Source organism: Mycobacterium simiae (assembly GCF_008370645.1).
Taxonomy (GTDB): Bacteria; Actinomycetota; Actinomycetes; order Mycobacteriales; family Mycobacteriaceae; genus Mycobacterium; species Mycobacterium simiae_A.
In genome coordinates this window covers 1-57,207 of the sequence record NZ_VTZN01000007.1, presented here as the reverse complement: position 1 = coordinate 57,207, position 57,207 = coordinate 1, and the positions used below count along the sequence as shown (strand labels likewise).

The following is a 57,207-nucleotide window of genomic DNA, read 5'->3' as shown; positions in this document are numbered from 1 at the left end:
TTCGCGTCTGCGCCCGAAGACGACGGGCCAGAACCAGATTGGGAAGCACATCTGCAGGTGATCGAGGAATCCCGGCGGCAAGGCCTAGCGACGACATGATCTTCGTTGACACCAACGTTTTCATGTACGCGGTCGGTCGCGACCACCCCTTGCGCGAGCCCGCCCGCGCATTTCTCGAGCACAGCCTGGATCACAACCAGCGACTTGTTACCTCTGCTGAGGTCATCCAAGAACTCCTGCACGCCTACCTACCCGTGGGGCGAATATCGACGCTGGACTCGGCATTGACGTTGGCACGCTCAGTGGCTGAGATATGGCCCGTCGAGATGGCCGACGTCGTCCACGCTCGGATTCTGCACAACCGCTATCCCGGTCTGGGGGCACGGGATCTGCTCCACCTGGCATCGTGCCAGCGCCGCCGTGTCAGCCAAGTCAAGACATTCGACCAGGCATTAGCCAGCGCATTCCGTCCCTAGATATCGCCTCGAAAACTACATCAGGTAACCCGGCGGCAGAACGTCGAACATCATCTTGGTCATCCGGACGGCATATTCCGAACTTCCGCCCCCGACGATCAGCGCCGCGAACGCCAGATCACCGCGGTAGCCGGCAAACCAGGAGTGTGATCCGCCCGGGAATTCGGCTTCACCGGTCTTGCCGTAAACCTCACCGCAGCCGGCGATCTCCTTGGCGGTGCCATTGGTCACCACCAGCCGCATCATGGGGCGCAACGCGTCGATCATCTTCGGGCTGATCGGCGTTTCGTCGCCCTGCACCGCCGTCGGCCGCCCGACGATCAGCTGCGGCACCGGGGTCTTGCCCGCTGCCACGGTGGCCGCCACCAGGGCCATCCCGAACGGGCTGGCCAGCACCCGGCCCTGACCGAATCCGTCCTCAGTGCGCTCAGCCAGGTCCACTGTCGGCGGCACCGAACCAGTCACTGTGGTTATCCCCTCCACCCGATAGTCGAGACCGATCCCGTACCGAGTGGCCGCCTGGGTCAAACCACGCGGCGGCAACTTGCTGCTCAATTCGGCGAAGGTGGTGTTGCACGAACTGGCGAACGCACGTGACAACGGCACCACCCCCAAATCGAAGCCCCCGTAATTGGGGATGGTGCGGTGACCGATGTCAAGGTGGCCGGGGCAGCCCAGCATGGTATTGGGGGTGGCCATATCGCGCTCGACGGCCGCGCCGGCGGTGATCATCTTGAAGGTCGACCCGGGCGGGTATAGGCCCGTCGTGGCGATCGGGCCGTCGGCGTTGGCGCCCGGGTTCTGTGCAATCGCCAGAATTTCGCCGGTAGAGGGTTTGACGACCACGATCATCGCTTTGCCGCCGCGAGCGTCCACCGCACGCTGCGCGGCGTTCTGCACGGTCCGGTCCAAGGTGATCGTGACCGACGGCGCCGGCGACGGCTCCACTTCGTGCAGCACCGCAACGTCGACGCCGTTTTGGTTGACGCTGACCACCCGCCAGCCCGCCTGGCCGTCGAGCTGGTCGATTACCGCCTTTTTCACCTCACTCATGACGACCGGCGCGAAATGGTCGTCAGTCGGCAGCAGGTCGGCCTGCGGCGTGATCACCACGCCCGGCAGCCGTCCGATGGCCTCGAAGACCCGATTGCTGTCGTCAGCGCGCAGCGTGACCCCCAGATCCAGCGGCTGGGTCGAGGAGCTGGCCTGCTCGGCGAGCAGCTGCGGATCGTTCAACGCGTCTAGAGCTGGATTGAAGGGGTGCAAAGCCTCCACCACCGCGTGGGCCGTCCCAATCAGCTCGGCACCGGCCGCTGTCGCGTCCAGCGCGTAGTGATACAGGTAGCCCGGCGCTAATACATCGCTACCACCGAGTTCGTTGACCGAGGCACGCCGGGGCGGGTCAGAGCGCAGCGAGAACGTCTGATGCTCGCCAAGCTTTGGATGCAGCCCACTAGTTGCCCAGCGGACCTGCCACTGCCCTTCTTCGCGGGCCATCTTGAGTTGACCGTCGTAGCTCCATGTCCGGTTCTTGGGTAGGTGCCAGGTGAAGCGATACGCGACCGTGCCCATATCCTCGGCGTACTTCGAGCTGAGGATCTGCGCATCCAAATGGGTGGCCTGCAGGCCGGCCCAGGCCGCGTTGAGCGCTTCGCGCGCTTCGTTGGGGTTGTCGGTCAGCTGGGCAGCCGTCGCTGTGTCCCCGATGGCCAGCGCAGCCAGGAACTTCTCGGCAGCCGGGCCCGGGCCTTCAGGCCGAGGGGTACACCCCGGCAGTGCGGCGAGCACCACCAACAAGCATGCGACAGAAGAGGCCAGTGTTGTTTTAGTTACCATCGTGACTGATGTTAAGAACGGTGACAGCGCTGGCGGCGCAGACACACCGAGACCCACGCGTTATTAGGGGTCGCGCACGTGTGCGTAACGACAGCGCGAGATTCGGGCAACATTTTCGCCGCGGCGTTACGCTCGCGGACCGGGCTCAGTCGAGCAGGACCGTGGCGAAAGTACCAACTTCTTTGAACCCCACCCGTGTATAGACCGCCCGGGCCACGGTATTGAAGTTGTTCACGTACAGGCTGGCGATGCGCCCGCTCCCAACGATCACTGCAGCAACCGTTGCAGTACCGGCAGCGCCCAGGCCCAGGCCGCGCCGCTCCGGGTGCACCCAGACGCCCTGGATTTGCCCGACCGATGGCGATTGCGATCCCACCTCGGCCTTGAAGATCACCTCACCGTGCTCGAAGCGGGCCCAGGCCCGTCCGGCCGCGATCAGGCTGGCCACCCGGCGACGATAGCCGCGACCGCCGTCCCCGAGTCGCGGATCGACACCGACTTCGCCGATGAACATATCCACGGCTGCCACCAGGTAGGCGTCCAGTTCCTCCGGCCGCACCTGGCGAACGGCCGGGTCGATCGGGCAGCCAGGATGGGTGTGGATGGCCATCAGCGGTTGATGGTCACGCACGTCACGGGCGGGACCCCACGCCGATTCGAGCCGCCGCCACATCGCCAGCACTAGCTCTGCTCTGCCGACCAGCGATGAACACCGCCGGGCCGTGCTCTTGGCTTCGTCAGCAAATGCGTTGAGATCGATCAGCCCGCCCCGCAGCGGGATGAGGTTGGCACCGGCGAAACACAACGACTCCTCCACGCCGCCGCGTCGGGTCCACAGCTCTCCCCCAATCGAATTCGGTTCGACGCCGTAGTCGGCGACCCGTGCTGCAACCATGCACGATTCGACAGGGCTTTCCTTCAGTACCCGCCAGACTGCGGCGGCGTCGCGCACGACTGACACCCGTCGCTCGCCGACAAGGCGCAAGATGGGCGGAGCCGACATCTGCAGAACTCTCTATGGTGCGAACCGAAGCCAGTAGGGGAGCTGGCGCCTATCAGCTTACGGTCACAATCGGCGAACCGCTTGATGTCGCGCCCGGATCCTCACCGATGTCAGTTGCCATTTCGGCGGCGAGTCGCATGGCCTCTTCGATTAAAGTCTCGACAATCTGCGATTCAGGCACGGTCTTGATCACTTCGCCGCGGACGAAGATCTGCCCCTTACCGTTCCCCGACGCAACGCCCAAGTCGGCTTCGCGCGCCTCGCCGGGACCGTTGACCACACATCCCATCACGGCCACCCGCAACGGCACGTCCAGCCCGTCCAGCCCGGCGGTGACCTCATTGGCCAGGGTGTAGACGTCGACCTGGGCCCGGCCGCACGACGGGCATGACACGATCTCCAACTTTCGGGGACGCAGGTTCAGCGATTCCAAAATCTGGGTGCCGACCTTCACTTCCTCCACCGGTGGGGCCGACAGCGATACCCGGATGGTGTCCCCGATGCCCTTGGACAGCAGCGCGCCGAAGGCCACCGCGGACTTGATGGTGCCCTGGAACGCGGGGCCAGCTTCGGTAACGCCGAGGTGCAGCGGGTAGTCACACTGCGCGGCCAGCTGTTCGTAGGCGGCGACCATGATCACCGGGTCGTTGTGTTTGACGCTGATCTTGATATCGCCGAAGCTATGCTCTTCGAACAGCGAGGCCTCCCACAGCGCCGATTCGACCAACGCCTCGGGCGTGGCCTTGCCGTATTTGGCCATGAACCGTTTGTCCAGCGAGCCGGCGTTGACGCCGATGCGGATCGGGATGCCGGCGTCAGCGGCGGCCTTGGCCACCTCGCCGACGCGGCCGTCGAACTCCTTGATGTTGCCGGGGTTTACCCGTACCGCGGCGCAACCTGCATTGATGGCGGCGAAGATGTACTTCGGCTGGAAGTGGATGTCGGCGATGACCGGAATCTGGCTGTGTCGGGCTATCTCGCCCAGCGCGTCGGCGTCTTCCTGACGGGGGCACGCCACCCGGACGATGTCACACCCAGTCGCGGTCAATTCCGCGATCTGTTGCAACGTCGCATTGACATCGTGGGTCTTGGTGGTGCACATCGACTGCACCGAGATGGGGTAGTCGCTGCCCACGCCGACATCGCCGACCATCAGCTGACGCGTGCTGCGGCGGGGGGACAGCGTGGGCGCCGGAGGTAGCGGCATACCCAGGCCAATAGTCACGGTCGATCCTTCTCTCTGGCTGGCTATTGAAAAAGTCGAATTGGGTTGACCAGATCAGCTGTGACGGTCAACAACATGTATCCGACGACGAAAAACAACACCACGTAGGTGACAGGCATGAGTTTGAGATAGTTCACCGGCGCCGCAGCCACCTTGCCACGGGCCGACCGGATCATGTTTCGGATTTTCTCGAAGAACGCGACCGCGATATGACCGCCGTCGAATGGCAATAACGGCAGTAGGTTGATCGCTCCTAGAATCAGGTTCAACTGGGCCAAAAAGAACCAGAAGGCCACCCACAGCCCGTGATCCACGGTGTCGCCACCGATGATGCTGGCGCCCACCACGCTCATTGGCGTCTGGGGGTCGCGCTGCCCGCCGCCGATGGCGTGGAGCAGAGCACCGACCTTGGTCGGAATGGCGGCCAGTGCCTTACCTACCTCCACCGTCAAGTCGCCGGCAAACACCAGAGTGGCTGGCGCCGCTGACAACACCCCGTACTGCGCGGGCCGCACCGGGACAGGACCGACGCCGATGGCGCCGACCGTGGCGGGTTGGGGTTGACCGCCCTGCCCGGTTTGCACCCAGCGGCGGGTGGGCTCGATGGTCACGTTGGTGGTGATCATCGACCCGTCACGCTCAACGACGATCGGGACGGTACCGCGCAATTTGCGTATCGCAGCAGCCATCTCGTCGAACGTGGACACCGGGGTGCCCCCCACTTTGACGACGACATCGCCAGCGCGCAGGCCAGCCAGCGCGGCCGGGCCGGGCCCGGTGCACCGGTCGAGCTTGCCCTGCGTGGTTTCGGTTGCCACACATCCGGTTTCACCGACCACAGCGCGGGTCGAGGGATTCAGGTTCGGCAGGCCCCAGATCACTGCGATGGAATAGATCAACACCAGGCAGATAACAAAGTTCATGCCGGGCCCGGCGAACAGCACCGCGATCCGCTTCCAGGTCGCCTGCTTGTACATGGCGCGGTCCAGCTCGTCAGGCGCAAGGTCCTCCACGGGGGTCATGCCGGCAATGTCGCAGAAACCGCCGGCCGGGATCGCCTTGATGCCGTACTCGGTTTCACCGCGGCGGGTCGACCACAAGGTCGGACCGAAGCCGACGAAATAGCGACGTACCTTCATCCCGGTAGCGCGCGCCGCCCACATATGGCCGCATTCGTGCAGCGCCACCGAGATCAGGATGGCCAGTGCGAACAGCACGATGCCGATCACGAACATCATCAGCCGGTATGGACCTTTCTCACGCTTTTTCCGGAGACTTTCTCGTAGGCAGTAGCCGAGCTCGATGTGGCGACCGCGCGCTGCGCCCGTTCCCGCGCCCAGCGCTGCGCGTCGAGTACGTCATCCACGGTAGCGGGTGAGACGCCCCATTGGTCGGCGGCGTGCAGCACGTCGGTGATGGTGCCGACAATGGCGGGGAAGCTGATGCGGCCATTCAGGAAGGCTTCTGCTGCTTCTTCGTTGGCGGCGTTGTAGACGGCAGTCATACAGCCGCCGGTTTCACCGGCATACCGGGCCAAGTCGACGGCCGGAAAGACGTCGGTGTCTAGCGGCTCGAACTCCCACGTCTGCGCCTGGCTGAAGTCGCAGCAGCTGGCCGCCGCGGGCACCCGCCGCGGCCACCCCAAGGCCAGCGAGATCGGCAGCTTCATATCCGGGGGGCTGGCCTGGGCAATCGTCGAGCCGTCGATGAAGGTGACCATCGAATGGACGATCGATTGGGGGTGCACCACCACCTCGATGCGGTCGTAGGGAATTCCGAACAGCAGGTGCGTTTCGATGAGCTCGAGACCCTTGTTGACCAGCGACGCCGAATTCAGCGTGTTCATCGGGCCCATTGACCAGGTCGGATGGGCGCCAGCCTGGGCAGGGGTGACGTGCTCGAGGTCGGCGGCCGACCAGCCCCGAAACGGCCCGCCCGAGGCGGTCAGAACTAGTTTGGCGACTTCGTCGGGGCTACCGCCGCGCAGGCACTGAGCCAGCGCGGAATGCTCGGAGTCGACCGGCACAATTTGACCGGGCTGGGCGGCCCGCAACACCAGCGGACCGCCGGCAACCAGCGATTCCTTGTTGGCCAGGGCCAGCCGAGCACCTGACTGCAGCACCGCCAGTGTCGGCCGCAAACCCAACGCCCCGACCAGCGCGTTGAGGACGACGTCGGCGTTGGTGTCCTCGACCAGCCGGGTGACGGCATCCGGTCCGTGATAGGGAATATCGCCGGCCAGCTGCGCAGCCTGATCGTCAGCGATCGCCACGTGCGTCACCCCGGTCTCAGCGCGTTGCCGAAGCAGCGTCTTCAGATTCCGGCCGCCAGCTGCCAGCCCAACAACTTCGAAGCGATCCGGGTTGGCGGCGATGACTTCCAGCGCTTGGGTGCCGATCGAACCGGTGCTGCCCAGTACCAGCACACGCAAGCGGCCGCCAGCAGATCCGTTCGACGGGTTAGCCACCTCCTCATTGTGCCGCCAAACACCGCCAGCGTCCTGACGGCGGTGACATCGCGCGATGGGCCGACCCGGAACAGCGACGCGCGCGAACTTTGATGCCTGCTGCTGATGCCAAAATGCTTCCGGTGCGTACGGCGGTCCGTATCGATGACGTGATGAGCCGCTGGGCCTACCTGACAGCGTGCTCAGCAGCTTCGTTCGGGTCGTCACTGACCGTCGCGTCTGCACCGCACCGACAAGCCCACCGGAATCGTCCCAGGCGAGCGCCGCTGGACGTTGTTTCGACAGCTGGCCGCCGACATCGATGCGACGGGCAACGACGTTTCCGATGCGTGTCTGGCCGCCTACGCCTTGGAGCACAACGCAACCTGGTTGAGCGCCGACCGCGGCTTCGCCCGCTTCCGCCGGCTGCGCTGGCGTCACCCACTCAACAGATGAGCAGCCCTCGACGCCGTGCGATCACCCAACAACCCGCCCGCGCCGGCGACCATCCGCTCACGGCGCATGTGTCAGAATGTCCAGAACCGCGATCCGAAGCCAAACCGAACCGGAGGAATTGCTGTGGCCAGTACTGAGGTGGCGCCCTTCACCGGCGTCGACACGGCTGAGGTGCCGTCTGCGCACTGGGGATGGAGCCGGATCAATCACCGCACCTGGCACATCGTGGGCCTGATCGTCTTCGGATTCCTGCTGGCTATGTTGCGCGGCAATCACGTCGGCCACGTCGAAGACTGGTTCCTCATCGGATTCGCCGCGCTGGTCTTGTTTGTCCTGGTGCGCGACCTGTGGGGGCGCCGTCGGGGCTGGTTGAGGTAACCGCACGCCGGGGGCTGTCGGCGCTGTCTGTCGCTTAGCGCCGGCTATCCGCCTTCGGCGGCCAGCTGCCCGCAAGCGGCACTTATCTCACGGCCGCGGGTGTCGCGCACCGTGCATGAAACACCCTGTGCACGAACATGTTTGACGAACTCGCGTTCCACCGGCTTGGGGCTGGCATCCCAGGCGCTGCCCGGGGTGGGATTCAGCGGGATCACGTTCACATGCACTAGCCGACCAAGCGCACGGCGTAGCCGCCTGCCCAGCAGCTCGGCCCGCCACGGTTGGTCATTGACGTCGCGGATCAGCGCATACTCCACAGACACCCGCCGGCCGGTCACGTCGGCGTAGTACCGGGCGGCATCAAGCGCCTCGCGGACCCGCCACCTGGTGTTGACCGGAACCAGTGTGTCGCGCAGCTCGTCGTCGGGCGCGTGCAACGACAACGCCAGCGTCACAGCCAGCCCTTCGTCGGCAAGCTTGCCGATCGCCGGCACCAGACCCACCGTCGACACCGTCACCGCGCGGGCCGAAATACCGAAACCGGACGGCGGCGCTGCGATGATGCGCCGCACCGCGGCCACCACTTTGGCGTAGTTGGCCAGCGGCTCCCCCATGCCCATAAACACCACGTTGGACAGCCGCTCGCCGAAGTCGTCCCGCGCGGCCACCGCAGCAGCCCGCACCTGTTCGACGATCTCGGCCGTCGAGAGGTTGCGGGTCAGACCACCTTGGCCGGTGGCACAGAATGGGCAGGCCATACCGCACCCGGCCTGCGACGAAATACACACCGTCGTGCGTTGGGGATAGCGCATCAGCACCGACTCGACGGTGGCGCCATCGGCTGCCCGCCACAACGTCTTTCGAGTCTGGCCGGCATCGCATGCGACATCCCGCGCCGCGGTCAGCAGGGCGGGAAAGAGCGTCTCGGCGACCAAGCCGCGCACAGCGGCAGGCAGGTCGGTCATCTGGCGCGGATCGGCGATCAGCCGGCCGTAGTAGTGGTGGGCGAGCTGGCTGGCCCGAAACGCCGGCAGGCCCAGTGCGGCGACAGCAGAAGCACAACCTGCGACGTCGAGGTCGGCGAGGTGCAGCGGCGGCTTGCCCTTGCGTGGCGCTTGGAAGATCAACTCGGGGACCATGATGTGTCCAGTATTGACCTCGTCGGGGCAACCTACGGCAGCAGTGTCAGCACTAACCAGGCCGCCACCGCGGATGGCAGGATGCCGTCGAGCCGGTCCATCAGGCCGCCATGGCCGGGCAGCAGACGACCCATGTCCTTGATCCCGAGATCGCGCTTCACCTGCGACTCGATCAGGTCGCCCAATGTGGTGGTGAGTACGAACAGGACCCCTAGCAGGGCCCCTATCCACGGTGATTTGCCGGCCAGAAAAGTCGCCGTGATGGTGGTTGCGGCAATGCCGCAGACCAGCGAACCGGCGAATCCCTCCCAGGACTTCTTCGGGCTGATCGTCGGAACCATCGGATGTTTGCCGAAGAGTACCCCCACCGCATAACCGCCGACGTCGGAGGCGATGACCGCGATCATCATGATGAACACCCACGCCGCGCCGTGGTAGACCAGCATCGCGGCGAAGGAGCCGAACAGCACCACCCACGCGGCCAGAAAGATGGTGGCCGACGTATCCCGCAGATAGTTCCCCGTCGAGGCCGGACCGGCTCCGGTGGCGCCACCCTCTGGGCGCCTGTCTTGCATGAACAGCCGCCAGATCATGCAGACCACTACCATCGCGCCAAAGCCCGCCGACACCCCACGAGCGCCGTATGGCCAACTCAGCCAGATTGTTACCTGCCCGCCGATCAGCAACGGGATTACCGGAATCAGATATCCGGCTTCACGTAGTCGCCGCACCACCTCGTGGGTGGCGATGACCATGGCCAACGCGCAGATCGCCACCCATCCGCGCGGGGCGTATACCATCGTCGCAACCAGGACCGCACCGATGCTGCAGCCCACCGCGATCGCAGCGGGCAGGTCGCGTCCAGCGCGGGATGTCTTCTTGGCCCCGGACGCCGGCTCGTCGGCCGGGGTGCCGGTGCTGGCGTCGGTGGTCGCCACGGATCTGAAGGTACTTAGCTGCTGAGCGGTCCTAGACCTCCAGCAGCTCGCCTTCTTTGTGTTTGACCAGCTCATCAATCTGGGCGACGTACTGGTGAGTGGTCTTGTCGAGGTCCTTTTCGGCGCGGCCGACCTCGTCCTCGCCGGCCTCGCCGTCCTTACGGATGCGGTGCAGTTCTTCCATCGCTTTGCGACGAATGTTGCGCACCGACACGCGAGCCTCCTCTCCCTTGTGCTTGGCCTGCTTGACCAGTTCGCGCCGGCGCTCCTCGGTGAGCTGCGGTATGGCTACCCGGATAACGGTGCCGTCATTGGTGGGATTCACCCCTAGCTCGGAGTTGCGAATCGCCGTCTCAATGGCATGCAGCTGATTGGCCTCGTACGGCTTGATGACTACCAGGCGCGCCTCGGGCACGTTGATGCTGGCCAGTTGGGTGATCGGGGTATTCGTACCGTAGTAGTCGATAACGATCCGGTTGAACATGCTCGGATTCGCGCGGCCGGTCCGGATGGTCGACAGGTCGTCACGGGCTACCGATACGGCCTTCTCCATTTTCTCCTCGGCATCGAGGAGAGCATCGTCGATCATTTTGCGTCGCTCCTTCCCCCACAAGTGGGTGGTGCCCCCGCTGCGTCGTTACCAGCGCGGGCCATCGCGTTATGCCCTTTAGGTGGTGACCAGAGTTCCGATCTTCTCACCAGCGACCGCACGGGCGATATTCCCATCGATCAGCAGGTTGAATACGAGAATCGGCATGCCATTGTCCATACACAAGCTGAACGCGGTAGCATCGGCCACCCGCAGCCCGCGGTCGATGACCTCCCGGTGGCTGATCACGGTGAATAGTTCGGCGTTTGGGTTCACCCGCGGATCCTCGGCAAAGACACCATCGACCGCCTTGGCCATCAATACCACGTCGGCGCCGATCTCCAGCGCCCGCTGCGCGGCCGTGGTGTCCGTCGAGAAATACGGCAGCCCCATGCCGGCACCGAAAATCACCACGCGTCCCTTTTCGAGGTGGCGGACAGCCCGCAACGGCAAATAAGGTTCAGCCACCTGGCCCATGGTGATCGCGGTTTGCACTCGGGTTACGATGCCCTCCTTCTCGAGAAAGTCTTGCAAAGCAAGGCTGTTCATCACCGTGCCGAGCATTCCCATGTAGTCCGAACGGGTGCGTTCCATACCGCGCTGCTGCAGCTGTGCGCCACGAAAGTAGTTGCCGCCACCGATCACCACGGCGACCTGCACCCCGCCCTGGACCACCTCGGCGATCTGGCGGGCCACCTGGGCCACGACGTCTGGATCCAGCCCGACCTGCCCGCCGCCGAACATCTCACCGCCGAGCTTGAGCAGCACGCGTCGATACCTAGCGGGTGTGGCCGAAACTGGAGTTGCCGGCGCGCCGTTGGTGGTGGCCGGCTCCGGCTTGGGAGCCGGCGATCCGGCGACCTTAGCTTCCGGGGACTCCGTCATGAGGCTCCTCGTATAACAGCGCCATCCCGGCAACCACCCGGAACGGCATCTGACATCCTGCCTCATCGCCCTGCTGCGGGGTAGCCGGGGTGGACCGCGTGCCGGCTGTAGCGGGCAAGCAAAGCGGACCCGCGTGACTTATCACGAGGCGCCCAGGCCCCGGGTGGCCGGCCCCTCCAGCAGGGTGCCGTCGGCCGCAAACCGCGATCCGTGCAACGGGCATTCCCAGGCTTGGGATGCCTCGTTCCAATTCACGATGCCGCCCAGATGCGGGCATACCGGTGAAACTCGATGCTCGACACCGTCAATCGCACACCGGGCTTGCAGATGCCAGGGCGGGCCGGTAACCACACCACTGTCGCCCGATGGAGCGCGCCGGACAATCGGTGTCAGCCAGCCTTTGGCCAGGTGGTAACCCACCTCGAGGTTGGCTTGGATGGCCGTAGGGATGCCGCTCACTTCATGCGGGCTCCAGGCAGCGAGGGCGCGTCCCCAATTCATCTGTCCACCAAGAATTCGCGCACTCAACAGCAAAGCCGCAGCCGTTCCATTGGTTAGCCCCCACTTCTGGAATCCCGTTGCGACAAACACCTTTTCGTCGCCCGGCAGGATCGGGCCGACGTAGGGCAGATGGTCGACGGGCGTGTAGTCCTGAGCCGACCAACAGTGGGTTTCCATTGCGCCCGGGTAATGTCGGCGGGTCCAGGCCCTGAGTTCCGCGAGTTCTGCGGTGGGGCTCTTGCGGCCAACGACGTGGCTGGCGCCCGCTACGACGAGTCGCTCACCGTCGCCGAACGGGGCATAACGCACGGATCGGGTCGGAGAGCCTGCCGAGATGAACATCGGTCGAGTTATCCGGCCCGGTACGTCGAAAGCGACACAGTAGGACCGGTTGGGTTTCAGTCTGGCGAAGAATCCGCCTCGGTCGAAGATGGGCATGCCGGTGGCCACAATGCAGTGCCCGGCATCAACGTGAGAGTGGGCACCGCGGGTCCGCACGGCCAGCCGGACGCGGTCGCCGTGGCGGGACAGCTTTTGCACCCGGGCCCCTTCGACCAGCCGGCCGCCACGCTCGGTGAGCTCCCGGATGAAGCTGTCGAGCAATGGCATCGTGTTGATCTGCGCTTGATGGGGCAGCCGCACTCCCCCGTGGAAGGGAAACGGGACGTCCGCCTCATCGGCCCACTCGGCCTCTAGCCCCGCTCGGCGGCACGCCGCCAACACCGCACGAGCCCGCGGCACTTCTTTTTTGCTCTGGGCATAGGTGTGGTCGTCTTCGCGCTGCACGGGCACCTGTTTGGCCTCGCAGTACCGCAGCAGCCAGTCCTGGCCCTCCTGGTTGCCCCGCACGTAGTCGCGGGCGATCCCGGCGCCGTGGCGGGCGAGAATCTGAGACAACGTCGTGCCCTGCAACAGGCTAAGTTTGCCGGTGGTGTTGCCGGTGGTCACCGCGCCTGCGGTGCGGGCTTCCACCACCAGGACCTCTTTGCCGGCTCGGGCCAGCAGCACCGCCGTTGCCAGGCCGGTGATGCCGGCACCGACGACCACCACGTCGGCGGATCGTAACTGGCCGTTTAGCTGGTCAGATTGCTCGGCGAGCCGATCGTGGGCGTCCAGCCATAGCGATGTCATGCGTGCCTGATTGCCCGTAATGACGACGACGAAACGGCGCAGTGTGGCCATGCCACCAAACCGCACGGCGAGGTTTGAGCGGCCGGTGCCACTGGGAATCCGACCTGCGCGCGGTTAAACCCATAGCTTGGCCGAAGGATGGGCCCGGTCCGGAGTTCGGGCCGGGTCCATCGACTCTTCCCGGCTGACCGGATCGGTTGCATGGTCAGCGCATATTTCCGCGCTGGCCGGGTATCCAACACTGGTGGCGGCAACGCCTTCGCGAGGGGTTGGGAGATGTGTTGGAAGTTCTGTTACTGAGCCGCGACGCCGGCGTGAAATCGCCGTTGGCGGCCTTGGAATCGTTCGCGCACCCAGTGCGGCGCGCGCCGCTGGATGACATCGGGAAACTGGGCTACGCCGACGTAGCACTGATCGATGCACGCTTTGATCCGGCGGCGGCTCGTAGGACATGCCGGCGGCTGACGGCCAGCGCACCGGCCCTCGCCGTGGTTGCGGTAGTGGGCCCGGCTGACTTAGTGGAGGTAGATGTCGATTGGCATTTCGACGACGTGTTGCTGGCCTCGGCTGGAGCCGATGAGCTGCAAGCTCGGTTGCGGCTGGCGATCCAGCGTCGACGCAGCGTCCTAGCGGGCACACTCGAATTCGGCGAGCTGGCCCTACAGCCCGCTTGCTACACGGCCTCGCTGGGCCGTAAGGATTTATGCCTGACGCCTACCGAATTCAAGTTGCTGAATTTCCTTGTGCAGCACGCCGGGCACGTGTTTACCCGCACCCGACTGATGCACGAAGTATGGGGGTATGACTGCAACGGCCGGGTCCGTACCGTCGACGTCCATGTGCGACGACTGCGGGCCAAGCTCGGTGCCGAGCACGAATCGATTATCCAGACCGTCCGCGGTGTCGGCTACATGGCGGTTACGCCACCACAGCCAAGATGGGTGGTGCGCGAGCTCGCCCTAGATCCCGCGCGGCCGTCGTCAACGGCCGACCCGATCGCCCAATAGCCCACCCGAGAAGCGGCACGAAGCCCGCCCTGGGTGACGCCGCCGCAGCCCAATAGAAACCTCCCCGCGTCGACGTTGACGCGGAGAGGTCGGCAGTTGGCGGACTGGCACCGACCGCCCGGGACCGGATTGCCCCATCGAGGCGTGCTCAAACACGGCCGCATCCCGGATCGACCTGATGCACCTGTTCGCACTGCGCTGCGGCAGCACAGTCCAACCTTGGCCACCGGCAGGCGCGCAACCCGGCCATGGATAGCGTGCGCTGGGGCTCACCCGATCGCACGCAACAAGTCTGCGAGGAGTTGCAGGGCGATGGGATACTCGCGGTCCGACGGCGTCCCGTAGCCGATGATGATGCCTGATGTGTGGGCAGGTTGCCGATGCCAGAACGGCGCCAAGCCGGTGAACGCGATTTCCCGCCTCTGGGCGGCAGCCAGTACTTCGCTCTCGGCAACTCCTGGCGGTAGCGACACGACGGCATGAAGACCTGCCGCGGTGCCAAGTACCGGCATTGCCGGTGCGTCACGACTAAGGGCGGCGACGAGCGCATCGCGGCGGTACCGGTAGCGTCGGCGCATCCGACGGATATGGCGGTCCAAGGCTCCCGAAGCGATCAATTCCGCAAGTGCCAATTGGGTGAGGATGTCGCTGCCGCGGTCGGATCGGCGCTTGGCCTCCACAACCCCATCGAGCAGTTCAGCAGGCACGGCAAGCCAGCCCAAGCGGAGCCCCGGAGCCAGGCTCTTGCTGGCACTACCTGCATAGATGACGTGTTCGGGGGCCAGCCCCTGCAGGGCCCCGACGGGATGGCGGTCATAGCGGAATTCACCGTCGTAGTCGTCTTCGATCACGTAGCTGCCGCGTTGCGCAGCGATCCGCGCGAACTCTGCACGTCGATCCGCAGCGAGCGTGGCGCCTAGCGGGGCCTGGTGAGCCGGCGTGAGGACTACCGCTGCCACCGAGGGCGCGTTAAATGCTTGCGGGCGGGCACCGCCGTGGTCGACATCGAGCGGTATGACCTCGAGCCCGCTAGCGTTGACGGTCGCGCGATGGTCGGGAAGACAGGGATTTTCCAGAGCGATCGCTTGCGCTCCGGCCGCCGCGAGTGCGTCACACACCAGCCGCAGGCCCTGAGTGAAACCGCTACAGATGACCACTCGGTCGGCAGTGGTTAGCACCCCGCGCACACGGCCCAGGTAGTTGGCCAGCAGGGCGCGCAATCGCGGCGATCCGCGAGGATCCAGCGGGCCTAGGTCCGCATGCGGGGTGACCTGGAACGCGCTGCGCAGCGCACGTAGCCAATCGGTGCGCGGAAACATGGTCAGGTCGGGGCGTCCGAGTCGGAAATCCGCGACAATGCGCGGTGGATTCGGTTCAGCGCTAGCCCGCGGTCGGATCGCCGGCGCGTGGGCCACTTCGGTGACCGCGCCGGGGCGGGTGCGCAGATAGCCCTCCGCCGCTAGCTGTGCGTAGCTTTCCACGACCGTTCCGCGTGCGAGTCCTAATTGCTGGGCCAACGCCCGAGACGACGGCAAGCGTTCGCCTGGGGCTAGACGGCCCGCCCTGATCGCCTGGCGCAGGGCATCCTCGAGCGCGGCGCGTCGACCCCGGTTGGGTGGCAACTCGAGGTGTAAGTCCACCCCGCCGCCGCCACTGGTCCACAAATCTGGCATGAAATTGGACCTTAATTGCAAACCGATCGCGCCTTAGCGTCAACGCGTGACATTGCAAGCTCCCAAAGCTAACGACCTCCGTAGGACCGGCCGCCGGCTGGACCACAAGGCGAGCCTGACCGCCCAAATCAACGCCGCCCAACGCGCCGCAGAAACACTGCAGCCACCCGGGCGACGACTTTTGGATGACCCGCATGCCCGCCATTTTGTCCGCCACCCCTTCTTGCGCGCCGTCCTGGCCCACCGAGTGGCCGCCGGCCTGGCTCGCCGCGTATTCGACGGTCTGTGGGGCGGACTACACGCCCACATCGTGCTCAGGCTCCGTTACACCGACGACATCTGCGCGGCCGCCATCAGCGCGGGCATCGATCAAATCGTGCTGCTGGGCGCCGGCTTCGACACCATGAGCCTGCGCACGGCCAGCCAGCCCGTGACCATCTTCGAGGTCGACGCGCCGACAACCCAGGCAGCCAAGCGACCCATCACCGAGCAGCTACTGCCCATCGGATGCAACAGCACAACAATCTGGGTGCCGGTCGATTTCGAGCAGGGCGAGCTGTGCGACCAGCTACTCAAGAGCGGGTTCGATCCCCACCGGCGCAGCGTGATCATCTGGGTCGGCGTCACGATGTATCTCACTGGTGGCGCCATCGAGCAGACGGTTGCCGACCTGGCAGAACTGTGCGCGCCGGGCAGCCGCCTGGTACTGGACTACATCGATGGCAGGGTCGTCACCGCAACCACTCCGTGGCGAAGCGCCCGCCGGGTCACCCGAGTGGTCGCACGCCGCGGCGAGCCCTACCGAAGCGGCTTTACCGCCACCGAACTTAGCGAGTTGCTTGGAACTCACGGCTTCGAATGTGGCGAACACCTGACCGTTCCCACGCTGCTGCGGCGGTACGACCCGGCGCATGCCAGCAGACTGGCTGACGACGACTGGTTGGCAATCGCCGCGGCCCAACGGATCTGACGTAAGGTCCCCGGATTGATCGCCGGCCGGGGGTAGGCGGCTGTACGTGGCAGATCCGGCGATGGCTATGGGGCGCCCAAACATCCCTCAACGCGGCCGGCTGCAACCGCCGGCGGTCTGGTCGCTATCGAGAAAACGTGGCTTAGGCCAGGCTTAGGCCGGCTCATGCCCGGCTTATGCGGAGGCGTGGATCCGCGCCCAGGGCCGGGCTTCTTCGAGTTCGTAGGCCAGCTCTAAGAGCCGCGCTTCACGCCCCACATCGGCCGAGAGCATCATGCCGACCGGCAGGCCTGCCGCAGAGCGTGCTAAGGGCAGCGAAATCGCCGGCTCGCCGGTGACGTTGTGCAGCGGAGTGAACGTCACCCAGCTGCGCAGCCGGTCGATGACCTGGTCATAGTCGACCGGCGACAGGTAGCCGACCTGCGGCGGCGGGTCCGCTAGCGTCGGTGTCAGCACCACGTCGTAGCTGCCGAACAGACGCGCGGTGTGCCGCCGCGTCGCCCGCAACCGCACAATCGCCGCGGGCAGCCGGTGCGCGTTGCGGGTGGCGTGCCGGGCCAGCCCTAGCGTCAGGTTGTCCAGCCGGGTGCGGTCAAAGGTCTTGCCGAACGCCAGGCGACCCGTGTTCACCTGTGCCGACGCCAAGAACCCCCAGTACAGCACGAAGTCGTCGGGGAAGGTACTGGGAACCGGCATTTCATCGAGCTGCTCGACCCGATGTCCCAGTTCCTCGAGCAACGCTGCGGTCTGCAGCGTGAGTTCGCGCATCTCGGGGCCGCACTCGGAGTCGACCGAGCGGGTCGTGACGGCGATCCTCAGCCGCGTCTTACCGGGCCGCGTGACGTCTCCAATGGGCGGCAGACCGCGGGGCGCCCAGCCGCGCTCGACCTCGCGGTAGAGGGCGGCGGTGTCGCGCACCGACCGGGTGAGGACGCCGTTGGCGACGATCACAACCGGCAGCCGCCGCAGCTGCGGATCCAACGGCAGCCGACCACGCGATGGTTTGAGCCCCACCAGGCCGGTGCAGGAAGCTGGAATTCGGATCGAGCCGCCCCCGTCGTTGGCGTGCGCAATCGGCACAGCACCGGCGGCGACCAAGGCCCCGGCTCCCGATGACGAGGCTCCCGCGGTGTGGTCGGTGTTCCATGGGTTGCGAACCGGGCCCAGCCTGGGATGTTCCGCGGCACCGCTGAACCCGAATTCCGACATCTGCGTCTTGCCCAGTGCGACGAGGCCGGTGGACAGCAGCACCCGCGTGATTTCACTGTCCGCGCCGGCACGTTGCGGTGTCCACGCGTCGGTGCCCCGCATCGTCGGCAGCCCCGCAAGGTCGACGTTGTCCTTGATGTAGCTCGGCACACCGGTGAAGACGCCGCTGAGTGCTCCGCGCAGTGCGGCGCTACGTGCCGTGTCGTACGCCTCGTGCGCCACCGCGTTGAGCACCGGGTTGACGGCTTCGGTTCGTGCGATGGCCGCCTCGGCGACCTCGGCCGGGCCTAGCTGGCCGGATCGGATGGCGTCGGCCAAAGCGACGGCGTCGAGGTCGCCGAGGGCATCGTCACCAAAAGCGTGTACGCGGGCCATGGGTTTGGGGCTCTGCCTGGGCCAAACCAGGGTTAAGCCTGCCCCACCTCGAACCGGACGAACCGCGTCACCGTCACACCTGCGTCGTCAAGTAGAGCCTTGACGGTCTTCTTGCTATCGGACACCGACGGCTGCTCGAGCAACACAGTGTCCTTGAAGAACCCGTTCAACCGGCCTTCGACGATCTTGGGCAGTGCCTGTTCGGGTTTGCCCTCGGCCTTTGCGGTCTCCTCGGCGATGCGGCGTTCACTGGCCACCACGTCCTCCGGCACGTCGGCGCGGAACAGGTAGCGCGCCTTGAGCGCGGCAATCTGCAGCGCAACGGCGTGCGCGGCGGCGGCATTTTCCCCCTGGAACTCCACCAGCACGCCGACCGCCGGGGGCAGGTCGGCCGAACGCCGGTGCAGATAAGCCTCGACGGTGCCGTCGAAGTTGGCGACACGACGCAGTTCTAGCTTCTCGCCGATCTTGGCCGACAACTCGGCGACCGCCTGCTCGACCGTCTTGTCGCCCGCGCCGGCGGCTTTGAGCGCGTCAACGTCGGTGGCCTTCGACGCCACGGCCGCTGCCAAGATCTGGTCGGCCAGCGCCTGAAACTCCGCGTTCTTGGCAACGAAGTCAGTTTCGCAGTTCAGCTCGATCAGCACGCCGTCCTTGGCCGCGACCAAACCCTCGGCGGTGGCCCGCTCGGCGCGCTTGCCGACGTCCTTGGCACCCTTGATCCGCAGCGCCTCGACAGCCTTGTCGAAGTCGCCGTCGGTTTCGGCCAGCGCGTTCTTGCAGTCGAGCATGCCGGAGCCGGTGAGCTCGCGAAGCCGCTTGACGTCGGCTGCGGTGAAGTTCGCCATATCAGCCTTCCTATGCGGAGTCAGTGGTTGAGTCGGAGGGAGTGTCGGCCCCCGCGTCGGGCGCTGCGGTCGGCACCGGAGATGTTGCCGAGGCCAGCAGTTCCTGCTCCCATTCGGCGAGCGGTTCGGCAGCCAGCGAGTCCGAGGCCTCGGGCTTACCGTCGCGGCGACCCAATCCGGCGCGGGCTTGCAGGCCTTCGGCGACCGCCGAGGCGATCACCTTGGTCAGCAGGGCAGCCGAGCGGATCGCGTCGTCGTTGCCGGGGATTGGGTAGTCAACCTCGTCGGGGTCGCAGTTGGTGTCCAGGATGGCGATCACCGGGATGCCGAGCTTGCGGGCCTCGCCGACGGCGATGTGCTCCTTGTTGGTGTCGACCACCCAAATCGCCGAGGGCACCTTGGCCATATCGCGAATGCCACCGAGGCTGCGCTCCAGCTTGTTCTTCTCGCGGGTCAGGCCGAGGATTTCTTTCTTGGTGCGGCCCTCGAAGCCGCCGGTCTGCTCCATCGCCTCGAGCTCTTTGAGGCGTTGCAGTCGCTTGTGCACGGTGGAGAAGTTGGTGAGCATGCCACCCAGCCAGCGCTGGTTCACGTACGGCATGCCGACGCGGGTCGCTTCGGCGGCGACAGACTCCTGTGCTTGTTTCTTGGTGCCGACGAACAGCACCGACCCACCGTGGGCGACGGTTTCTTTGACGAACTCGTACGCCCTGTCGATGAAGGTCAGCGTCTGCTGCAGGTCGATGATGTAGATGCCGTTGCGGTCGGTGAAAATGAACCGCTTCATCTTGGGATTCCAGCGTCGGGTCTGGTGCCCGAAGTGGGTGCCGCTATCCAGCAGCTGCTTCATGGTGACTACAGCCATAGTGAGCCCATGTCCTTTTCTCGGTTGTTGCCCGGCGTCGGGTGAAGCCGGGCCCTGGCGTCTGCTGCGATGCCGGACCCTGTTAGGGGACCGCCCGGCATGCGGGTGCGAATTCCTGAAGAGCGGGAGTCGCGGTGCAGACGCGCGAAGTCAGCGCGTTGATACGAGCTGCGACGTGCAGTTTACACCGCACCCAAGTCGTGGTTTGTCCACAGTGGTGAGTGGCCCCGCCAAGGCGGACGCACTGAGCTAACCAGGTGCGACGGATAGTGCTGGTCCTGTGCTGGGCGCTGATCACCGCGCCACCGGCCTACGCCGACGACGCTCGGCTGAACTGGCCGCTGCGCCCGCCCCCGGCGGTCGTACGAGCCTTCGACGCGCCATCACCCGATTGGCATCCGGGGCATCGCGGCGTAGACCTGGCCGGTGCCCCGGGTCAGTTGGTATATGCGGCCGGCGAAGCGACGGTGGTGTTCGCGGGGCTGCTGGCGGGCCGGCCGGTCGTTTCCGTGGCTCACCCCGGCGGGCTGCACACCAGCTACGAACCGGTGCGCGCGACCGTGCGCCCCGGTCAGCTGGTGACGGCGCAGACGGTGATCGGTCAGCTGGTCGCCGGGCATCCCGGCTGTCCCACCCGGGCGTGCCTGCATTGGGGTGCGATGTGGGGTCCAGCTTCGGGTGCCAACTACGTCGATCCGCTAGGCCTGCTGAAGTCCACACCGATACGGCTCAAGCCGCTGAGGCCTTCATAATCGCCGAACGTCGACTTGTTGTTGCGATTTCGCACGTGCTAGCGCAACTAGTCGACGTTCGGCGGTTTCAAACAGCACTCAGGCGCGCGGATGAGCCTGGTCGTGCACCGCGCGTAGCCGCGAGACCGCGATATGGGTGTACAGCTGAGTGGTCGCCAAGCTGGAATGCCCGAGCAACTCCTGGACCACCCGCAGGTCGGCGCCGCCTTCGAGCAGATGGGTCGCAGCACTGTGCCGCAGCCCGTGCGGCCCCATGTCAGGTGCGCCGGGTACCGCGGCGACCGTCTGGTGCACGACGGTGCGAGCCTGCCGCACGTCGAGCCGCCGGCCCCGGGCGCCCAGCAGTAGCGCCGGCCCGGACTCCGCGGTGACCAGAGCGGGTCGCCCGTCGGTAAGCCAGGCCCGCAACGCCTCGGCGGCGGGCTGCCCGTACGGCGCGGTGCGCTGCTTGTTGCCCTTGCCGAGCACTCGCACCAGCCGATGCCCGGTGTCCCCAGCGTCTATGTCGTCGACGTCGAGGCCGCACAGTTCGCTCACCCGGATCCCGGTGGCATAGAGCAGCTCGACGATCAACCGGTCCCGCGACGCCAGCGGATCGCCCTGTTCCGCACCGTGTTTGGCGGCCGTCATGGCTGCCAGGGCCTGATCCTGACGCAGGACCGGCGGCAGCCTGCGCTGTGCTTTCGGAACCTGTAACCGGTCGGCGGGGTCGCCGGTCAGCAGCCCGCGCCGGGCTGCCCACGTGGTGAAGGCTTTGACCGCCGAGGTGCGCCTGGCCAACGTCGTGCGTGCGGCCCCAGTGCCGGCCGCGGTTGCTAACCAGGACCGCAGCAGCGGCAGGCTCAGCGCGTCGAGGCCGGACCCACGGTCGGCGAGAAAGGCAAACAGCGACCGCAGATCGCCGAGGTACGCCCGCCGAGTATGCGCCGACCGCCCGCACTGCAATGCCAGGTAGTCGTCGAACTCTTCGAGGATCGCCTCGCTCCTATCCGACATTTCCCCACCGTCGCAGACGGCGCTCCGGGTTTCAGCTGACGCGCCGCAGTGTGTCCAGGGTGAGATCTTGGCGGGTCAGGTAGCCGTCGACGGCCATGATCAGATCGGCTTCGGCGAGCATCATGCGGAGCACGTGCACGATGCCGTCGATGCCGCCGAGCGCCAGACCGTAGGCGTACGGACGGCCGACCCCGACCGCGGTCGCCCCCATCGCCAGTGCCTTGACGACGTCGGCGCCGCTGCGGACCCCGGAGTCGAACAGCACGGGCAACCCGTCGGCCGCTTCGACCACCGCCGGCAGGCAGTCCAACGCGGGCAGGCCGCCGTTGGCTTGCCGGCCGCCGTGGTTCGAGCAGTAGATGGCGTCGACACCGCCGTCTTTGGCGCGCCGGGCGTCCTCAGGATGGCAAATGCCCTTCACGAGCAACGGCAGCTCGGTGAGCGAACGCAGCCAGCCGAGGTCGTCCCAGCTCAGCGGCTCACCGAAGATCTGCACCCAGCGCAGCACCGCGCCTTGCCGGTCCTCTTCCGGCGGGCGCGGCAGGCTGGCCCGAAACACCGGGTCGCTGGTGTAGTTGGCCAGACAGTGCCCTCGTAGCTGGGGGAAGTTGGCCGTGCTGAGGTCGCGCGGCCGCCAGCCGGTGACCCAGGTGTCCAGCGTGACGACGATGCCTTTGAACCCGGCCGCTTCGGCGCGATGGACCAGGCTGGCGGCCAGCTCGCGGTCCCGCGGCGTGTACAGCTGGAAGAATCCGGGCGTGTCGCCGAACGCGTTGGCGACGTCTTCCATGGGGTCGACTGTCAGCGTCGAGGCGACCATCGGGACGCCGGTGCGGGCGGCCGCGCGTGCGGTGGCCAGGTCACCGTGGCCATCCTGGGCGCACAGCCCGATGACGCCGATCGGTGCCATGAACAACGGGGACGGCAGGGTCAGCCCGAACAGCTCGACCGACAGGTCGCGTTGTGTCGCATCGACGAACATGCGCGGTATCAGACCCCAGCGATCGAAAGCCTCGCGATTGGCCCGCTGCGTGCGCTCGTCCCCGGCTCCCCCAGCGACATAGGACCACACCGACCGCGGCAGCGCGACCGCGGCTTTGGCCTCCAGCTCAGCGAACGCCATCGGCAGCGACGGCACCACCCCGGCCAGGCCGTGAAAGTAGATCTCGTTTTGGTAGTCGCCGAAGTGGGATCGGTGTGTCATGCGATGAGAATGCCAGCTCGATGCCTAGCCGGCGGCTTCTGCCTCAGCTAATTCCCGCTTCCACTGCCGGAACGTCTCTTCGGTGCGTCCGCGCCGCCAATAACCGGAAATCGACGACGCCCACTTGACGTCCACACCGCGCTCGTTACGAATGTAGGGCCGCAGGTTGTGCATGACAGCTTGTGCTTCGCCGTGGATGAAAACGTGCACCTGTCCCGGCAGCCATTGCGCGGTCGTAACTGCCTCAATCAGTGGTGCCTGATCACCGGCGCGATCCTCGGGAACCAGATCCGCGCGGCCACCTCGGTAGACCCAATTCACCTCGACGGATTCCGGTGCGGTCAAATCGATCTCGTCGTCGGGGCCGGCCACCTCGATGAACGCCTTGCCAACGGCGTCGCGGGGCAAAGCTTGCAGCGCGGCGGCGATAGCCGGCAGCGCGGATTCGTCACCGGCCAGCAGGTGCCAGTCGGCGGCCGGGTCGGGAGTGTAGGCACCACCGGGACCCATCAGGTAGACGATCTCACCGGGCTGAGCCGACGCCGCCCATTGACCGGCTATCCCGTGTTCGCCGTGCACCACGATGTCGGTCGTGATTTCACGTGCTGCGGTGTCGACCCGACGGACGGTCATGGTCCGTACCGAAGGCTGCTTTTCGGGCGGAATGCCGGCGAAGCTGTCCAGTGTCAGCGGCCGGGGCATCTGCGAGACATCGACATCGCTGGGAACGAAGACCAGCTTCACGTAGGAGTCGGTGAAATCGCTGGGAATGAATGTGTCGAAGCCGCTTCCACCGAGCCGCACCCGAACCATGTGGGGTGTGAGTTGGTGGGTACCGATGACTTCGAAGGTCTGCAGTGGTCGACCCGCCACGTGTCCTCCTGTGTCCAGATCCGACCCCTTGTCGACTATACGAGCCGCGCCGGGGAGGTCCTGGGCACGACCCGGGCCTGACCGCCGCGCACGATGCGCCAGCGGCCGTCGTCGCGCCGGGCCAGCCCGGCCACCTCCAGGATGGCCAGCGGCCCCAGCACCTGCTCGGGCACCAGCCCGGAAGCGATCGCGATCTCGTCGACACTTGCCGCGCCCCGGCCCGGTAACGCTTCGTACACACGGCGCTCGCCATCGCCGAGCCCGTCCAGAACCGAGCCGGCACGGGGCTCCTCGGCGGCCAGCTCACCAATGCCACCGACGAGCTCGACAATGTCGTCAACTCGGGTGATCAACTCTGCACCGCTGCGCAGCATGGCATGACAGCCTGCGGAGGCTGACGACGTCACCGGCCCGGGCACCGCCGCCACCACCCGGCCAAGCGCCCGAGCCCACGCCGCGGTATTCGCGGCGCCGCTGCGCAGGCCCGCTTCCACCACGACGGCCGCACCGGCAACGGCGGCGACCAGCCGGTTGCGGGTCAAGAACCGGTGCCGGGCCGGCCCCACACCCGGCGGGTATTCCGTGATCAGCAGCCCGTTCTGGCCGATGCGATGCAGCAGCGCCGAATGCCCGCTGGGGTAGGGTACGTCGATGCCGCCGGCTAGCACTGCCACCGTGATGCCGTCGCAGCCGAGCGCCGCGCGGTGGGCTGCGCCGTCGATGCCGTAGGCACCGCCGGAGACCACAGCGACGTCGCGCATGGCCAGGCCGGCAGCCAAGTCTGCGGCCATGTGCTCGCCGTATGCCGTTGCGGCCCGGGTCCCGACGATGGCGGCGGCGCGTCGCGCCACCTCGTCGAGGCGCGCAGGTCCCCGAGCCCATAACACCATCGGCGCCGTGGCCCGCGGTTTCGCGCGCATCGCGGACCCGCCGATGGCGGCGAAGGCAAGCAGCGGCCATTCGTCGTCGTCGGGCGTGATCAAGCGCCCACCACGGCGCTCGAGTATCTCGAGATCTGCTGCGGACCGATCGATGCCACGCCGGGCCTGGATATGGCACGCCAGTTCTGCGTCGACCAGGCCACGCCGTACCCGCTCGGCAGCCTCCACGGGGCCAACGCTTCGCACCAGCGCGGTCAGTTTCGCGCAGGGCGGCTCTGCCACTCGGGACAAATATGCCCAGGCCCGCAATACGCAGGCGGGTGTGCTCATCGCGACGCACCCAGTTGTCGGAAGCTCAGCGCGGTGCCAACGTCGTCGAGTCTGGGCGAGGCCCGACCTGCCAAGTCCGCCAGGCTCCACGCAACCCGCAGGGTGCGATCTACTCCGCGAATGCTGAGTAGCCCGCGATCCAGCGCGGTGCGCAGCGGCTCCATGGCTGCGTTGCCCAGGCGGAACTTACGCCGCAGCAGCGACCCGCTGACTTCGGCGTTGGTGCGAAAACCATGCGGTCGCCACCGCTCGGCGGCCGATTCCCGAGCCAGCGCTACCCGCTGGCGAACCTGTGCAGTCGCTTCCCCGCCTGCGGCCGAAAATGCGCCGGCTCGCACCGGATGCATCTGCACCCTCAGGTCCACCCGGTCCAGCAATGGCCCCGACAGCTTGCCCAGATAGCGCCGCTTGACGGCACCCGCGCAGATGCAGTCCCGCGGATCCGCCGGGGCACACGGGCACGGATTGGCGGCCAGCACGAGCTGAAACCGGGCCGGATAACACGCCACCCCGTCGCGGCGGGCAAGACGAATTTCTCCGTCCTCCAACGGAGTTCGTAATGCTTCCAAAGCGCTGACGCTAATCTCAGCGCACTCGTCGAGAAACAACACGCCACGATGGGCACGGCTTACCGCGCCCGGACGGGCCATGCCCGAGCCCCCACCGACCAGCGCCGCCACGCTGGAACTGTGATGCGGCGCCACGAACGGCGGCCTGGTGATCAACGGCGTGTCCCCCGACAACAGGCCAGCAACCGAGTGAATCGCGGTGACCTCCAGCGATTCGCCATCCGACAGTCGCGGCAGCAGGCCCGGAAGGCGTTGCGCCAGCATTGTCTTGCCCACTCCGGGCGGGCCGGTCAGCATCAGGTGATGCCCGCCGGCTGCCGCCACCTCAACAGCGAAACGCGCTTGTGATTGCCCCACGACATCGGCCAGATCCGCCGACGGCTCCTCGACGGTCGCGGCGGGCACCACCCGGTCGCACAAACCGGCTGACCCTTTAAGCCAGCTCTGTAATTGGCCGAGGGTACGAACACCCCAGACGTCGATGCCGGCCACCAAGCTCGCCTCGGCCAGGTTGTCCGCTGGAACTACGACTGCCGGCCAGCCCTCACGCTTGGCAGCCAACACGGCGGGAAGCACTCCGCGCACCGCCCGCACCCGGCCGTCCAGCGACAACTCCCCCAACAACACTGTCTTTTCCAGGCGGTGCCACGGGTTTCTCCGCTGAGCCGACAGCACCGCGGACGCCAAAGCGATGTCGTAGACCGACCCCACCTTCGGCAGCGTCGCCGGCGATAACGCGAGCGTCAGCCGGGCCATGGGCCAGGTGTTTCCGCAATTGGTGACCGCTGCGCGGACCCGATCGCGGGACTCCTGCAACGCCGCGTCGGGCAGACCCACCAGATGCACACCCGGCAGCCCGGAGGTGATGTCGGCTTCGATTTCCACAATCTTGCCGTCTAGCCCACACACCGCGACCGAGAAGGCACGCCCCAGTGCCATCAGCCGATGCCCTGTTGGTGGGTGAGCTCGGGAGTACGGCGGCGGCCGATCCGAACGCCGATCACATCGATGCGGACCGCGGGCCAGCGTTGGCCTTGACCGGCCAACCACACCGCGGCGAGCCGGCGCAGCCGGCGGAGCTTCCATTCGGTGACCGCTTGCGCCAGCCCGCCATACCCGTCGCCGGTGCGAGTCTTGACTTCGACGAACACCACCGTGCGGGCGGCCGGGTCGTAAGCGATCACATCGAGTTCGCCATAGCGGCAGCGCCAATTGCGATTCAGGATCTGCAGCCCGAGATCCCTCAGATGCTCCACCGCCAATTGCTCACCAAGGGCGCCGAGTTGGGCCCGCGTCATCGTCTGTTGGGTCGTCATGTCGGCCAGCGTGCACGTCGGCCCCGACATCGAACCTTGGGTTGCCGGCCTGAGCGGCGCAATAACGACAGGTTGTCCACAGTCGCGCACTCGTCCACAGGACATCGGCTAGGCGATGCGGTCGGGCCTGGTGTAGATGTTCATCGAGTCCTGTCTCAGGAACGCCACGAGCGTGATCCCGGCCTCCTCGGCCAGGGAAACCGCCAGCGAGGACGGCGCAGAAACCGCAGCCAGCAACGGAATCCCCGCCATCACCGCCTTTTGGGTCAGCTCGAACGACGCGCGTCCGCTGACCAGCAACGCCGATGCTGTCAGCGGTACCCGGTCGTGTTCCAGCGCCCAACCGATGACTTTATCGACCGCGTTGTGCCGGCCGATGTCTTCGCGCACCACGAGCATGGTGCCGTCCGCGCCGAACAATGCCGCGGCGTGCAACCCCCCGGTGCTGGCGAAAAGCTTTTGCGCACCGCGTAGTTGGTCGGGCATCGAGGTGAGAGCGGCGACGGTGACGGTGGCCGGATCGGCACCGGGAGAGAACTGACTGATCAGCCGTACCGCCTCCAGGGACGCTTTGCCGCAGATCCCGCACGACGAGGTGGTGTAGAAGTTGCGGGTGACATCGAGGTCGGGAGGCGCGACACCGGGCGCCAGCGTCGCGTCGACAACGTTGTAGGTGTTGACCCCGTCCACACCGCGTCCGCCGCAGTAACGCACCGTCAGCACGTCTGCACGACCGGCGATCACGCCCTCGGTAAGCAGAAAACCTTGTGCGAGTTCGAAATCCGAACCTGGCGTGCGCATGGTGACGGTGACCGACAGCCCGTTGACCCGAATCTCCAACGGCTCCTCGACGGCCAGGGTTTCCGGACGGGTTAATACGCGACCGGCGGCACGATGCTGAACCTGGCGGCGCGCCGTTACGTACCCCACTGGGCCACTTCCGGTGCCGGCGACGCCGCAGCCGAGCATTGCAACACGGCCTCAACCTACCTCGGCTGCGCGCCGGCCAGCATCACACCGCTGAAGCCAGCGTCGCCAAGGTCTCCGCCGACGAATGGGTTGGTCGCCAACCCAGGTCCCGTTTGGCTTTGGAGGTGTCCATTACCACCGATGTCCTTGCTACATGCAGCCATTCGAACAGGGAAGGTAGCAGCGGCAACCGGGCAATCGCCGCCGACGCGGCCGAAGCGGCAACGGCAGGAACCCGCACCGGCCGGCCACCAAGCGCCCTGGCCACGTCAGTAAGCGTCACCGTCCCATCACCGGCCAAGTTGTATCGCCCTGGCGACACCGGGGCGGTCGCCGCCAGTGCGATCCCACTCGCCACGTCGTCATGGTGCACCAGCTGCAACGGGAAACCGGGATCCGGCACCATCGGCTTGAACAGTGGCACCGCCTTCATCACCGCGCGCACCAGACTCGGCGGCCGCTTACCGGTGATTGCTTCGGCTAAGGCAAGAGCTTTGGGCCCGGCGGCAATACATGGCCGCAGCACAAACACCTGCAGCGACCCGTCACCAACCTCGCCTGAACGTTTGACAACGACGTCGAGCTTGATTACCACTTCCGCAGGTCCGCCCTGCCCCGCCCGGGCCGGGTACGCGAGCTGCTCGAATCGAGCTGGCCTCCCGGTTGCACGACGGCCTGCTCGATCGGCACCGGCCGCGGTGGGAAGCACACCTGGTGGAGGGCCTCAACGATGGTCGCTACGCGGTGTACGTCACGTTCCACCATGCACTGCAGGATGGGGTCTCCCAAGACGATGGCTAACGTCAGGATCGGCGGCGCACGCCGGGTCGCGGCGCATCAAAGCGGTCAAAACGCCGCAGCCGTCACCGTTAACGACGTCCTGGCGCTGTCGGCCGGCGCCCTGCGCGCCTATCTGATCGAGCAGCGCGCGCTTCCCAGCACGCCATTGATCGCGATGGTGCCAGTGAGCCTGCGCAGGGAAGACAACTCCGACGGCGGCGGCCATATGGTGGGCACCGTCTTGTGCAATCTGCACACCCATGTCGAGGACCCGGCGCACCGCCTGCGCGGAATCAACGAGTCGATGCGCCGCAACAAGGAAGTCTTCACGCAGCTTCCCCGAATACAGCGTTGGCGCTGTCCGCTTTCCTCACCGGCGGGCTGGTTTGTGCCCTGATTCCTGGATTTGTGGCCACCGCTCCGCCGCCCTTCGACATCGTCATTTCGAATGTGCCAGGCGCACCCGACCCGCTGCATTGGCGAGGCGCACGGTTGACCGGCAATTATCCGCTGTCGATCGCCCTGGATGGTCGGGCGATCAACATCACGGTCACCACAACGCCGATAATCTCGACTTCGGGCTAGTCGGATGCCGGCGCAGCGTGGCGCACCTGCAGAATTGGAACACGCCGTCGGAGTTTGAGGGCGTCGTCAATAATCAGTAACCTACGGCCAGCCGACAGCATCGAAGTGAGGGAAAACGTGGCGAACCCACTGAACGCCGGCCCGCCGGATTCACCACCCGGAGAAACCATGGCCGACCCCGCGACCGTCTTCTCCGCCCTCGCCGAGATCATCTATCAGGGAGCGGAGGCCCCGGAGATCTACGCCGCTATCTGCGTCGCCGCAACCCTGATCGTTCCCGGCTGCGACCACGCCAGCCTGCTGGTGCGCCGCAATGATCAGTACGTCACCGTGGGCGCCAGCGACCGGCTTGCGCAGCATGTCGACGAACTCGAGCAGCGCGCCGGTGACGGCCCCTGCATCGACGCAATCGAGGAAGAAACCCCGCAGATTGAGACGGACCTGACCACGCCCAGCCAGTGGCCCAAGTTCGCAGCATTGCTGCTCGCCGAGACGCCGGTCCGCGGCGCAATGGGATTTCGGCTCTTGGTCGACAAGCACAAAGGCGCCGCGCTCAACCTCTTCAGCGACGCCCCCAACCGGTTCGACACCGAGTCCGCCGGACGCGCGGCAGTGCTGGCATCGTTTGCCAGCGTGGCCGTCAATGCCATCGCTCATGGGGAAGACGCCGCCAGCCTGCGCCGGGGCTTGCTCAGCAACCGCGAGATCGGCAAGGCGGTCGGCATGTTGATGCTGCTGCACCGCATGCCCGAGCACGAGGCGTTCGACGTGCTGCGGCGGCAGTCCCAGGGCCTGAACATCAAATTGGCTGACGTCGCGCGCAAGGTCATCGAAAACCGCGGTCAGCTACCGCCCGGCACCCAGGACAGGGTGCGTAACCGCACCGCGGTCTGCTAGGAAAGCTACTCGGGCAGCCGCAGCTCGGGCTTTTCCACTTCCTCGATGTTGACGTCTTTGAAGGTGACTACCCGGACTTGCTTGACGAACCGCGCCGGCCGGTACATGTCCCAGACCCAAGCATCGGCGAGTCGCAGCTCGAAGTACACCTCACCGTCGGCGTTGCGTGGCAGCATCTCCACACTGTTGGCCAGGTAGAAGCGCCGCTCGGTTTCCACGACATAGCTGAACTGGCCGACGATGTCCTTGTATTCGCGGTACAGCGAGAGCTCCATCTCGGTTTCGTACTTTTCGAGATCCTCTGCACTCATCTGCTCAGACGTCCTTCTTCCAGCTAATTTCGCCAGACTTCCCGCTCAGCGCCCCGCCAAGCCGCAAATTGCCCCAAGCGGCCCCCGCCGTCGCCGAGGTAGGAACTCGTGCCTCATCTTTCCTCACCGGCTCGCGCCGCGCTTCCCCGGAGGGCCCGGTTCGCGATCGGCCGCCCCGACTTCCGACCCACCCGCCACCCGACGGACGTTGACAAAGGAGTAGCGATGCTCGAGACAGGGCCCCAGCTGCGCCAGCGCCAGGCTATGCGCGGGTGTGCTGTAGCCCTTGTGCTCGGCGAAACCATATCCGGGGTACTTGCCGTCCATCGTGACCATCAACCGATCCCGGCTGACCTTGGCGAGCACGCTGGCCGCGGCAATACATGCGGCCGCCGCATCGCCCCCGATCACCGGCAGCGACGGCACCGCCAGCCCGGGCACCCGAAAGCCATCGCTGAGCACATAACCGGGCCGCATCGACAGCCCGGCCACCGCACGGCGCATGCCTTCGATGTTGGCCACGTGCACGCCGCGGCGGTCCACCTCGAACGACGGGATGACTACCACGTGGTAAGCCAGCGCATAGCGGCGGATCAACGGAAACAGCTGCTCTCGCACCCGCTCGGTAAGCTTCTTCGAATCATCAAGAGCCGCGAGGCTTTCCAGGCGATTCGGGCCGAGTACACAGGCCGCAACCACCAACGGGCCGGCGCAGGCACCACGGCCCACCTCGTCGACGCCCGCGACCGGCCCCAGCCCGCTGCGGTGCAGCGCGGACTCCAGCGTGCGCAGCCCCGAAGACTTACGGATCACCCTCCGCGGTGGCCAGGTGGTGGCCACGGCTACTGACCTTGCTGAGGGTTCACCGACCGCACCACACCCCATCGCGACGGCGGCCACACGATAAACCTAGCCTTGCCGATGACGTTGGATATCGGCACGGTACCCGCCATGGAGTCGCCAGTGCACAGCATCGGGCAGTGGGCGCGCGAATCCGCCGAGTGGGTGCGGTTGTCGCCCATCACCCACAATCGCCCCGGCGGGACAGTGACCGGCCCGAACTCACTGCCCAAGCAGGGATAAACCGCCGGGTCGGCCATCATGGTGGCCGGATCCAGGTAGGGCTCCTTGAGGGGCTTGCCGTTGACCGTCAAGCCAGTGTCGGACCGGCATTGGACCGTTTGTCCGCCCACCGCGATGACCCTCTTGACCAGGTCGTTTTCGTCAGGAGGCACGAAACCAATGAACGACAGCCCGTTCTGCACCCAACGCAGCACGGTGTTGCTGGAGCGGATCGATTTGTAACCCACGTTCCACGACGGCGGACCCCGGAAGACGATGACATCACCGGGTTGCGGTGAGCTGAAGCGATAGGTGAGCTTGTCCACCAGGATACGATCACCGACGCAGGTGGCACACCCGTGCAGAGTGGGCTCCATCGATTCCGACGGGATCAAGTACGGGCGCGCCACAAAGGTCAACATGACGTAGTACAGCACCACCGCAATAACCGCCAGTGTCGCCAGTTCCCGCAGCGTCGACTTCTTGGCGGACTTCGACTCATCCGTCTCGGCTTCGGTCGACTCTGGCACAGCAGTCTCACCGGAGGTATCAGGGTCGCGGACAGACGGCTTCGACTCCGACTGAGCAGGGTCGGGCTCGCGCTCTGATGAGGAGTCCGTGGTTTCAGTCACGGGATCAGCGTAGCGAGCACATATCGCGCTCTCGGACACCGGCGAGTTGAGCCACCGAGGGCGTTCCGGGTCAGCGCTTCTCCTTGATCTTGGCTTTTTTGCCGCGCAGTTCGCGCAGATAGTACAGCTTGGCGCGACGAACGTCGCCGCGCGTCACGACCTCAATATGGTCGATGTTCGGTGAATGCACCGGGAAAGTCCGTTCGACGCCGACACCGTAGCTTTCTTTCCGCACCGTGAATGTCTCGCGGATGCCGCCGCCCTGTCGGCGGATCACCACGCCTTTGAACACCTGGATACGTTCCTTGGCGCCCTCGATGACCTTGACGTGCACGTTGATGGTGTCGCCCGGGCTGAAGGCCGGGATGTCGTCGCGCAGCGACGCCTGGTCGACGAAGTCCAGCCTGTTCATAGGAAAGACACTTCCTCCGGGTCGCAGCTTGGCCAACCGCCCACACGTAGGCGTGCGGCGCTGTTCAAGCCGATGGGTACGGGCTTCATGGTGTATCCGCGCGGGCGGGAGGCACTCGAGCCGCCGACAACCGCTGGAGACAACTGGTCAATTGTGCCAGACGGTGTGCATGCCATGAAAATCACAGGAAATCCGAGTGGTTCGCGGCCAACCCGAAGCGGCCGCGAGTGGTACATATGAACGGGGTCAAACCGCACGAGTCGACCCACGGCTTTGCGTGATGCCCAGGCAGTGGCAGCGCGGCCGCCCACCGGTACGTCTTGATGTCGGAGGATGCGCAAAGGAGAAGCATGCGAACACGGCCGCTGACAATGCTCACCGCCGCGGCGGCGGTGGCATTGGTGGTGGTCGCAGCTTGCGAGGCGAAGGTGCAGGCTAAGGCATACAGCGCAGCTGATCGCGCCGCATCCCACTATCGAGAACAACCGCAACAGCCGCTGGTCGAACTGCTGCTGCGGACGGTCGCACCCCCCGCGGCGCCCGATGTGTTACCCAATGCCGGGCTGAGCGGTGTGCAGGAACGCATACAGCAAGCCACCGATGAGGCCGCCGCAAAAGGTGCCATCCTGTCGATCGCCGTCCTCGATCGCGCTACCCGCCGACTGGTGTCCAACGGCAGTGCCTCGATCATCGCGACCGCCTCAGTGTCCAAACTATTCATCGCCGACGAACTGCTACTGCGGGAATCCGAGGGAAAGGCCACGCTCTCACCGGAAGATCACCAGGCGCTGGATGGCATGCTGCGGTCCTCCGATGATGGTGCCGCGGAAAGGTTCTGGAGCCAACTCGGCGGAGACGCCGTCATCACCGCAGTCGCCACCCGCTACGGATTGACCTCGACCGTGCCGCCCAGTGATGGGCGCTGGTGGAACACCCTCAGTTCGACGTCCGATCTAATCCGCTACTACGAGATGCTGCTCGACGGCACCGGCGGATTACCGCTGGAGCGCGCCGGCCTCATGGTCAACGATCTGGCGCAGTCCACCCCGACCGGCATTGACGGCTACCCGCAGCGGTTCGGCATTCCCGATGGGTTGTACGCCGAGCCGGTTGCGGTCAAGCAAGGCTGGATGTGCTGCATCGGCGCCGACTGGATGCACCTGTCGACAGGGGTGATCGGCTCGGATCGTCGCTACATTATGGTGATCGAGTCGTTGCAGCCCTCCGACGAAACCATCGCGCGCGAGACAATCACCCAGGCCGTGCGGACGATCTTCCCCCACGGCCGGATCTAACCAGAAAATAAGTCCGGACGGCGTTCCCGGGTGCGCTGTAGCGAGACCTCCCGCCGCCAAGCGGCGATTCGCGCGTGGTCACCGGAAAGCAGGACCTTCGGTACGTCGAGTCCACGCCAGCTCGGCGGCCTGGTATAGCTGGGTCCCTCCAGCAGGCGTTCTAGGCCCGGCGAGTGCGAATCATCCTGGTGCGACGCGGGATTGCCCAAGACTCCGTCCAGCAGCCGCAGCACAGCTTCGATCATCACGACGGCCGCCGACTCTCCGCCGGGCAGCACATAGTCGCCGATCGAAACCTCTGCCACGCGCATGCGCCGGGCGGCGTCCTCGACGACTCGCTGGTCGATGCCCTCGTACCGGCCGCAGGCGAACACCAGATGCGCCTCGGCGCTCCAGTGCTGGGCGGTGGCCTGGTCGAACAACACACCAGCGGGTGTCGGAACAACTAAAAGTGTTTCGGGCAAACAGATTTCGTCGAGCGCTTCACCCCACACCGGCGCTTTCATCACCATTCCTGGTCCGCCGCCGTAGGGCGCGTCGTCCACCGAATGGTGCATGTCGTGGGTCCACCGCCGCAGGTCATGCACCTGCAACTCGATCAGGCCGGAGGCAATGGCCTTGCCGGGCAACGATTGTCGCAGCGGGTCCAGGTAGGCGGGGAAGATCGTGATGATATCGATTCTCATCGTGCTAGCGCAGATCCAGCAGACCCTCGGGGGGGTCGATCTCCAGGATGCCGTCGTCTAATGACACTGATGTGACGATCGCGCTGACGAACGGCACCAACACTTCATTCTGTGGGCTCTCGGCGGACCGGACCGCCAGCAACTCGCCGGCGGCGGTATGCAGCACTTCGCCGACGACTCCGACGTCCTGGCCAGTCGTCGTGCGGACCCGCAGTCCGGTCAGCTGGTGGTCGTAATAGGTGTCGGGCTCGTCGATGGGGGGCAGCTGGTCGGAATCGATGACGAACACACTGCCGCGCAGCGCGTCGGCCGCGTCCCTGTCGGCCACGCCGGCCAAGCGCACCAGCAGCCGCGCACCGTGGTCGCGCACGCTGTCGATCACGAAGCTGCACCCTTCACCCCGGTCGCGTGATTTCTTAGCACGCAACGTCGCCCCAGGTGCAAACCGGGTGTCTGGATCGTCAGTGCGGACTTCGACGACGACCTCACCGGTGACGCCGTGCGCCTTCACCACGCGCCCGACTACCAGCTCCATGGGCAGACGCGCTACTGGTCGGTGTCCACCACGTCAACGCGGATACCCCGGCCACCGATGCCGGCAACCAGCGTGCGCAACGCGGTCGCGGTACGGCCACCACGACCGATCACCTTGCCCAAGTCGTCGGGGTGTACGTGGACTTCGACCGTTCGTCCCCGACGACTGGTCACCATGTCCACCCGCACATCGTCGGGGTTGTCCACTATCCCGCGGACCAGATGCTCGACAGCGTCAACTACCACCGTGCTCATGGCGCCTGTCAGCTTTCGGTCGACTCGGGTTGCTGGACATCCTCGGCGGGCGTTTGCGGACTAGCCTCGGCGGCAACGTCGGCGCCCTTGGCGGCTTTCTTGGCCGGCGCCTTCTTCTTCGGTTTGGTGGCCTCAGTAGTGGGACCGCCCTCGGCCGCCGCCAGCGCGGCGTTGAACAACTCGAGCTTGCTGGGCTTGGGTGGAGCGACCTTCAATCGGCCCTCCGTACCCGGCAAACCTTTGAACTTCTGCCAGTCGCCGGTGATCTTGAGCAGCTTGAGGACGGGTTCGGTGGGCTGAGCACCCACCGAAAGCCAGTACTGGGCGCGCTCGGAATTGATCTCGATGAGGCTGGGCTCTTCCTTGGGGTGGTAGCGGCCGATGACCTCGATTGACCGGCCGTCGCGGCGGGTGCGCGCATCGGCGACGGCGATGCGGTACTGGGGATTGCGGATCTTGCCGAGTCGGGTGAGTTTGATCTTCACAGCCATGGTTAGGCGACTTCTCCTGTGTGTCTCACGCTGCAATTCAGCGACGCGGGCCGAGTGCCCGGGTCCGGTTTTGCCTCGCGTGTATGCCTCGCCAAGCAGCAATGAGCCGCGCGGCAGACAGCCGACAATTGTGCCAGAACACGGTGACCCGGCGAAATCCGATCGCGAGCGCGGCGAAGCCGGGCGCGGCGGCTCGCCGCCATATTTACAGCACTTTCTGGAAGCACTTCGATTCGACTCGGCGGCTAATCCGCCATCCCTCTGGTGTGCGGATGCACTCATCGTCGTACCACAGCCCACAGAACAGCACTTGGTCTTGCTCCCCCGGTAGCACCATCGGGTTGAAGCAGATTACCCGCGACGCCGCAGTATCCCCGTCGATGCGGACCGAGAAGTTACCCAGCATGTGCGCATACACCGGGAAGTTCGTCAGCACCTCCGACAGCCATCGCTTTACTTCCGGATAGTGGCCGTCGATACCGCCCAGGGCCCGGTAGTCGATATAGGCGTCGGGGGTGAACACGTGGTCGAGGTCGTCGAAGCGGCGTGCGTCGATTGCGGTTGAGTAGTCCACCAACAGCTGCTGGATCTCCAACCGGTCAGAAATTTGGGCCAGGGTCAACATGGTGCGATGTCATTTAACGCCACCGCAGAGCTGACCGGACCGGCGACCCGCCCGTTGGGTCGACGTCAGCTGGGCGTAGGCCCGGGGCTCACGTCATCGGCGATCCCAGTCGGGATCGCCTAAACTCAGCGCCCATGCGAAAGCTCATCGCCGCAGCCGCTGCGGTGCTTGCCGTCGGTGCTACCGCCAGCATGGCCACCGCGCCCCCGATCGCGAGGGCCGACGCCGACGTCCAGCCGGCCGGCTCGGTGCCGATCCCCGATGGTCCGGCCCAGACCTGGATCGTGGCCGATCTGGACAGCGGCCAGGTGCTCGCGGGCCGCGACCAGCATGTCGCCCACCCACCCGCGAGCACGATCAAGGTGCTGCTGGCACTGGTGGCGCTCGACGAGCTCGACTTGAACTCGGCCGTCGTCGCCGACGTCGCCGACACCCAAGTCGAGTGCAACTGCGTCGGCGTCAAGCCCGGACGCACGTATACCGCGCGCCAGTTGCTCGACGGACTGCTGTTGGTTTCGGGCAACGACGCCGCTAACACACTGGCGCACATGTTGGGCGGCCAGGACGTCGCCGTGGCAAAGATGAACGCCAAGGCCGCGGCCCTGGGCGCCACCAACACCCAGGCGGCGACACCGTCCGGACTGGATGGACCCGGCGGCTCCGGCTCGTCGACGGCTCACGACCTCGCCGTCATCTTCCGAGCTGCGATGGCCAACCCGGTGTTCGCGCACATCACCGCCGAGCCCTCAGCGATGTTCCCTGGCGATAACGGCGATCAGCCGATTGTCAACCAAGACGAGCTGCTGCAGCGCTATCCCGGCGCGATCGGCGGCAAGACGGGATTCACCAACGCTGCCCGCAAGACATTCGTCGGCGCCGCCGCCCGTGGCGGCCGCCGGCTGGTGATCGCCATGATGTACGGAACGGTCAAAGCGGGCGGGCCCACCTATTGGGACCAGGCCGCCAGCCTGTTCGACTGGGGATTTGCGCTTTACCCGCAAGCCAGCATTGGCTCGCTGTAATACCGCGAGCAGACGCAGAATCGCATTGAACCGCGAACTATTGTGCGATTCTGCGTCTGCTCGCGCTGGGTTAGCCGAGGGTTAGCCGGGTACTGCCGCCTGCAGCAGCCTCGAAAGCACTGCGATGCGCTGCTCTTCGATTTCCGGTTGAGGCAGTACTGCACGGACGACGGCGGCTCCGTCAAAGACATTTGTCAACAACGCCACCACCACCGGGAAGGTGTCCTCTGGGAAGCTCTCGGCCCCGGGCAAGGCCCGGGCAACATCGTGGATCTTGGCGCTGTATTGCTCGAGCACATGCTGCAACGTGGCCTTGAGCCTGTCGTCGGTGCGCGCGGCGATCATCAGCTCGTATAGCACCGCGTTGGTGGGGCCACCGGTGATGTCCCGCAATATCGCCAGGGCCTGTTCCAGCGCCGGTTGATCGGCCGGTATTTCGGCGACGCGCTTGGTGAAGGTTTCCAGCTGACGGCGCAACACCTCGTACGCCGTGGCCGCCATGAAATCGCCCATGGTTTCGAAGTGACGGAACAACGCGCCCACGGACATCCCGGCGCGCTTGGTGATCACGGCAGCCGATGCCCGCGCATATCCGACCTCGATGATGGTATCGATGCAGGCCTGCAGGAGCCGGCCGACGGTCTCTTCGCGGCGCTGCTGCTGGGTGCGGGCCATGTCAGGCGCTGACGCCGATGGCTGAGCGCTCACCCGCCCGCAGATACCGGCCGGACTTGACGGTCTGTCCGTAGCCGTCGCGGAAGTGGCCGCCGCGGAAGACGACGGCGCCACCCACGCCCGTGGCAACCACGGTCGCGTCGTTGCGATTGACCATGCGCCGCAAACCGCCGTAAAAGGGAACCTCTTCCTCGTAGTAGCCATCCACCGACTCGTCCAGGTGCTCCGGATCGATCACCACGAAATCGGCGCGGTCACCTTGCCGCAATGTGCCGGCGTTGATGCCGAACCACTCGGCCACTTCGCCGCTGAGCCGGTACACCGCCTGCTGGACGGACAAGAACGGCTGGCCAGCCCGCTGCGCATCCCGCGTGCGCCTGAGCAGTCGAAGCGGGAAGTTGTAGAAAGCCATATTGCGCAGGTGCGCGCCGGCATCGGAGAAGCCCATGTGCACACTTGGCTCCGCTGCCAGCTTATTGAGCTGCTCGGGCCGGTGATTGGCGACGATGGTCGTCCACCGCACGTTGCGCTCACCGTTTTCGACGAGTACGTCGAGGAACGCGTCGAGCGGGTGTAGGCCACGTTCGTCGGCGATAGCCCCAAAGCTCTTGCCTATCAACGAGATATCGGGGCATTCGACGATTACGGCATCGTGGAAGTCGCGATGCCATAAGGTCGGCCCGAGCTTGACGCGGTCGAACTCGCGGCGGAACCGCCGGCGGTATGATTCGTCAGCCAGTAACTCGTTGCGCTGCAGCTGCTCCCGCAAATGCAGCGCCGCCGTGCCGGCGCCGAACTCCTCGAAGACCGGCAAATCGATTCCGTCGGAATATAACTCGAACGGAACGGGCAGGTGCTGGAATCGCACCTGAGAGCCCAGCAACTTGTTCAGCAAGCGCGTGACCTGACCGAAGACGTGCACCGCAAGGGGCATCGCCTTGGCATCGGCAGACACCAGCAGGCTCATCCGAACTCCCCTGCGGCGGTTCAGCATTCGGCTGCTGGTCAAGAAGAACAGGAGCGCCGAGGCGGCACGGTTGACGTCAGGCGCGCTCTGCAGAATCCGGCCGCGCCGGCGCAACACCGAGATCAGCTTGCGGCGCTCCCGCCACGTCGCGAACGTGGACGGCAGCGCGCGCGAACGGAAACGATCACCGTCGAGTTTGTCGATCGCCGAATCCATCCCGGACATACCCAGCATTCCGGCGTCTAGCGCCTGGTCGAGCAGCCTCATCATGGTGGTGAGCTCGGCATCGGTGGGTCTGACAGCGGGGTCGGTGGCGCGATCCAGCCCGAGCACGGCGGCCCGCAGATCCGAATGACCAAGCAGCGAGCCCACATTCGGCCCCAGCGGCAAGGCGTCGATGGCCTGGATGTACTCGGCTGCGGTGGACCATGCCTTTTCGGTTTTGGCGGCGTCTAGCGCGCCATAGACAAACTGGCGCGGTACCGCTTCGACGCGGCTGAACAGGTCGGCAGCGTCTTCGGAGTTCGCGTAGACCGTCGAGAGCGAGCAATTGCCCAGCAACACCGTGGTGACGCCGTGACGCACCGATTCGCGCAGTCCGGGGTCGAGCAATACCTCGGCGTCGTAGTGAGTGTGCACGTCGATGAAGCCGGGCACCACCCACTTTCCGGCGGCGTCGATCACGTCAGCGCAGCCGGCCTCGTCCAGCGGCCGCGCGGACACGGTGGCCACCACGCCGTCGCGGATACCGAGAGTGCGGGTCTGCGGCGCAGCGCCGGTGCCGTCGAACCACAATCCGTCACGAATGATTACGTCGTAGCTCACAGTTCCTCCGGGTCGTTGGGTTGCGACCAACCTAACATAGATAGCGATCACTCGCAATCTTTTCCGGGATGTCAGCGGCCTGGCCCTGACCCCGGGGTGGTCGGCGTTGCCGGGGTTTGCGAAGACGGGGTTTCCGATGGGATGTCGGCCGGGTCCGGCACGTTGACCCCGGGCGGCATATCGCCGCTGCGGCTGGCCACCGCAGGGATCCGGATAACGGCTCCCTGTTGGCTGCACTCGTTGCTGTACACCGTGACGGTCATTTCGCCGACGAGGTCCCCCACCGGTTGCGGACGCAGCGACAGCACTTGCGTGGTGCGCTGCGTGCCGGGAGTCCCGTTGGGGCCGATGCACCCGAAAGGCACCGTCTCAGGCCGCGATTTCCACTGCCCTTGGCTGAACTCCAGGATGAGCGGATGCAGGCCTGGCTTCACAGCTGAATGGTCGTTGTCGTCGAGCATGCTGGCCGCAGCCAGACAGCTTGTCGGTGTGCACGACGACCGGATGGCCCACCACGTGTTCACGTCCGGAGGCTGCGGGCTCGGTGTGTAGTCATAGGTCTGCTTCGAGCGCTGGACCTCGATGCGGAAAGTGCCGTCGAGGGGAGCAGGTGGGCTCACTGGGTCGCTGGTCGCCGGGGCACTGGGCGCAGCCGACGGGCTGGTCTGCGGGCTAGCAACCTGCGTGTTGCTGGTGGTCTGACGTCCGATCGAGATGCCGACGGCGAGCAGACCGATCAGCAGGGCGACGGCAGCCGAGCCAATCAGAATCCGGCGTGATCTGCGCTTCCCCGGCTTCTTGGTCGAGTGCGAGAACTCGTCCAGACGCCGCGCCAATACCGCGGCCGCCGACTGCAGGATGGTGCTGCGCTGTGCTGGCGTCACCGGCCCCGAAGTGGGTGGTTCTGCCGCGGCCTCCGGCCAGTCGAAGGCTGGGTAGTCGACGAAGTAGGCGGGTTCCACCACCGCGGATTCGTCAGCTGCTACGGCGCTGCTGTCGCCGATCGGGGGTCCAGCCTGCTCGTTGAGCGCAGCAGCGAACTCGCGGCAGCTGCTGAAGCGGCCGGCGGGCTCAGCGGCTAGCGCCCGGGAAATCACCGGATCGAGGTGTGCCAGGTCCGGGCGCAGGGCGCTGAGCCGGGAACCGCCCACCGCTGACGCGCCGGTGAGCAGGTGAAATGCGGTAGCCGCCAGGGCATACTGGTCGACGCGCCCGTCAATCTCGGCGGCCAACTGTTCCGGCGCGCGTTGGGCTATCCCGAAGTCGGTCAACAAGATTCGCGGTTCGCCCGGTCCGGGACCGGTCAGCAGGATGTTGGCCGGCTTGACGGCACGATGGAGCAATCCGCGCTGATGGGCGTAGTCGAGGGCGGCTGCGGCAGCGCTGAGGATAGCGAGCACCTCACCGACCGATAAGACCGCCGGGAAACGCTCGCGTGCTAACTGTGCGGCGTTGACACCGTCGATGTAGTCCATCGCGATCCACAGCTGACCTTCGAACTCGCCACGGTCATAGACCTCCACGATGTTCGGGTGATAAAGGTTGGCGGCGTGCGGAGTCTCCTGGTGAAATCGCCGCCGGAACTCGTCGTCCGACGACAGCGTCAGGGCAAGGACTTTCAGTGCTGCCCAGCGTGTCGATCGAGGGTCCGGGACCAGATAGACCGCACCCGTCTCACCGGAGCCCAGCATCCGCACGATTGTGTAGCCGGCAAAGGTCGCGCCGGGGGCCAACGCCATCTCGCGATGGTAACCGGCACGTCGCCACCGTGCCGGGCAAGCATCGGGCTAACCCCGAAACATCTCGCCGCGCAAGATGATCAGGTCCGGTCGGCTCAGCACGGCGGGACCGCACCGCGGATCTTCGGAGTAGCACAACAAGTCGGCCGAGGCGCCATGGTCCAGTTCCGGCCAGCCCAACCAGCGCCGGGCAGCCCAGCACGCCGCCCCCAAGGCTTCAGTAGCGCTCATGCCGATGCGCTTTAGGGCCTCGACTTCGTCGGCGATGCGTCCGTGTCGGATGGTGCTGCCGGCGTCGCTGCCCGCGTATACAGGCACGCCCGCCTCCCGGGCCGCGGCGACCCTGGGATAGGTGCTCGCGTAGAGCTTGCGCAGGTGCGCTGCGTAGATCGGGTAGCGCACCGCAGAGTTGGCGATGCCTGGGAAGTTTTCGACGTTAATCAGCGTGGGCACCAGCGCGGTGCCGTGTTCGAGCATCAGCGCAATGGTGTCGTCGGTCAGCCCGGTGCCATGCTCGATGCAGTCGATGCCCGCTTTGATCAACCCGGGCAGCGCATCTTCCCCGAAGACGTGTGCGGTGACCCGAGCCCGGTGAGCGTGTGCGGCCTCGATAGCGGCCTTGAGCACGGCGTCGGACCATAATGGGGCCAGGTCGCCGGTCTGTCGGTCGATCCAGTCACCGACCAGTTTGATCCAGCCGTCGCCGCGGCGCGCTTCCTCGGCCACCGCGGCCGGCAACTGTGATTCATCCTCGAGTTCCACCGCGAAGCCGCGCTCGTAGCGCTTGGGCCTGGCCAAGTGCCTACCGGCGCGGATGATACGGGGCAGGTCGGTACGGGCGTCGAGGCTGCGGGTGTCGGTTGGTGAGCCGCAGTCACGCAGCAGCAGTGCACCCACGTCCCGTTCGGTCTCGGCCTGGGCGATCGCCTCGTCGAGTTCGATGGCGCCGTGCTGCCCAAGTCCAACGTGACAGTGCGCGTCCACCAGCCCCGGCAGGATCCAGCCGGCGCCAGCAGCGCCGAAGACGGTGTCGGCGCCGGCAACCGGCTCGGTACTGATGCGGCCGTCGACAATCCACAGTTCGATCGCGGTCTCGTCGGGCAGCCGCCGACCTCGCACGTGCAGGCGCACGGCGCTATTATTTTCTGCCTGGGTTGCCTGGGAACTTCAGCTTGGACAGGTCGAAGTCGGCTAAGCCGGGCGGCAGCTCGTTGAGCCCTTCGGGCATCTGGGACAGATCGGGAAACCCCGCCGGCATGTTGGGCATGGCCGGCATGCCCGGCATCCCGAACGGGCTTTTGACCTTCGGCGGCGTCGGACCGCGGCCGCCTTTCTTGCCCTTCTTGCCGGCCTTTCCTCTGGCCGCGTTGCTCTTGCGCGTCGCGGACTTGCGACCCAACCCCGGGATGCCCATGCCGCCGAGCATCGACGACATCATCTTGCGGGCTTCGAAGAAGCGGTCGACCAGCTGATTAACCTCCGACACGGTCACGCCCGAGCCGTTGGCGATACGCAATCGCCGCGATGCGTTGATGATCTTGGGATCGGCGCGTTCTTCGGGCGTCATCCCGCGGATGATGGCCTGGATTCGGTCGAGGTGTTTGTCGTCGACGTCGGCCAGCGCATCCTTCATCTGCGCTCCGCCGGGCAGCATGCCCAGCAGGTTGCCGATGGGACCCATCTTGCGCACGGCGAGCATCTGCTCGAGGAAGTCTTCCAGAGTCAGCTCGCCGGCGCCGATCTTGGCCGCGGCCTCCTCGGCCTGCTGAGCGTCGAAGACCTGTTCGGCCTGTTCGATCAGGCTCAGCACATCGCCCATGCCCAGGATGCGGCTGGCCATCCGGTCCGGGTGGAAGACGTCGAAGTCCTCCAGCTTTTCTCCGGTAGAGGCGAAAAGGATGGGGACACCGGTGATTTCGCGGACCGACAAGGCCGCACCGCCGCGGGCGTCACCGTCGAGCTTGGTCAGCACCACACCGCTGAAGCCGACACCGTCCCCGAATGCCTGCGCGGTAGCGACCGCATCCTGGCCGATCATCGCGTCCAGGACGAACAGCACCTCGTCTGGGCTGATCGCGTCTCGAATCGCTGCGGCCTGGGCCATCAACTCCTCGTCGATGCCCAGCCGTCCGGCGGTGTCGACGATGACGACGTCGAAGTGCTTGGCCTGTGCTTCGGCCAACCCGGCGGCGGCGACGGCTACCGGGTCACCCGGGCCCGACTCGGGCGAGGCACCCGGATGTGGGGCGAACACCGGTATTCCGGCGCGCTGGCCGACAACCTGAAGCTGGTTCACCGCGGCCGGGCGCTGCAGGTCACAGGCCACCAGCAGGGGCGTGTGCCCCTGATTGCGGAGGCGCGAAGCCAACTTCCCGGCCAGCGTCGTCTTACCGGAGCCCTGCAAGCCGGCGAGCATGATCACGGTCGGGGGTGTCTTGGCGAACGTCAGCTCGCGAGTCTGGCCGCCGAGGATGCCGATGAGTTCTTCGTCGACGATCTTGACGACCTGTTGGGCGGGGTTAAGAGCGCCGGACACTTCGGCGCCGCGGGCGCGTTCTTTGATCCGATGGATAAACGCCCGAACCACTGGCAGCGAAACGTCGGCTTCCAGCAACGCCAGCCGGATTTCGCGGGTGGTGGCCTCGATATCGGCATCGGTCAGGCGGCCCTTGCCGCGCAGCCCTTGCAGAGCACCGGTCAACCGGTCGGACAGCGATTCAAACACGCCCGCCAGCCTAGTGGTTATCGGCCGCGCAGCCGGTTGCCGGCCCCGCTGCGCCTGAGCGGGATCACCAAGCGGTGCCCCGCGGTGTCGTTTGCGTTCTACCAGCGCGGCTCGCGCCCCACTGAGTAAGCCGCTTGCTTCGGTGTCATGTGCGCGCGTCTGCGGCCGTACGGTGGGGGTTGGCGGCCGAGTGAGTGACTGATCCGACGTGCCGGGTGCTGGAGTGGGAGCCGGATCGCGCTGGACGTCAGAGCCGCCGCTGCGTGTCCCACCAAGCCGGCTCCGCGGGTTCACGCCTCGCGCAGCAATCGCCGATCTTATGAGATCGGGTAGGCGACTCCTGCCCTTGAATTGTTTCCGAAGTAATTCAAGGTTTTTAAGGGCCCGAGGAAGCCCGCGGCAGACCTAATTCACTGCGGCCAGCGCTACCGTCACGCGGTCTAGGACGGGGCAGAACAAAAATGCGCAATCCGGCGCTGCCGCGCAGTCGCGCCTGATAGAATCGCCATGATTGTATCTATGTATAGGACTGTTGCAATATGCAATTATTTTGCCTTGTGCCCTTCTTGTATCTACCAGCGAGCGACGCCCAATTGCAGTCGTGGAGGCACTACAGCGCTCCTCCTAGGGCGGAGTTCGATGGAGGGCACCCAGCCGATCGATGTTGAATCTGCGTCATCTGAGCAATTTCGTCACCGTTGTGGAGGCGGGTAGTTTTTCGCGGGCAGCGCAGAAGATCTACATAGCTCAGCCCTCGCTTAGCCAGCAGATTGCCTCGCTGGAAGCCCAACTGGGCGCGGCTTTGCTGTTACGAAGTGCCCGTGGTGTACGCCCGACTGCCCAGGGTGAAGTGCTCTACCGGGAGGCTCTGAACATTCTGCGGCAAGTGGAGGCGCTCCCGGTCCTGCTGGGCGACTCCGTGGTCGAACCTGCCGGCGTCGTAGCCCTGGGCATCTCGACCGCTATGGCGCCAATCTTTGCCACAGACATCCTTAGGGAGTGTGCAGAGGCGCTCCCGAAAGTTCGGATAGTACTCGAAAGCGCTGACGGCGAAACGATTGCCGCGATGATCGCCAACCGTCAGATGGATCTGGGCGTCGTGTTCGAGATTGATCCATTGCCTCGGCTGGCCAGGCGGCAGCTGTACCGTCAGCGGCTGTACCTGTTCGCTGCTCGCAGTGAAATGATCGAGAAGCCAGCCGAAGTGGCTCTGACGGAAAACGGTATCGTGTGCCCGCCAGCATCGAGCATCCTGCACCAAGGGCTGGAGCGGGCGTTGGCCGCACGGGGCTTGCCATTCGTGCCGCAGACCGAGGCGATGACGTACTTTGACATCCTTTCTGCGGTGCGAACCGGTTCTCGAATTACATTGCTACCCCGGGGCGAACTCGACGTTACGACTTTCGATCTAGCGACGCCGGTCGCTTTGGAACCCGCGCTTTACCTGACCGGTTCGATAGTGTCATCCGACGAGTATCCGTTGTCACGGCCCGCTGACGCCATTGCAGCGATAATCGAGCGCGTCATCGTCGGCCGTGCCGCCAGCGGCGCCCTGCGTGGGGCCGAACTGATCGCGCAGCCCGTACGACCATAACTTTCGCCAATACACCTCGAAATCGTCGGGTCGGAGTGGTCCGGGACACGAGGTGTGCGTTGCGACGAAGACGCCCGCAGACGGCGGGCGTCGAGAAGACAGCGGCGCGGCGGCTGGCGGAGACGTTCACCGCGTAGACGTTGGATTCGCTGATCCAAGGATGCGGTGAAATTCGGGTCGCCTATCGACGATGCAAACGGTTCTGCACAACGAATTGACAAGGGCGGTGCTAGCTGTTATTTAACAGCTGCCGAACGGGTTTGACTCATGACCGGCCCATTGACCCGTTCGATTGACGCCGCCGCAGCGGCGCTCCTCGTTGGCGATGGCGTCGGGAAGCCGGTCACCCTAGGCACACGACTCGATATGCGAGCAATCATCGATCGGTCGTGTAGCGAGCGGCGAACACTTCTGCCTGGGCAGCGGCAGCTTGTTCGGGCGTCGACAACCCCATCCCGTTCTGCATGAAGTCACGCAGCACCTCGCCAACGTCTAAGCCCATGTCGCGCATATCGTCCGACAGGAACGCGTCCTGCAACAGATAAGTATGTTGGCCCGCCAGGCCCTTTTTTCTGGCCAGGCCAGCAAGGACAACTATCTCGTCGGCGAGTTCAGATTCGCTCATCCTCGTCGCTTCGGCCCACAGATCGACCCGCTGAGTTCTGCCGTCAATCAGTGCCGACACTGAAACCGTTTCCGGCGGGTTGACCACGGTGAACAGCCCGACAGCGTCCTCGTCGTGCTTGTCTTCTTCTCCGGGAGTCTCCGCCTGCGAATCCAACCCGTTCACCTCGGTTTCGATGTTTTCCGCCTCGGCCGGCTCGAACACCTCGAAAGCATCATCGGCCGACCCTGCGGCACTATCGTCGATGCCGTCCAAATCCGTGGCATCCAACGCTGCGTCGCTATGGTTATCGAACCGTGCCTCGCCGTCATCGTAGAAATCCAGGGCGGCAAGATCATCGTGTTCTTCGTGCTGTGGCATCGCGTCCTTCTTTCTGAGTTGGTAACGAAGAAGTCGTCTGCGTACGACTCGCCGGCATCGAACCTGACAGCTCGATTCCATTCCGGGAGGCGGTCAGCGATTCGACGAGGCACCGACAGTATCTGGCTGTATTGGCCAACGTGCCAGCACCGGATGAATTTGGCATCGGCGGTTTTCCAACCTTGCGCGGACAGGTCACATCCTGCCTTGGTTGGCTTCCGCCGAAGCGTTGCATGGGTCCTCCTGAGCAATGCCCGTCCGGTCGAACCGGCGCTCGGAATTGACCAGATGGGACTAATCGGCTCCGACCATCGACCGCTAAGCGCGCGACACTGCCGGGGCGGTCCTCACGGCTGGCCGTGCGCGAACCGGACATGATCAGCGAGAAATCATTTGCTTGTCGATGTTGCGGCTCAACTCCTCGTCAACGCTGGCATACGTTTCCTTAGCGGTGCGCAACTTCGCGGCGAGGTCAGCGGCGACCTTTCTCATGTTTTCGGCCGCCATCCGGCGCGCCGCTTCTGCCTCGACAAACCTGATGTTAGAGCTTGAGCTGATCACACCATGGGTGACCCACACCGCCGTCGGGATACCGTTGGCGGCGGTGGCCGCTTCTGCAGTCATTTCCGCCGCTCGGTCTTGTTTTCCTGCCAGGTTATCCAAGTGTCCCGGGGTGAGGGCAAGATTTGCCATGGCCGTCTCCTCTACGAATGATTGTGCTGCCAATGGGCATTGGCTGCCAGCCATTTAGCTGGATTCTGCGACTTCACAGGATGCGCTCCCCGAACTTGGGCTCGCGTGCATCGCTGGCACCAGCAGTCGTGATATCGATAGGAGCGCGTTCGGCGGATGCTACGCCCGAGGCCACCCCCGCGTTTTCCGCTGGTGCCGCGAGTGCCGTGTCCGCATTGGCAGCTTCTTCGACCGCAGCTTCCTCCGCGGGCGGGGCGGCAGACCCGTGGCCGCGGGCCATTGCGGCGACCTGCTGTACCTGGCCCATGGTCTGGTTGACCAGGTTCATGTGCTGGGAAACCTGTCCTGACATCCTGGCAGCTTGCGCTGACATCGCAGATACGTCAGCCACGGTGGGCAGCCTGGGCACCGTCAACACTGGCTCGCTGGGCAGGCCCGGCGTCTCCGGCACTTCAAGCGCTCCATCCGCCGGGAGGTCGTTTTCGGTCGAATCGCTGTGGAACGCTCGCTGCTGCGCTCCGACGTTATCACCGGCCAAGCTGGCCAGCGTGCCAACAGTCGGCATTTCGGAGAAGACCGACGTGCGTGAAACGGCTGCGGCGCTGCCCACCCAGGTCTCGGCAGCTCCGGTCGTCGCAAAGCGAGCGAAGGTACCCGATGGTCCAGCTTGTGCCGCCACTGCGCGGTAGTTTTCGGATAGCCCAACCGTCTCGATTTCAATATCTAACGATTCCGCGTACGCGAAAAGTTCTCTTTCGAGAACCGTAATCGCGGCGGCGAGCGCAGCTGCGGATTGCCATCCAGCTGATATTTCCGGGCCCGAACCAGGGATCAGGTAAAGAGACAGCGCGATACCCTTAGCAACGGCTAATCCGAGGGACGTAAGTGCGATAGTCCTATGCGCACTTTGAACCGCTTTGCTCTGTCTTTCGACCAGGGCCTGCGCCTGCTTGTCCAGTTCTTGCATCGTCTTTGCGAGCGCCTGCTGCGCCGCGTTTGCGTCAGCGTACGCTTTCGCCGAGTCACCTTCCCAGCCTTGCGGTTCGGGCATGGCCGCCGAAAGCTGGAGAACCACGTTCTCGAATTTCTGACTACCGGCACTGAATGCGGCTCCACTATCAGGCGGGCCCACTCCGTTAGCAAGATCTATAGCTGCTATGGCTGCGACCGCGGCGTCGATAATGGCCGTTGGAGTGGGAAGAACTTTGGTGCCTGATTTAGCTACAGCTTCGTTGAGTCTAGCGACTTGGCTTTTTGCGTAATCAAACCCTTTCGCGCCGACCGCGCCCAAGTTCGCTCCCATGGCGAGCCAGTCGCCCGAATAGGCACTACTGCCCGCGCCGCCTAGCCGCTGGAAGCATGTCCCCAAATCAGTAATACCTGTAAGAAAACTCACAGAATCATATCCCTCCACGGTTGGCTAATAAGTTAACGTTTCAACCTAGTTTAATTAGACAATACGGTACACACAACACAATTTTCCGGCGTTATCAGCCGCATCCACGATTAGACCGCGTGCGCCAGATGATCGGCTTACAGCAGGCTGTTATCGTGACTCCTACTAGGCCCGATTAGATGCACTGCAGTTAGCTCCTCTTTTGTGTTCTGGCGTCGCGGTTCAGATACCTAGCAGGCCGTCCAGAGCAATCGGGATCCGTATGCCGTCACGCTCTGTGCTCGATTGGCCGCAGTCTAAATCGAAGTGGCGGACACCTCCATCGCCTGCAGGGCTGGCGGGTTACCTTCGGAGAATGGCTCGGGATAACCGTCATGAATTCCGGACGTCGCGCTGTCGCCCGCAGGCTTCCCGTTCGTGGCAACCTCCGCTGGCACGGGGCCACCAGCCGGACTGCTCGCCATCGCGGTCTGGGCTGATTGCGTGAAGCTTTGCGCAGCAAACCCGGCCATCCCCGCCGTCTGCCCGAACTGGCCAAGTCGCGGCGCAATATGACCGACCTGAGCGACCGTTCCACCGGCCTGTTGTGTCGGTTCGAGCCCAATGGGCTTCTCGGCAATGATCGGCCGGTAGCTCGCCGGACTTGCCAGCCGATCCGCCATAGCACGGTCTACGGGATCTTCGCCGGCGCCGAAGAATTGGACCTGCCCGAATAGTTCGCCGAGTTGTCGATCAGTGTTCACATACATGCCCGCTGCGGTGGCGATGTCCAGACCCGTCCTGGTTAATGCGGCTTGCATGGTGGGCAACGTGTCGGTCACCGACGATTCGATTATTGGCATCGTCGCGTTGACCGCTGCTGACACCGGATCCGTTCCGGTAGCGGAGATCTGCGGCCGAGGAACCGGAAGAACCAGGTCCTGCAATTTGTTGCCCGCGGATTCAATACAGTCGGGATCAACGACGAGTAATTCAGTCATCGTGCAGCCTCCACAGTGTGCTCATTTTCTGTATTCGCATCCAATGCACATGCTTATCCGATAATCCGACTGAACACGTCAGTACACGCGCTGCGGTCAATTCACATATCGAACGCGCAGCCAATGCTAGCCGATACCGGCAATTGCGACCGGTTTCACCTAATTCGTAGGCGAACAAGCCCCCAGCCGGGCTGGTGGTATGAAGTCGAACTCGCGTGTCCCGCGGCTGAAAGAACTTCACGGTGCTGGCGATACGTCCGGTAACACGGGATTGGGTTCGTGTCATGGTCTGCCGGTCCTTAGCAATCTGCACAATAATGCCGACAACGCTGGGCACGGTTTTACCATGGATGCCATCCGAGCTGAGCAAATCCGCATGCTTGCTGATATGCCGTAGCCAGGCGCGGCGAGCGGGATACCAGCCGACCGGGCGCCGATGCGCATATCGATGACGGACCGGTGCGCGACCGGGCATTGCATGGCGCAGTCCTTGCGGACCGCGCCAGTTTCGGCTACGGGGCGGGGACAAGCGCTGCATCGAATAGCCCGGTTACGTGTTTCCAGTACAGCCAGTCGGCGATGGCGGCGCGCCGTGTAACCGCGTCGACTGCAGTGTGCGCCTCTCTTAGGGCGATGTCTCGGGAATACGCAGCATAGTCGTGGAACGCCCGGAGGTGTGCGTCCTGGCGGCCAACCGCGCTGGTAGCCATGGGTTTCATCACCTCGAACCACAACATCGGGCGCTGGTCGGCTGGGGGGGCGGTACTGGCCGATGCAGGCGCCAAGGCGAACAGCTGCTTCAAACTGAAGGTTCCCGCTGCCATGTCTTTTGCCAGTCGATCGACCGCCTCCAGATCCGCCGGCAGAGGTGTGGGCCCGGCGGCCAGCGGCTCGATACCGACCGGCGCCGGCGGCAACAGGCTCGTGAGGCGCAGATCGGTCATCGATGCCAGCCGGCCGGCTGCTTCTGGATCGACCACCTCGAGCCGGGATCGCCCGCTCATCTCGCCACTGGTTGGGATGTCGTCTTCGCGCAGCACAACCTCGGCCACCCCAGAATCGGAATTTGCCAACTGCTCCTGAGTGGCAATGACGGCTCGCAGCTCGGTGGCGTGATGGGTCGCCCAGCCTTGCACCGCCATCACCGGGTAGGTAGCCCAGCGTGCTCGCTCAGCCGCTGGGATCCTCTCATCCGCGCTAGCCATGTTCACCGATTCCGGTAGCTGGACCCCGTGGGGTATGTAGGCCAACCCGTAACTGTTGGCGACCACGATTGCGTCGTCTGTGGTCACACCCGTCACCCAAAAAAATCCGAAATCCTCATACCCCTGACTGCCCGGTGCGTTCAAGGCAGCCGCGATGCGCCGCGCAAGAAGTAGCGGATCTATCCCGCCGTGCTTGCGACGCGCCGGGTAAGCAGTGGCGGCCTGAGCGATAGCGTCGCGTTCAGCCCGCGCCGCTGACACCGGGAGAACCGCTAGCGCCGCGGCATCCATCGCCGCAGTCACATCGTCCAGCTGTCGTCGCGCAGCGGTTCCGGCCCGCATCGCCGCCCCGGTTGCCGCTGCCGGTCGCGTCGCGGGCGCAGTACTTGAAGGCTTCTGCCCAAGCGGAGCGCCGGCGCCGGCGGCGGAGCCCGCTGCGGCGCCGCCCGCGGAGTTTAGTAAAGGGGGCGCGGCCGGTAGGCCGGCCGCAGCAGCGTCTGCCGGTAGTGCCGAAGCTTCAGCAAGCTCAGACGCAGACTTCGCCGACTTCGCAGCAGACGCCGGCGTGAGCCGTGTACCAGGTCCGCCCGGCCCCGGCGGCGCCGAACTCAACAGAGGGGTCGCCCCTTCGTCCAGAGCATCCGGCACCGCAGGTGCCATGGGATCGATCCCACCCGGAAAAGTCGGTGTCCATGCCGGCTGGGGCAACAGCGGGCGCGTCGGCTGCCAAACCCCTTCCGGCGCAGCTATTGTTTCCGGTGCCTCGGGCACCTCGGGTCGCAATTGCGGAGCCTCTGCTGGCAAAGGCGGCGCATCCGTCACAGGTGCTGGTGGGGTGAGGCAGGCCCCCGGATGCTCTTGCTCAGCGCCGGGTGCTGCGACTGGTGGGGGTTTCTGGTCGAGCAGATCCTGCAGTGCGGCCTTCGCCGGCGTCCAGCTCTGGCTTGCCAGAATCTGATCGGCGGTCTCTGCGACCAGGCCAGTATTCGCGCCTTGGGTCGCCGTGATCAGCATGTTTATCGCGGCGAGCCGCTCAGCGGGCGCCAGGCTCACGTCATTCTCCAAAGCGATGATCTCGGCCTGGGCGACCTCCACATTTTCCGTGATGGCCCATTTCGTTCGCTCGATCAACCCGGCAACATGTCTTTGCCAGGTAATCACCGTCACGATCGCGTTCTGCAGCGTCGTCAACTGATCGACTCGTTCTCCGAACTGGCTACTGGCAGCACGGGCGGCGACGCCCGACCACGCACTACCATCGAAAACTTCGGCCTGCTGGTACTTGCAAGTCACGAGAACTTCGGTGACGTCTTGCAAATCCCGCGTGTAGTCGTGGGCACGTTCGTACAAGCTGCCCTCATCTAGCTCCGGCCACCCGTCCGGTTCGAGCATCTGCTCGGCATGACTACCCGCCGGCCTCTGCACTCCCATCGCCTACTCCTTCACCAAGGCCGATCCAAAGTCACCGCTAGGGCCTCGGCTTTCTGTCGGCACGTCGCGACGCAGCCAGGTAATCGCGTCACCGTCGCAATGGTCACTGACTCCGCAACTGCGCGACGCGGCCAATGGGCCGCTTTGTCGCTTCATGGTGTGGGGTCGTGCCAGCCTCAACCGCCGCGCCACAACTGGCTCCGGGCGCCAATCGATAATCATTTGGCGTCCTCACCATCCGGTGGCGCGTCTTTTGGTCGGCGTCGCCCAATGATGCCCTGGGTCCATGGCCGGTCCTCGGTGTAGACCGACTCTTCCTCCTGCTGCGCGCGTTTGCCCTTGCCGGAAGGCTGCCCCTGACCGGCGGGACCGCCTACGGGAGCCATTCCCGCCCCGCCGCGACCTAGCGCGCCGCCGGTGCCTGGCATGGCACGCCCCAAGCCAGCCTCGAGTCCCGTTGCGGGCTTTGCCGCCGAACCGGCTTCTGCCGGTGGCACCAACGGCACCCGCGGCACGCCGCCCCCCGCTCCGCCGCCCCCAAAGGACGCCGGCTTGAGCGCCGGCCCGCCCGGCGGCAGGCCGTTGGCCACGTCGCTCCCCGCGTTATTCATCGCTGCGTTATTCGGGATCGATGGCAGGCCGGCGGACGGCAGAGCCGGCACGCCGGTCGGGTCGGGGAAACTCGCGTCATCGGGCGGCAACACCTCACCTGGGGTTCCCGGGCCAATGCCTCCGTTACCAGGTCCAGGGTCCAGCGGACCGGGCCCAGGTTTCGGGGGCGGGTCGATGCGGTAAGCGGTGGGAGGCTTCGGCGGACTTACCGGCGCCAGAGGCAAATCTGCCCGCTTCCGGTACTCCGCCAATACCTCGTCCGACTTTGCAAGCATGTGTGCATGAACTTGCATAATGAGGCCCCGAGTCAATGCCTGCTGGGAGTAAATCCGTTCGATCTGAACCAATTCCGAATAACTTACTGTGTGATCTGTGTACCAAATATGTTCCTTTTGAGCCCAGCGTTGAGTGGATGCCAGACCTCGGGCCTGTTTCGCCATTGTTAAGCACAAGGCTGCCATTTGGTCCAACCAACCACGCTGCTGATCAAAGTTTTGCTCAACGAGGTCACTGGCATCGCCCTGCCACTGGTAAAAAGGCCGGAACCGGTAGCGGGCTTCGAGCAATGTTCGTGCATACGCCTCCCACTCATCTGCGAAACGCAGCATCGCGGCCCCTTGGTCGCCGGTTTCGCCGTCTAATAACCTCTGCTTGACATCGGCAACATCGGGGGCGGCCGCCATCGCCCCCACCGGGGTGTCGTCAAGTCCTGCCTCGGCCACGCCCTCGGCTGCGGGCCCACGACTCGCCGGCGACACGGCAGTTTCGTTGTTGATGGCCTCGGCAGCTGCCTGGTCGACATCCGCATAGGCCTTGGCGGCATTGCGTAATGACTCCGCCAGCCGTTTCCACTCCCGTTGGGAAACGCCAAGGTAAAGCCGCATGTTCCCTGCGGACAGCGAAAGCTGTTGAGCTGCAGCCTTAGTCATTGCAAAGTTACAGGGTGGCGCGGGGTTTTCAACGGGCCAGCTGGCGATAGGCGCCTCCAGCTCGTCGGCCCTAGCGAGCAGTTCCTCTCCCTCGACATTGAGTGTCTGCAGTTGTGTCATTTCGCGCTAGCTCCTAGTTGCTGCAATGTGCTGTCTCACCACGCAAGAACCCTGGCGTGAAGGTCAGCGCGGCGAGTGCTGATCGAGCGGCATCCAGGTGGTCCGGACAGTTGCGGTCATCGACCGGGGTCGACTTGCCTGTCCGGGATACCGCACTGTTATTACTGAAGATTATTCGTCGTGTGGAACGTTTGCGGCACTACGCATCTGCAATACCCCCATAGCTGCGGCCTATAGCTGCTATCTATAGCTGCCATCTATAGCTGCTTCGGCCGTCACGCGCTTGCGATGTCCCGCTCCGCTCCGGGGTTCACTTCGAGGCGGAACGCAAACGGCGCCTCGTCATCGATGCGCGGGGTCCGGCGAGTGGTAACCCAGTCACGGCCCAGCTGCCGGCCTCGGTGACCGGCAGACGGTAGCGCTTCGGGGCGCTGGCTAACCACTAGACGGGTCAGGGCCGCCAATGCCGTGGGTCACAAGCGTGCCGCAAGGATCAACACGTCGTCCCATCCACGGGGCCTAACCACGGCGATTATCCCTATATCCCGTCGCTGACGACACCGCGACTGAATCGGGCGAGGGCTATTGTCTTGTCGCCGACTTCGTGGCCCGGCCTGAGACACCGGATCCAACTGCGGCACCACGAAAAGCGTTGTGCCTCGGTTGTTCTCGACCAGTCTTGAACACTTACCCCAACCATCGCTGAACTTCCGGCGCGCTGCGGGCCTTGATCGTGGGCGCGCCAGTCAGGTCGCCGTCACCCAGCGCAATGCACAGTCGAAGAATGCGCTAGCGAACCTTGGTCGCTAACCCGGGCGCAACACTCTTACGAGCGAAGCAGTGATGTCGGTAAGCGAAGCGGCGAGTTGCTCTTGCTGTGCTCGAATGCACGCGCTTGCGGCCGCCTGGGCGTTGGTCAACGCCTCGTTGATACGCTGCGCCACCGTTTCCACGCCCAGCCTCAGCAGGCCGTCTTCGATGTGGAGCCCGGTCAGCGTACGTTGAGCATCGAGGGTGACTCCAACGGTCATGGCCTCGTCTGTGCCCGCATAGCTCGCAGTGTTCGCCCGGCCCATCTGGCCCTCGAGGGCTGAATTGACCTCCTGCAGTTGCTTCAGCACCTCAGCCGCTTGAGGGTGGATTTCATTGTTCATTTGAAAAAGTGGTCCTTAATCGGGCAGCCCTGTTGTTGTGGAGAACAAGGTTGACGGCCCTCGCTCACGCCGGCCCACATTCTATGCGACTGCGCGACCTTGCGGGAGGCATCGTCGATAACCAGTAGCTCCGTACGGCCTGACATCCTTGCTGCGGTATGAAACCGGCTCTCGAGTCGCTTTGCCGCCTAGGGTGAAATCAACTCCGGTACAATTGATCTGGCGACGACCGTCCGCTGGATATCCGCGGATTACCTGACGGGTTCCATGGTTTCAACCAACGAGTATCCGTTGTCGCGGTCCGCTGACGCCGTTGCAGCGATAGTCGAGCGCGTCAGCGCCGGCCGTGAGGACCGGGGGCGCCCCCCGTGGGGCCGAGCGCTGGTCGGGCGGCGGGCACCGCCATAACTTGCGCCATTCCCCCACCAGAAATCGGTATTACCTGTGTTCGGGGCGCGCCTTTATCCGGGAACGAAATGTCTTTGGTCGGGTCGGCCATCTGAGCGCGTAACCGCACCAACTCCACGCGCTCGTCGACCGAAGCGATTCGCCACCACCGGGATCGGGGCAGCCACCAGCCTGGGCAGCGACATCCGCCAACGCTCATCACACTTCGATCAGCGCTGAGATCATCTCCCCCCGATGTCGCGCGCAGGCCGAAAGGCGATGGCATGCTAGATTTTACAATCGCAACGAGCCGCCATGGCTGGGTTGAAGCCGTAAGGTTTTCAGTGCACCCGCCGGTGGCCGGCGTCTGCTCGTAGTGAGTTGTGCCACTACAGCACTAATGCGGTAGGTGGGCATCGCGGCCAGGGCTTTGGTAACGCCGCGATGGTGAACCGCCGCGCGCGGCCGAGTGATGACGGGAGGGCGGGGGTCGATGCAGCCGGTCAACCCCACCGATGCCATCGCCGAAACCACCCGACCACTGCGCAACTGGCAGCGCCGGGCGCTGGTGAAATACCTAGGCGCTGCGCCCCGCGATTTCCTAGCAGTGGCGACCCCGGGATCCGGCAAGACGGCGTTTGCGCTGCGGATCGCGGCCGAACTGCTCAGTCACCGCACCGTCGAGCACATCACGGTGGTGGTGCCGACTGAACACCTCAAGGTCCAGTGGGCACAGGCCGCGGGGCGAAGCGGTCTTGCGTTAGACCCCAAGTTCAGCAACTCCAACCCGCAGACCTCGCCGGAGTACCACGGTGTTGTCGTCACCTACGCGCAGGTCGCCGCGCATCCCACCCTGCACCGGGTACGCACCGAGCAGCGCAAGACCATGGTCGTCTTCGACGAGATCCACCACGGCGGTGATGCCAAAACCTGGGGCGAGGCTATGCGGGAGGCTTTCAACGACGCCAGCCGCCGGCTGGCCCTGACCGGCACACCGTTTCGCAGCGACGACAGCCCCATCCCGTTCGTCAACTACGAGCCCGACCGCGACGGCGTATTGCGCTCGCGCGCCGACCACACCTACGGCTATGCCGAAGCCCTTGCCGACGGCGTGGTCCGCCCGGTGGTGTTTCTTGCCTACTCGGGGCAGGCGCGCTGGCGTGATAGCGCCGGCGAAGAGCATGAGGCCCGCCTGGGTGAGCCCTTGTCGGCCGAGCAGACGGCGCGGGCGTGGCGCACCGCGCTGGACCCCGCCGGCGAATGGATGCCGGCGGTGATCACCGCCGCCGATCAGCGGTTGCGTCAGCTGCGTACCCATGTGCCAGACGCGGGCGGCATGGTCATCGCCTCGGACCGCACGGCG

At 65.2% G+C, this 57,207-nt stretch carries 51 protein-coding genes and 5 pseudogenes (1 of these 56 only partly in view); 13 read left to right on the top strand and 43 right to left on the bottom strand.

The annotated features are described in order from the left end of the window. On the top strand, positions 1-99 hold the final stretch of the coding sequence (locus F0Q45_RS02690; RefSeq protein ID WP_262490838.1) for a DUF6290 family protein. 171 nt of this gene lie to the left of the window's left edge; the window shows 99 of its 270 coding nt (coding positions 172-270); its start codon lies off the left edge, out of view; it ends in the stop codon at positions 97-99. After that, positions 96-476: a type II toxin-antitoxin system VapC family toxin gene (locus F0Q45_RS02685; protein WP_149652428.1), complete on the top strand. Its 381-nt coding sequence runs from the start codon at positions 96-98 to the stop codon at positions 474-476. The genes F0Q45_RS02690 and F0Q45_RS02685 overlap by 4 nt, the downstream gene beginning before the upstream one ends. Before the next feature lie 15 nt (positions 477-491). Here the strand turns inward: F0Q45_RS02685 and F0Q45_RS02680 are convergent, their stop codons facing one another. From F0Q45_RS02680 to dxr, 5 genes are all read right to left on the bottom strand, one after another. Next, on the bottom strand, positions 492-2,312 hold the full coding sequence (locus F0Q45_RS02680) for a penicillin-binding transpeptidase domain-containing protein (protein ID WP_149652427.1): 1,821 nt from the start codon (positions 2,310-2,312) through the stop codon (positions 492-494). 145 nt (positions 2,313-2,457) lie between these two features. Continuing rightward, on the bottom strand, positions 2,458-3,315 hold the full coding sequence (locus F0Q45_RS02675; protein ID WP_149652426.1) for a GNAT family N-acetyltransferase: 858 nt from the start codon (positions 3,313-3,315) through the stop codon (positions 2,458-2,460). Positions 3,316-3,367: 52 nt separating this feature from the next. Next, entirely contained in the window at positions 3,368-4,540 is a 1,173-nt protein-coding gene (gene ispG, locus F0Q45_RS02670; protein WP_149652425.1) for a flavodoxin-dependent (E)-4-hydroxy-3-methylbut-2-enyl-diphosphate synthase, read from the bottom strand. Positions 4,541-4,563: 23 nt separating this feature from the next. Then, positions 4,564-5,778, bottom strand: coding sequence for a M50 family metallopeptidase (locus tag F0Q45_RS02665; protein ID WP_149652424.1), 1,215 nt, complete (start codon positions 5,776-5,778; stop codon positions 4,564-4,566). Further along, positions 5,778-7,007, bottom strand: a complete 1,230-nt coding sequence (gene dxr / locus F0Q45_RS02660) for a 1-deoxy-D-xylulose-5-phosphate reductoisomerase (protein WP_149652423.1) — start codon at positions 7,005-7,007, stop codon at positions 5,778-5,780. Before dxr ends, F0Q45_RS02665 begins: the two co-directional genes overlap by 1 nt. Positions 7,008-7,158: 151 nt before the next feature. Between dxr and F0Q45_RS02655 the strand changes: the two are divergent. Continuing rightward, positions 7,159-7,442 (top strand): annotated as a pseudogene (locus F0Q45_RS02655) (PIN domain-containing protein); the annotation flags it as partial. Between the two features lie 123 nt (positions 7,443-7,565). Beyond that, a complete protein-coding gene (locus F0Q45_RS02650) occupies positions 7,566-7,820 on the top strand; it encodes a DUF2631 domain-containing protein (protein ID WP_188112757.1) in 255 nt (84 codons plus the stop codon). A gap of 44 nt (positions 7,821-7,864) precedes the next feature. On the opposite strand, the gene rlmN is transcribed toward F0Q45_RS02650, so the two are convergent. The 5 genes from rlmN to F0Q45_RS02625 form a co-directional block, all read right to left on the bottom strand. After that, a complete protein-coding gene (gene rlmN / locus F0Q45_RS02645; protein ID WP_149652421.1) occupies positions 7,865-8,959 on the bottom strand; it encodes a 23S rRNA (adenine(2503)-C(2))-methyltransferase RlmN in 1,095 nt (364 codons plus the stop codon). A 32-nt stretch (positions 8,960-8,991) separates the two neighbouring features. Further along, positions 8,992-9,897: a phosphatidate cytidylyltransferase gene (locus F0Q45_RS02640; RefSeq protein WP_149652420.1), complete on the bottom strand. Its 906-nt coding sequence runs from the start codon at positions 9,895-9,897 to the stop codon at positions 8,992-8,994. Positions 9,898-9,928: 31 nt separating this feature from the next. Further along, a complete protein-coding gene (gene frr / locus F0Q45_RS02635) occupies positions 9,929-10,486 on the bottom strand; it encodes a ribosome recycling factor (RefSeq protein WP_149652419.1) in 558 nt (185 codons plus the stop codon). A gap of 78 nt (positions 10,487-10,564) precedes the next feature. After that, positions 10,565-11,371 carry a UMP kinase gene (pyrH, locus tag F0Q45_RS02630; protein ID WP_149652418.1) on the bottom strand — a complete coding sequence of 269 codons (807 nt, stop codon included), beginning with the start codon at positions 11,369-11,371 and terminating at the stop codon, positions 10,565-10,567. A 141-nt stretch (positions 11,372-11,512) separates the two neighbouring features. Then, complete coding sequence (locus F0Q45_RS02625) at positions 11,513-13,003, bottom strand: FAD-dependent oxidoreductase (RefSeq protein ID WP_149652440.1); 1,491 nt, start codon at positions 13,001-13,003, stop codon at positions 11,513-11,515. Between the two features lie 281 nt (positions 13,004-13,284). On the opposite strand from F0Q45_RS02625, the gene F0Q45_RS02620 reads away from it, so the two are divergent. Then, positions 13,285-14,010: a winged helix-turn-helix domain-containing protein gene (locus tag F0Q45_RS02620; RefSeq protein ID WP_149652417.1), complete on the top strand. Its 726-nt coding sequence runs from the start codon at positions 13,285-13,287 to the stop codon at positions 14,008-14,010. Positions 14,011-14,279: 269 nt separating this feature from the next. On the opposite strand, the gene pdxR is transcribed toward F0Q45_RS02620, so the two are convergent. Next, positions 14,280-15,650, bottom strand: coding sequence for a MocR-like pyridoxine biosynthesis transcription factor PdxR (gene pdxR, locus F0Q45_RS02615; RefSeq protein ID WP_149652439.1), 1,371 nt, complete (start codon positions 15,648-15,650; stop codon positions 14,280-14,282). Between the two features lie 160 nt (positions 15,651-15,810). On the opposite strand from pdxR, the gene F0Q45_RS02610 reads away from it, so the two are divergent. After that, positions 15,811-16,653: a class I SAM-dependent methyltransferase gene (locus tag F0Q45_RS02610; protein WP_373424906.1), complete on the top strand. Its 843-nt coding sequence runs from the start codon at positions 15,811-15,813 to the stop codon at positions 16,651-16,653. Between the two features lie 174 nt (positions 16,654-16,827). Here F0Q45_RS02610 and F0Q45_RS02605 read toward each other — a convergent pair whose 3' ends face one another. Genes F0Q45_RS02605 through rpsB form a run of 3 tightly spaced genes read right to left on the bottom strand, consistent with a single transcriptional unit; the run spans position 16,828 to position 19,950 of the window. After that, positions 16,828-18,237 (bottom strand): amidase, encoded by a 1,410-nt coding sequence (locus F0Q45_RS02605; protein ID WP_149652416.1) that lies wholly within the window; start codon positions 18,235-18,237, stop codon positions 16,828-16,830. Positions 18,238-18,269: 32 nt separating this feature from the next. Beyond that, entirely contained in the window at positions 18,270-19,085 is an 816-nt protein-coding gene (gene tsf, locus F0Q45_RS02600) for a translation elongation factor Ts (protein WP_149652415.1), read from the bottom strand. 10 nt (positions 19,086-19,095) lie between these two features. After that, positions 19,096-19,950: a 30S ribosomal protein S2 gene (gene rpsB / locus F0Q45_RS02595; protein WP_149652414.1), complete on the bottom strand. Its 855-nt coding sequence runs from the start codon at positions 19,948-19,950 to the stop codon at positions 19,096-19,098. 257 nt (positions 19,951-20,207) lie between these two features. Here rpsB and F0Q45_RS02590 point away from each other — a divergent pair. Beyond that, positions 20,208-20,690 (top strand): annotated as a pseudogene (locus tag F0Q45_RS02590) (M23 family metallopeptidase); the annotation flags it as partial. Positions 20,691-20,780: 90 nt separating this feature from the next. On the opposite strand, the gene F0Q45_RS02585 reads toward F0Q45_RS02590, so the two are convergent. The 8 genes and pseudogenes from F0Q45_RS02585 to F0Q45_RS02550 form a co-directional block, all read right to left on the bottom strand. After that, positions 20,781-21,698, bottom strand: coding sequence for a tyrosine recombinase XerC (locus tag F0Q45_RS02585; protein ID WP_149652412.1), 918 nt, complete (start codon positions 21,696-21,698; stop codon positions 20,781-20,783). Positions 21,699-21,729: 31 nt separating this feature from the next. Beyond that, positions 21,730-22,902, bottom strand: coding sequence for an alpha-hydroxy-acid oxidizing protein (locus F0Q45_RS02580; protein ID WP_149652411.1), 1,173 nt, complete (start codon positions 22,900-22,902; stop codon positions 21,730-21,732). A gap of 24 nt (positions 22,903-22,926) precedes the next feature. Continuing rightward, positions 22,927-23,775, bottom strand: a complete 849-nt coding sequence (locus tag F0Q45_RS02575) for a siderophore-interacting protein (RefSeq protein ID WP_149652410.1) — start codon at positions 23,773-23,775, stop codon at positions 22,927-22,929. 35 nt (positions 23,776-23,810) lie between these two features. Next, positions 23,811-24,986 carry a DNA-processing protein DprA gene (gene dprA, locus F0Q45_RS02570; protein WP_149652409.1) on the bottom strand — a complete coding sequence of 392 codons (1,176 nt, stop codon included), beginning with the start codon at positions 24,984-24,986 and terminating at the stop codon, positions 23,811-23,813. After that, the gene (locus F0Q45_RS02565; RefSeq protein WP_149652408.1) at positions 24,983-26,494 is read right to left on the bottom strand and encodes a YifB family Mg chelatase-like AAA ATPase; all 1,512 of its coding nucleotides are present in this window, start codon (positions 26,492-26,494) and stop codon (positions 24,983-24,985) included. The genes dprA and F0Q45_RS02565 overlap by 4 nt, the downstream gene beginning before the upstream one ends. Further along, positions 26,494-26,871 carry a YraN family protein gene (locus F0Q45_RS02560; RefSeq protein WP_149652407.1) on the bottom strand — a complete coding sequence of 126 codons (378 nt, stop codon included), beginning with the start codon at positions 26,869-26,871 and terminating at the stop codon, positions 26,494-26,496. Before F0Q45_RS02560 ends, F0Q45_RS02565 begins: the two co-directional genes overlap by 1 nt. 108 nt (positions 26,872-26,979) lie before the next feature. Then, on the bottom strand, positions 26,980-27,801 hold the full coding sequence (gene fdhD / locus F0Q45_RS02555) for a formate dehydrogenase accessory sulfurtransferase FdhD (protein ID WP_149652406.1): 822 nt from the start codon (positions 27,799-27,801) through the stop codon (positions 26,980-26,982). An 82-nt stretch (positions 27,802-27,883) separates the two neighbouring features. Further along, positions 27,884-28,381, bottom strand: a pseudogene (locus tag F0Q45_RS02550) (epimerase); the annotation flags it as partial. A gap of 21 nt (positions 28,382-28,402) precedes the next feature. Here F0Q45_RS02550 and F0Q45_RS02545 point away from each other — a divergent pair. Then, a pseudogene (locus tag F0Q45_RS02545) lies at positions 28,403-29,285 on the top strand (wax ester/triacylglycerol synthase domain-containing protein); the annotation flags it as partial. A gap of 88 nt (positions 29,286-29,373) precedes the next feature. After that, positions 29,374-30,102, top strand: a complete 729-nt coding sequence (locus F0Q45_RS02540) for a GAF and ANTAR domain-containing protein (RefSeq protein WP_149652437.1) — start codon at positions 29,374-29,376, stop codon at positions 30,100-30,102. A gap of 5 nt (positions 30,103-30,107) precedes the next feature. On the opposite strand, the gene F0Q45_RS02535 is transcribed toward F0Q45_RS02540, so the two are convergent. The 4 genes from F0Q45_RS02535 to rplS form a co-directional block, all read right to left on the bottom strand. Continuing rightward, a complete protein-coding gene (locus F0Q45_RS02535; protein ID WP_149652405.1) occupies positions 30,108-30,413 on the bottom strand; it encodes a DUF2469 domain-containing protein in 306 nt (101 codons plus the stop codon). Between the two features lie 123 nt (positions 30,414-30,536). Continuing rightward, positions 30,537-31,253 (bottom strand): ribonuclease HII, encoded by a 717-nt coding sequence (locus F0Q45_RS02530; protein ID WP_149652404.1) that lies wholly within the window; start codon positions 31,251-31,253, stop codon positions 30,537-30,539. 2 nt (positions 31,254-31,255) lie between these two features. Further along, positions 31,256-32,107 (bottom strand): signal peptidase I, encoded by an 852-nt coding sequence (lepB, locus tag F0Q45_RS02525; RefSeq protein WP_149652403.1) that lies wholly within the window; start codon positions 32,105-32,107, stop codon positions 31,256-31,258. 70 nt (positions 32,108-32,177) lie between these two features. Continuing rightward, positions 32,178-32,519, bottom strand: a complete 342-nt coding sequence (gene rplS, locus F0Q45_RS02520; protein WP_012393605.1) for a 50S ribosomal protein L19 — start codon at positions 32,517-32,519, stop codon at positions 32,178-32,180. Positions 32,520-32,869: 350 nt separating this feature from the next. Here rplS and F0Q45_RS02515 point away from each other — a divergent pair, with 350 nt between their 5' ends. Further along, entirely contained in the window at positions 32,870-33,814 is a 945-nt protein-coding gene (locus F0Q45_RS02515) for a serine hydrolase (protein WP_149652402.1), read from the top strand. Here the strand turns inward: F0Q45_RS02515 and trmD are convergent. The 5 genes from trmD to F0Q45_RS02490 form a co-directional block, all read right to left on the bottom strand. Further along, on the bottom strand, positions 33,811-34,500 hold the full coding sequence (trmD, locus tag F0Q45_RS02510) for a tRNA (guanosine(37)-N1)-methyltransferase TrmD (protein ID WP_149652401.1): 690 nt from the start codon (positions 34,498-34,500) through the stop codon (positions 33,811-33,813). The genes F0Q45_RS02515 and trmD overlap by 4 nt on opposite strands. Positions 34,501-34,504: 4 nt before the next feature. Beyond that, a complete protein-coding gene (gene rimM, locus F0Q45_RS02505) occupies positions 34,505-35,035 on the bottom strand; it encodes a ribosome maturation factor RimM (protein ID WP_149652400.1) in 531 nt (176 codons plus the stop codon). An 11-nt stretch (positions 35,036-35,046) separates the two neighbouring features. Further along, on the bottom strand, positions 35,047-35,289 hold the full coding sequence (locus F0Q45_RS02500) for an RNA-binding protein (protein ID WP_003878715.1): 243 nt from the start codon (positions 35,287-35,289) through the stop codon (positions 35,047-35,049). An 8-nt stretch (positions 35,290-35,297) separates the two neighbouring features. Next, entirely contained in the window at positions 35,298-35,780 is a 483-nt protein-coding gene (rpsP, locus tag F0Q45_RS02495) for a 30S ribosomal protein S16 (protein ID WP_149652399.1), read from the bottom strand. A 205-nt stretch (positions 35,781-35,985) separates the two neighbouring features. Beyond that, entirely contained in the window at positions 35,986-36,405 is a 420-nt protein-coding gene (locus F0Q45_RS02490) for a nuclear transport factor 2 family protein (RefSeq protein WP_149652398.1), read from the bottom strand. Positions 36,406-36,539: 134 nt separating this feature from the next. Here F0Q45_RS02490 and F0Q45_RS02485 point away from each other — a divergent pair, with 134 nt between their 5' ends. Further along, a complete protein-coding gene (locus tag F0Q45_RS02485) occupies positions 36,540-37,427 on the top strand; it encodes a D-alanyl-D-alanine carboxypeptidase family protein (protein WP_149652397.1) in 888 nt (295 codons plus the stop codon). An 81-nt stretch (positions 37,428-37,508) separates the two neighbouring features. On the opposite strand, the gene F0Q45_RS02480 is transcribed toward F0Q45_RS02485, so the two are convergent. From F0Q45_RS02480 to ffh, 5 genes and pseudogenes are all read right to left on the bottom strand, one after another. Beyond that, positions 37,509-38,102: a TetR/AcrR family transcriptional regulator gene (locus F0Q45_RS02480; protein ID WP_149652436.1), complete on the bottom strand. Its 594-nt coding sequence runs from the start codon at positions 38,100-38,102 to the stop codon at positions 37,509-37,511. 1 nt (position 38,103) lies between these two features. Beyond that, a pseudogene (locus F0Q45_RS02475) lies at positions 38,104-39,932 on the bottom strand (N-acyl-D-amino-acid deacylase family protein). A gap of 33 nt (positions 39,933-39,965) precedes the next feature. After that, positions 39,966-41,633, bottom strand: a complete 1,668-nt coding sequence (locus F0Q45_RS02470; RefSeq protein ID WP_149652395.1) for a serine/threonine-protein kinase — start codon at positions 41,631-41,633, stop codon at positions 39,966-39,968. Between the two features lie 48 nt (positions 41,634-41,681). Further along, positions 41,682-42,764, bottom strand: a complete 1,083-nt coding sequence (locus F0Q45_RS02465) for a metal-dependent hydrolase family protein (RefSeq protein WP_149652394.1) — start codon at positions 42,762-42,764, stop codon at positions 41,682-41,684. A 7-nt stretch (positions 42,765-42,771) separates the two neighbouring features. Then, entirely contained in the window at positions 42,772-44,358 is a 1,587-nt protein-coding gene (ffh, locus tag F0Q45_RS02460) for a signal recognition particle protein (RefSeq protein ID WP_149652393.1), read from the bottom strand. A 661-nt stretch (positions 44,359-45,019) separates the two neighbouring features. On the opposite strand from ffh, the gene F0Q45_RS02455 reads away from it, so the two are divergent. Continuing rightward, the gene (locus F0Q45_RS02455) at positions 45,020-45,952 is read left to right on the top strand and encodes a LysR family transcriptional regulator (protein WP_149652392.1); all 933 of its coding nucleotides are present in this window, start codon (positions 45,020-45,022) and stop codon (positions 45,950-45,952) included. Between the two features lie 376 nt (positions 45,953-46,328). Here F0Q45_RS02455 and F0Q45_RS02450 read toward each other — a convergent pair whose 3' ends face one another. The 7 genes from F0Q45_RS02450 to F0Q45_RS02420 all read right to left on the bottom strand — a co-directional run bounded on the left by F0Q45_RS02450 (position 46,329) and on the right by F0Q45_RS02420 (position 55,457). Then, entirely contained in the window at positions 46,329-46,937 is a 609-nt protein-coding gene (locus F0Q45_RS02450) for a hypothetical protein (protein ID WP_149652391.1), read from the bottom strand. A gap of 378 nt (positions 46,938-47,315) precedes the next feature. Then, positions 47,316-47,684, bottom strand: a complete 369-nt coding sequence (locus F0Q45_RS02445; RefSeq protein ID WP_262490834.1) for an ESX-1 secretion-associated protein — start codon at positions 47,682-47,684, stop codon at positions 47,316-47,318. Between the two features lie 19 nt (positions 47,685-47,703). Further along, the gene (locus F0Q45_RS02440) at positions 47,704-48,921 is read right to left on the bottom strand and encodes an EspA/EspE family type VII secretion system effector (protein ID WP_149652390.1); all 1,218 of its coding nucleotides are present in this window, start codon (positions 48,919-48,921) and stop codon (positions 47,704-47,706) included. Positions 48,922-49,322: 401 nt separating this feature from the next. Next, positions 49,323-50,006 (bottom strand): hypothetical protein, encoded by a 684-nt coding sequence (locus F0Q45_RS02435; RefSeq protein ID WP_149652389.1) that lies wholly within the window; start codon positions 50,004-50,006, stop codon positions 49,323-49,325. Between the two features lie 512 nt (positions 50,007-50,518). Further along, the gene (locus tag F0Q45_RS29865; protein ID WP_149652388.1) at positions 50,519-52,642 is read right to left on the bottom strand and encodes a hypothetical protein; all 2,124 of its coding nucleotides are present in this window, start codon (positions 52,640-52,642) and stop codon (positions 50,519-50,521) included. Positions 52,643-52,860: 218 nt separating this feature from the next. Continuing rightward, on the bottom strand, positions 52,861-54,303 hold the full coding sequence (locus tag F0Q45_RS02425; RefSeq protein WP_149652387.1) for a PPE domain-containing protein: 1,443 nt from the start codon (positions 54,301-54,303) through the stop codon (positions 52,861-52,863). A gap of 806 nt (positions 54,304-55,109) precedes the next feature. After that, complete coding sequence (locus tag F0Q45_RS02420; RefSeq protein WP_149652386.1) at positions 55,110-55,457, bottom strand: YbaB/EbfC family nucleoid-associated protein; 348 nt, start codon at positions 55,455-55,457, stop codon at positions 55,110-55,112. 880 nt (positions 55,458-56,337) lie between these two features. Here F0Q45_RS02420 and F0Q45_RS02415 point away from each other — a divergent pair. Beyond that, on the top strand, positions 56,338-57,207 hold an 870-nt coding region (locus F0Q45_RS02415; RefSeq protein ID WP_149652385.1), incomplete at its 3' end, for a DEAD/DEAH box helicase.

Coding starts and splice junctions, on each gene's coding strand:
- F0Q45_RS02685 (WP_149652428.1), top strand. CDS start 96: ATGATCTTCGTTGACACCAACGTTTTCATGTACGCGGTCGGTCGCGAC.
- F0Q45_RS02680 (WP_149652427.1), bottom strand. CDS start 2,312: ATGGTAACTAAAACAACACTGGCCTCTTCTGTCGCATGCTTGTTGGTG.
- F0Q45_RS02675 (WP_149652426.1), bottom strand. CDS start 3,315: ATGTCGGCTCCGCCCATCTTGCGCCTTGTCGGCGAGCGACGGGTGTCA.
- F0Q45_RS02665 (WP_149652424.1), bottom strand. CDS start 5,778: ATGATGTTCGTGATCGGCATCGTGCTGTTCGCACTGGCCATCCTGATC.
- rlmN (WP_149652421.1), bottom strand. CDS start 8,959: ATGGTCCCCGAGTTGATCTTCCAAGCGCCACGCAAGGGCAAGCCGCCG.
- frr (WP_149652419.1), bottom strand. CDS start 10,486: ATGATCGACGATGCTCTCCTCGATGCCGAGGAGAAAATGGAGAAGGCC.
- pyrH (WP_149652418.1), bottom strand. CDS start 11,371: ATGACGGAGTCCCCGGAAGCTAAGGTCGCCGGATCGCCGGCTCCCAAG.
- F0Q45_RS02625 (WP_149652440.1), bottom strand. CDS start 13,003: ATGACATCGCTATGGCTGGACGCCCACGATCGGCTCGCCGAGCAATCT.
- F0Q45_RS02605 (WP_149652416.1), bottom strand. CDS start 18,237: ATGGCCCGCGTACACGCTTTTGGTGACGATGCCCTCGGCGACCTCGAC.
- tsf (WP_149652415.1), bottom strand. CDS start 19,085: ATGGCGAACTTCACCGCAGCCGACGTCAAGCGGCTTCGCGAGCTCACC.
- rpsB (WP_149652414.1), bottom strand. CDS start 19,950: ATGGCTGTAGTCACCATGAAGCAGCTGCTGGATAGCGGCACCCACTTC.
- F0Q45_RS02585 (WP_149652412.1), bottom strand. CDS start 21,698: ATGTCGGATAGGAGCGAGGCGATCCTCGAAGAGTTCGACGACTACCTG.
- F0Q45_RS02580 (WP_149652411.1), bottom strand. CDS start 22,902: ATGACACACCGATCCCACTTCGGCGACTACCAAAACGAGATCTACTTT.
- dprA (WP_149652409.1), bottom strand. CDS start 24,986: ATGAGCACACCCGCCTGCGTATTGCGGGCCTGGGCATATTTGTCCCGA.
- F0Q45_RS02565 (WP_149652408.1), bottom strand. CDS start 26,494: ATGGCACTGGGGCGTGCCTTCTCGGTCGCGGTGTGTGGGCTAGACGGC.
- F0Q45_RS02560 (WP_149652407.1), bottom strand. CDS start 26,871: ATGACGACCCAACAGACGATGACGCGGGCCCAACTCGGCGCCCTTGGT.
- F0Q45_RS02540 (WP_149652437.1), top strand. CDS start 29,374: ATGGCCGACCCCGCGACCGTCTTCTCCGCCCTCGCCGAGATCATCTAT.
- F0Q45_RS02535 (WP_149652405.1), bottom strand. CDS start 30,413: ATGAGTGCAGAGGATCTCGAAAAGTACGAAACCGAGATGGAGCTCTCG.
- rplS (WP_012393605.1), bottom strand. CDS start 32,519: ATGAACAGGCTGGACTTCGTCGACCAGGCGTCGCTGCGCGACGACATC.
- F0Q45_RS02515 (WP_149652402.1), top strand. CDS start 32,870: ATGCGAACACGGCCGCTGACAATGCTCACCGCCGCGGCGGCGGTGGCA.
- trmD (WP_149652401.1), bottom strand. CDS start 34,500: ATGAGAATCGATATCATCACGATCTTCCCCGCCTACCTGGACCCGCTG.
- rimM (WP_149652400.1), bottom strand. CDS start 35,035: ATGGAGCTGGTAGTCGGGCGCGTGGTGAAGGCGCACGGCGTCACCGGT.
- F0Q45_RS02500 (WP_003878715.1), bottom strand. CDS start 35,289: ATGAGCACGGTGGTAGTTGACGCTGTCGAGCATCTGGTCCGCGGGATA.
- rpsP (WP_149652399.1), bottom strand. CDS start 35,780: ATGGCTGTGAAGATCAAACTCACCCGACTCGGCAAGATCCGCAATCCC.
- F0Q45_RS02490 (WP_149652398.1), bottom strand. CDS start 36,405: ATGTTGACCCTGGCCCAAATTTCTGACCGGTTGGAGATCCAGCAGCTG.
- F0Q45_RS02485 (WP_149652397.1), top strand. CDS start 36,540: ATGCGAAAGCTCATCGCCGCAGCCGCTGCGGTGCTTGCCGTCGGTGCT.
- F0Q45_RS02480 (WP_149652436.1), bottom strand. CDS start 38,102: ATGGCCCGCACCCAGCAGCAGCGCCGCGAAGAGACCGTCGGCCGGCTC.
- F0Q45_RS02470 (WP_149652395.1), bottom strand. CDS start 41,633: ATGGCGTTGGCCCCCGGCGCGACCTTTGCCGGCTACACAATCGTGCGG.
- F0Q45_RS02455 (WP_149652392.1), top strand. CDS start 45,020: ATGTTGAATCTGCGTCATCTGAGCAATTTCGTCACCGTTGTGGAGGCG.
- F0Q45_RS02450 (WP_149652391.1), bottom strand. CDS start 46,937: ATGCCACAGCACGAAGAACACGATGATCTTGCCGCCCTGGATTTCTAC.
- F0Q45_RS02445 (WP_262490834.1), bottom strand. CDS start 47,684: ATGGCTGGCAGCCAATGCCCATTGGCAGCACAATCATTCGTAGAGGAG.
- F0Q45_RS02435 (WP_149652389.1), bottom strand. CDS start 50,006: ATGACTGAATTACTCGTCGTTGATCCCGACTGTATTGAATCCGCGGGC.
- F0Q45_RS29865 (WP_149652388.1), bottom strand. CDS start 52,642: ATGGGAGTGCAGAGGCCGGCGGGTAGTCATGCCGAGCAGATGCTCGAA.
- F0Q45_RS02425 (WP_149652387.1), bottom strand. CDS start 54,303: ATGACACAACTGCAGACACTCAATGTCGAGGGAGAGGAACTGCTCGCT.
- F0Q45_RS02420 (WP_149652386.1), bottom strand. CDS start 55,457: ATGAACAATGAAATCCACCCTCAAGCGGCTGAGGTGCTGAAGCAACTG.